The sequence below is a fragment of the Vibrio sp. OPT41 genome, assembly GCF_015163595.1.
In the GTDB taxonomy this organism is placed as follows: domain Bacteria; phylum Pseudomonadota; class Gammaproteobacteria; order Enterobacterales; family Vibrionaceae; genus Vibrio; species Vibrio alginolyticus.
The window spans coordinates 1-57,671 of the sequence record NZ_JADDYH010000010.1; the positions used below are offsets into that span (position 1 = coordinate 1).

At 45.5% G+C, this 57,671-nt stretch carries 51 protein-coding genes and 1 pseudogene (1 of these 52 running past the window's edge); 24 read left to right on the forward strand and 28 right to left on the reverse strand.

Annotation, left to right across the window (positions count from 1 at the left end; translation table 11 throughout):
- On the forward strand, positions 1–428 hold a 428-nt coding region (locus IQP38_RS01640), incomplete at its 5' end, for a hypothetical protein (protein WP_228009953.1).
- A 693-nt stretch (positions 429–1,121) separates the two neighbouring features.
- Positions 1,122–2,642: an SIR2 family protein gene (locus IQP38_RS01645; protein ID WP_193837275.1), complete on the forward strand. Its 1,521-nt coding sequence runs from the start codon at positions 1,122–1,124 to the stop codon at positions 2,640–2,642.
- 188 nt (positions 2,643–2,830) lie between these two features.
- Here IQP38_RS01645 and IQP38_RS01650 read toward each other — a convergent pair whose 3' ends face one another.
- From IQP38_RS01650 to IQP38_RS01675, 6 genes and pseudogenes are all read right to left on the reverse strand, one after another.
- Positions 2,831–3,289, reverse strand: a complete 459-nt coding sequence (locus IQP38_RS01650; RefSeq protein ID WP_193837230.1) for a hypothetical protein — start codon at positions 3,287–3,289, stop codon at positions 2,831–2,833.
- The gene (locus IQP38_RS01655; RefSeq protein ID WP_193837231.1) at positions 3,286–5,265 is read right to left on the reverse strand and encodes a hypothetical protein; all 1,980 of its coding nucleotides are present in this window, start codon (positions 5,263–5,265) and stop codon (positions 3,286–3,288) included. Before IQP38_RS01655 ends, IQP38_RS01650 begins: the two co-directional genes overlap by 4 nt.
- Complete coding sequence (locus IQP38_RS01660) at positions 5,258–7,132, reverse strand: hypothetical protein (protein WP_193837232.1); 1,875 nt, start codon at positions 7,130–7,132, stop codon at positions 5,258–5,260. The genes IQP38_RS01655 and IQP38_RS01660 overlap by 8 nt, the downstream gene beginning before the upstream one ends.
- Positions 7,129–8,724: a site-specific integrase gene (locus tag IQP38_RS01665; RefSeq protein WP_193837233.1), complete on the reverse strand. Its 1,596-nt coding sequence runs from the start codon at positions 8,722–8,724 to the stop codon at positions 7,129–7,131. The genes IQP38_RS01660 and IQP38_RS01665 overlap by 4 nt, the downstream gene beginning before the upstream one ends.
- A gap of 80 nt (positions 8,725–8,804) precedes the next feature.
- Positions 8,805–9,332: pseudogene (gene radC / locus IQP38_RS01670) on the reverse strand (RadC family protein); the annotation flags it as partial.
- Positions 9,333–9,446: 114 nt separating this feature from the next.
- Positions 9,447–11,120 carry a methyl-accepting chemotaxis protein gene (locus IQP38_RS01675; RefSeq protein ID WP_193837234.1) on the reverse strand — a complete coding sequence of 558 codons (1,674 nt, stop codon included), beginning with the start codon at positions 11,118–11,120 and terminating at the stop codon, positions 9,447–9,449.
- 193 nt (positions 11,121–11,313) lie between these two features.
- On the opposite strand from IQP38_RS01675, the gene coaBC reads away from it, so the two are divergent.
- The 3 genes from coaBC (at position 11,314) to IQP38_RS01690 (ending at position 14,232) form a co-directional block, all read left to right on the forward strand.
- Entirely contained in the window at positions 11,314–12,513 is a 1,200-nt protein-coding gene (coaBC, locus tag IQP38_RS01680) for a bifunctional phosphopantothenoylcysteine decarboxylase/phosphopantothenate--cysteine ligase CoaBC (RefSeq protein ID WP_064353527.1), read from the forward strand.
- A gap of 171 nt (positions 12,514–12,684) precedes the next feature.
- Positions 12,685–13,275 carry a nucleoid occlusion factor SlmA gene (gene slmA / locus IQP38_RS01685; RefSeq protein ID WP_005379386.1) on the forward strand — a complete coding sequence of 197 codons (591 nt, stop codon included), beginning with the start codon at positions 12,685–12,687 and terminating at the stop codon, positions 13,273–13,275.
- A 6-nt stretch (positions 13,276–13,281) separates the two neighbouring features.
- Complete coding sequence (locus IQP38_RS01690; RefSeq protein ID WP_033905948.1) at positions 13,282–14,232, forward strand: Kdo(2)-lipid IV(A) acyltransferase; 951 nt, start codon at positions 13,282–13,284, stop codon at positions 14,230–14,232.
- Positions 14,233–14,316: 84 nt separating this feature from the next.
- Here the strand turns inward: IQP38_RS01690 and pyrE are convergent, their stop codons facing one another.
- Both pyrE and rph read right to left on the reverse strand, forming a co-directional pair.
- A complete protein-coding gene (gene pyrE / locus IQP38_RS01695; protein ID WP_193837235.1) occupies positions 14,317–14,958 on the reverse strand; it encodes an orotate phosphoribosyltransferase in 642 nt (213 codons plus the stop codon).
- 104 nt (positions 14,959–15,062) lie between these two features.
- The gene (gene rph, locus IQP38_RS01700; RefSeq protein ID WP_017634994.1) at positions 15,063–15,779 is read right to left on the reverse strand and encodes a ribonuclease PH; all 717 of its coding nucleotides are present in this window, start codon (positions 15,777–15,779) and stop codon (positions 15,063–15,065) included.
- Between the two features lie 184 nt (positions 15,780–15,963).
- On the opposite strand from rph, the gene IQP38_RS01705 reads away from it, so the two are divergent.
- Positions 15,964–16,830 (forward strand): YicC/YloC family endoribonuclease, encoded by an 867-nt coding sequence (locus IQP38_RS01705; protein ID WP_005395766.1) that lies wholly within the window; start codon positions 15,964–15,966, stop codon positions 16,828–16,830.
- 55 nt (positions 16,831–16,885) lie between these two features.
- Here the strand turns inward: IQP38_RS01705 and IQP38_RS01710 are convergent, their stop codons facing one another.
- From IQP38_RS01710 to IQP38_RS01735, 6 genes are all read right to left on the reverse strand, one after another.
- Positions 16,886–17,311 carry a phosphate-starvation-inducible protein PsiE gene (locus IQP38_RS01710; RefSeq protein WP_017820704.1) on the reverse strand — a complete coding sequence of 142 codons (426 nt, stop codon included), beginning with the start codon at positions 17,309–17,311 and terminating at the stop codon, positions 16,886–16,888.
- A 168-nt stretch (positions 17,312–17,479) separates the two neighbouring features.
- Complete coding sequence (locus IQP38_RS01715; RefSeq protein WP_104975751.1) at positions 17,480–18,319, reverse strand: ABC transporter ATP-binding protein; 840 nt, start codon at positions 18,317–18,319, stop codon at positions 17,480–17,482.
- A 35-nt stretch (positions 18,320–18,354) separates the two neighbouring features.
- Entirely contained in the window at positions 18,355–19,212 is an 858-nt protein-coding gene (locus tag IQP38_RS01720) for an ABC transporter ATP-binding protein (protein ID WP_005379371.1), read from the reverse strand.
- 9 nt (positions 19,213–19,221) lie between these two features.
- Complete coding sequence (locus IQP38_RS01725; RefSeq protein WP_017634997.1) at positions 19,222–21,048, reverse strand: extracellular solute-binding protein; 1,827 nt, start codon at positions 21,046–21,048, stop codon at positions 19,222–19,224.
- 38 nt (positions 21,049–21,086) lie between these two features.
- Entirely contained in the window at positions 21,087–22,130 is a 1,044-nt protein-coding gene (locus tag IQP38_RS01730) for an ABC transporter permease (RefSeq protein WP_005379369.1), read from the reverse strand.
- Between the two features lies 1 nt (position 22,131).
- On the reverse strand, positions 22,132–23,157 hold the full coding sequence (locus IQP38_RS01735; RefSeq protein WP_005379368.1) for an ABC transporter permease subunit: 1,026 nt from the start codon (positions 23,155–23,157) through the stop codon (positions 22,132–22,134).
- An 820-nt stretch (positions 23,158–23,977) separates the two neighbouring features.
- Here IQP38_RS01735 and IQP38_RS01740 point away from each other — a divergent pair.
- The 13 genes from IQP38_RS01740 to IQP38_RS01800 all read left to right on the forward strand — a co-directional run bounded on the left by IQP38_RS01740 (position 23,978) and on the right by IQP38_RS01800 (position 39,991).
- Complete coding sequence (locus IQP38_RS01740; RefSeq protein WP_017634998.1) at positions 23,978–26,578, forward strand: TonB-dependent receptor plug domain-containing protein; 2,601 nt, start codon at positions 23,978–23,980, stop codon at positions 26,576–26,578.
- Between the two features lie 65 nt (positions 26,579–26,643).
- Positions 26,644–27,408, forward strand: coding sequence for a DUF3450 domain-containing protein (locus IQP38_RS01745; RefSeq protein WP_005379365.1), 765 nt, complete (start codon positions 26,644–26,646; stop codon positions 27,406–27,408).
- Between the two features lie 3 nt (positions 27,409–27,411).
- Complete coding sequence (locus IQP38_RS01750; RefSeq protein WP_193837236.1) at positions 27,412–28,773, forward strand: MotA/TolQ/ExbB proton channel family protein; 1,362 nt, start codon at positions 27,412–27,414, stop codon at positions 28,771–28,773.
- A 9-nt stretch (positions 28,774–28,782) separates the two neighbouring features.
- Positions 28,783–29,310 carry a MotA/TolQ/ExbB proton channel family protein gene (locus IQP38_RS01755; protein ID WP_005379363.1) on the forward strand — a complete coding sequence of 176 codons (528 nt, stop codon included), beginning with the start codon at positions 28,783–28,785 and terminating at the stop codon, positions 29,308–29,310.
- Positions 29,311–29,335: 25 nt separating this feature from the next.
- Positions 29,336–29,743 (forward strand): ExbD/TolR family protein, encoded by a 408-nt coding sequence (locus IQP38_RS01760; protein ID WP_005379359.1) that lies wholly within the window; start codon positions 29,336–29,338, stop codon positions 29,741–29,743.
- Positions 29,744–29,747: 4 nt separating this feature from the next.
- A complete protein-coding gene (locus IQP38_RS01765) occupies positions 29,748–30,380 on the forward strand; it encodes an energy transducer TonB (protein ID WP_005379353.1) in 633 nt (210 codons plus the stop codon).
- Positions 30,381–30,389: 9 nt separating this feature from the next.
- Positions 30,390–31,613: a tetratricopeptide repeat protein gene (locus IQP38_RS01770; protein WP_193837237.1), complete on the forward strand. Its 1,224-nt coding sequence runs from the start codon at positions 30,390–30,392 to the stop codon at positions 31,611–31,613.
- 448 nt (positions 31,614–32,061) lie between these two features.
- Entirely contained in the window at positions 32,062–32,685 is a 624-nt protein-coding gene (gene gmk / locus IQP38_RS01775) for a guanylate kinase (RefSeq protein WP_005379347.1), read from the forward strand.
- 181 nt (positions 32,686–32,866) lie between these two features.
- A complete protein-coding gene (gene rpoZ, locus IQP38_RS01780) occupies positions 32,867–33,139 on the forward strand; it encodes a DNA-directed RNA polymerase subunit omega (RefSeq protein ID WP_005379346.1) in 273 nt (90 codons plus the stop codon).
- A 39-nt stretch (positions 33,140–33,178) separates the two neighbouring features.
- Positions 33,179–35,299, forward strand: coding sequence for a bifunctional GTP diphosphokinase/guanosine-3',5'-bis pyrophosphate 3'-pyrophosphohydrolase (spoT, locus tag IQP38_RS01785; protein WP_005379340.1), 2,121 nt, complete (start codon positions 33,179–33,181; stop codon positions 35,297–35,299).
- A 52-nt stretch (positions 35,300–35,351) separates the two neighbouring features.
- Positions 35,352–36,035, forward strand: coding sequence for a tRNA (guanosine(18)-2'-O)-methyltransferase TrmH (trmH, locus tag IQP38_RS01790; RefSeq protein ID WP_017635001.1), 684 nt, complete (start codon positions 35,352–35,354; stop codon positions 36,033–36,035).
- A gap of 253 nt (positions 36,036–36,288) precedes the next feature.
- The gene (gene recG, locus IQP38_RS01795) at positions 36,289–38,370 is read left to right on the forward strand and encodes an ATP-dependent DNA helicase RecG (RefSeq protein WP_193837238.1); all 2,082 of its coding nucleotides are present in this window, start codon (positions 36,289–36,291) and stop codon (positions 38,368–38,370) included.
- 232 nt (positions 38,371–38,602) lie between these two features.
- Positions 38,603–39,991 (forward strand): uracil-xanthine permease family protein, encoded by a 1,389-nt coding sequence (locus IQP38_RS01800; RefSeq protein WP_005379335.1) that lies wholly within the window; start codon positions 38,603–38,605, stop codon positions 39,989–39,991.
- 72 nt (positions 39,992–40,063) lie between these two features.
- Here IQP38_RS01800 and envZ read toward each other — a convergent pair whose 3' ends face one another.
- The 5 genes from envZ to IQP38_RS01825 all read right to left on the reverse strand — a co-directional run bounded on the left by envZ (position 40,064) and on the right by IQP38_RS01825 (position 45,298).
- Positions 40,064–41,356 (reverse strand): two-component system sensor histidine kinase EnvZ, encoded by a 1,293-nt coding sequence (gene envZ, locus IQP38_RS01805; protein ID WP_017820700.1) that lies wholly within the window; start codon positions 41,354–41,356, stop codon positions 40,064–40,066.
- Between the two features lie 102 nt (positions 41,357–41,458).
- A complete protein-coding gene (gene ompR / locus IQP38_RS01810; RefSeq protein WP_005379333.1) occupies positions 41,459–42,178 on the reverse strand; it encodes a two-component system response regulator OmpR in 720 nt (239 codons plus the stop codon).
- A 129-nt stretch (positions 42,179–42,307) separates the two neighbouring features.
- The gene (locus IQP38_RS01815; protein ID WP_017635004.1) at positions 42,308–42,703 is read right to left on the reverse strand and encodes a DUF1090 domain-containing protein; all 396 of its coding nucleotides are present in this window, start codon (positions 42,701–42,703) and stop codon (positions 42,308–42,310) included.
- Positions 42,704–42,808: 105 nt separating this feature from the next.
- Positions 42,809–43,300 carry a transcription elongation factor GreB gene (gene greB, locus IQP38_RS01820; RefSeq protein ID WP_005379321.1) on the reverse strand — a complete coding sequence of 164 codons (492 nt, stop codon included), beginning with the start codon at positions 43,298–43,300 and terminating at the stop codon, positions 42,809–42,811.
- Positions 43,301–43,417: 117 nt separating this feature from the next.
- On the reverse strand, positions 43,418–45,298 hold the full coding sequence (locus IQP38_RS01825) for an ATP-dependent zinc protease (RefSeq protein ID WP_086013892.1): 1,881 nt from the start codon (positions 45,296–45,298) through the stop codon (positions 43,418–43,420).
- 229 nt (positions 45,299–45,527) lie between these two features.
- Here IQP38_RS01825 and IQP38_RS01830 point away from each other — a divergent pair, with 229 nt between their 5' ends.
- Entirely contained in the window at positions 45,528–47,849 is a 2,322-nt protein-coding gene (locus IQP38_RS01830) for a Tex family protein (protein WP_005379317.1), read from the forward strand.
- Positions 47,850–47,953: 104 nt separating this feature from the next.
- Here IQP38_RS01830 and IQP38_RS01835 read toward each other — a convergent pair whose 3' ends face one another.
- The gene (locus IQP38_RS01835; protein ID WP_005379316.1) at positions 47,954–48,418 is read right to left on the reverse strand and encodes a hypothetical protein; all 465 of its coding nucleotides are present in this window, start codon (positions 48,416–48,418) and stop codon (positions 47,954–47,956) included.
- Positions 48,419–48,542: 124 nt separating this feature from the next.
- Entirely contained in the window at positions 48,543–49,310 is a 768-nt protein-coding gene (gene bioH, locus IQP38_RS01840; RefSeq protein WP_047103874.1) for a pimeloyl-ACP methyl ester esterase BioH, read from the reverse strand.
- An 84-nt stretch (positions 49,311–49,394) separates the two neighbouring features.
- Here bioH and IQP38_RS01845 point away from each other — a divergent pair, with 84 nt between their 5' ends.
- The 4 genes from IQP38_RS01845 (at position 49,395) to cysQ (ending at position 52,419) form a co-directional block, all read left to right on the forward strand.
- A complete protein-coding gene (locus tag IQP38_RS01845) occupies positions 49,395–50,120 on the forward strand; it encodes an amidophosphoribosyltransferase (RefSeq protein WP_033905914.1) in 726 nt (241 codons plus the stop codon).
- 97 nt (positions 50,121–50,217) lie between these two features.
- Complete coding sequence (gene nfuA / locus IQP38_RS01850; RefSeq protein ID WP_005379313.1) at positions 50,218–50,802, forward strand: Fe-S biogenesis protein NfuA; 585 nt, start codon at positions 50,218–50,220, stop codon at positions 50,800–50,802.
- Between the two features lie 176 nt (positions 50,803–50,978).
- The gene (gene nudE / locus IQP38_RS01855) at positions 50,979–51,548 is read left to right on the forward strand and encodes an ADP compounds hydrolase NudE (protein WP_042522602.1); all 570 of its coding nucleotides are present in this window, start codon (positions 50,979–50,981) and stop codon (positions 51,546–51,548) included.
- Positions 51,549–51,591: 43 nt separating this feature from the next.
- Positions 51,592–52,419, forward strand: coding sequence for a 3'(2'),5'-bisphosphate nucleotidase CysQ (gene cysQ / locus IQP38_RS01860; protein ID WP_152812959.1), 828 nt, complete (start codon positions 51,592–51,594; stop codon positions 52,417–52,419).
- Between the two features lie 292 nt (positions 52,420–52,711).
- Here the strand turns inward: cysQ and IQP38_RS01865 are convergent, their stop codons facing one another.
- The 7 genes in view from IQP38_RS01865 to IQP38_RS01895 are tightly spaced (at most 7 nt apart) and all read right to left on the reverse strand, a layout consistent with a single transcriptional unit that may run on beyond the window.
- On the reverse strand, positions 52,712–53,473 hold the full coding sequence (locus IQP38_RS01865; protein ID WP_171344448.1) for a type II secretion system protein N: 762 nt from the start codon (positions 53,471–53,473) through the stop codon (positions 52,712–52,714).
- A 1-nt stretch (position 53,474) separates the two neighbouring features.
- Positions 53,475–53,966 (reverse strand): type II secretion system protein M, encoded by a 492-nt coding sequence (locus IQP38_RS01870; RefSeq protein ID WP_005383002.1) that lies wholly within the window; start codon positions 53,964–53,966, stop codon positions 53,475–53,477.
- 7 nt (positions 53,967–53,973) lie between these two features.
- Positions 53,974–55,176: a type II secretion system protein GspL gene (gene gspL / locus IQP38_RS01875; RefSeq protein ID WP_033905912.1), complete on the reverse strand. Its 1,203-nt coding sequence runs from the start codon at positions 55,174–55,176 to the stop codon at positions 53,974–53,976.
- The gene (gene gspK / locus IQP38_RS01880; protein WP_005379302.1) at positions 55,145–56,155 is read right to left on the reverse strand and encodes a type II secretion system minor pseudopilin GspK; all 1,011 of its coding nucleotides are present in this window, start codon (positions 56,153–56,155) and stop codon (positions 55,145–55,147) included. Before gspK ends, gspL begins: the two co-directional genes overlap by 32 nt.
- Positions 56,148–56,825, reverse strand: a complete 678-nt coding sequence (gene gspJ, locus IQP38_RS01885; RefSeq protein ID WP_193837239.1) for a type II secretion system minor pseudopilin GspJ — start codon at positions 56,823–56,825, stop codon at positions 56,148–56,150. The genes gspK and gspJ overlap by 8 nt, the downstream gene beginning before the upstream one ends.
- Positions 56,812–57,201, reverse strand: a complete 390-nt coding sequence (gspI, locus tag IQP38_RS01890; protein ID WP_193837240.1) for a type II secretion system minor pseudopilin GspI — start codon at positions 57,199–57,201, stop codon at positions 56,812–56,814. The genes gspJ and gspI overlap by 14 nt, the downstream gene beginning before the upstream one ends.
- Positions 57,188–57,671 carry the 3' portion of a prepilin-type N-terminal cleavage/methylation domain-containing protein gene (locus IQP38_RS01895; protein ID WP_193837241.1) on the reverse strand. 116 nt of this gene lie beyond the right edge of the window, so 484 of the gene's 600 nt are visible here — the last part of the coding sequence; the start codon falls outside the window, past its right edge; its stop codon occupies positions 57,188–57,190. Before IQP38_RS01895 ends, gspI begins: the two co-directional genes overlap by 14 nt.

A 57,671-nucleotide genomic window follows, 5' to 3' on the forward strand; every position in this document is an offset into this window, starting at 1 on the left:
ATGCGAAGCTGAAATCGGCAAAGAGACGCAGAACTATAGAGAGAAAAAAGGCGTTAGAGAGTTTGATTAACGCGCACCGGGAAAAGCAGTTAAACGATCTGCAGTCTGTTGCATTCAACATCGCAGCTGTTGTGGAAAACAGTACACCAAACTCATATATAGTGAAGCACCAAGACATTGGGGTTCAGATTCGAGAGCTCACCAAAGCTAGACGATATTTTACAGTTGAGGAAATAGATCGACCAAGAGTTGCAAAGACAAAAGTCAGTCTACATTCTAAAGATTCGATCATTCAAAAAGCCCTTAAGCAGGCAGAAGAGGAGTATGGATTACTTGCAGGAATAGATCACTTAAAGAGCTATGATGCTAAGGAAGACCCGTACCTAAAACACCTAAAGAAGAACAAGCGTTCTATCTTAGGTTTTTAATAACGTGAACATAAAATAAACGGCTAGTTTGAGTTATTCTCGCTAGCCGTTTTTATTTTCAGTGGAGCGTTACCTCTCCATACGTGAGCTAATCCGTTACGTTCTAATTTAGTAATGTAACTGACAAGGTTTTGTCCAGAACCTTCACAGTTGGTACTTCGTAGCACAGAAGTGCCCCATAACGATTCAGCGGTGTGATGGGCAAGCTACTTTTTTAGCTTCCGTTGACCCAATTTTAGTAATGCTACTGACTTTCGAAAGGGCTCTGACATTTATATTGTGTCTAACGGGCTAGCTGTCCCCTTACAGTAACCACGCATACGCATTTCTTCCTGATGACCTTTCAGAAAAGGGCTTTTTAGACTCAATGATAACTCCTTACCTTATAATACTGTGTATTTATACATAACCATTTAAAATTCACGGATATCAAGGGAAATAGTGAAAAAATTTTGCGCGTTTATACATGAAAAATTCAGATTGTTCATGTTTATCAAAAAGTTATGTATTTTCGATTTGAGATAATAAGTTTGGAAAAACGTGCATGCACGTTTTTCCAGATGGTATATTTAACAGAATGCTGATAAGTTCTTTGCATACAGATAGTTAACTGTGCGCGTTTTCACGGGTTCAACGAGGTAAACGCGCATGCGCACTAACAAAATGTTAGTTTTCCCAAGGATCTGAGTGAAAATGATAATCGATGACATAATTTCAGGGATAGATGAAGGTGGGCCAAAGAGTTATTACTCTTTCGAGACCTTTGTGCAGCATCTATTAAAATACCACATCGAAAATCAAGGTAAGCAATTTCTATTATCGACTGAATTAGCACGATTTGGCGATGCATTTGCACCTGAGGGCTTTGATCAGTTTGATGGTGCAACACTAATTGAAATAAAATTTAATCTATCAAGGCTTCCAATTCGACAGTTTGTTGAGAAGTCGTCGTATAGATTTATAAATGAATATACTGAAAATAAATTCGAGTATGTTCTGATAATTTCTGCCAAGCCAATTCCCAATAAATTTTTACATAGATTCTATGAGGAAATAGAACGAAATCAATTTCCTTTTAAAGTTTTAATTTGGGGGCCGTCAGACTTAAATCGGATTGCCTCAAAACATAGAAAGTTAGTAAATAAAATAACGAGCAATCTATTCGCCTTAAGACTTTCTTCAGCAATATCTAAACCAGTAAGAGACTGGAGGCAAGATCGAGAGGAAATAATTGATAACTTAAAATCTTGTTATAACAAAGGACAATTCTCTTTATTTCTTGGCGCAGGCGTATCAAGTAGTGCAGGGATGCCTGATTGGAATGCCCTCCTAAATTCTTTATTCGTCACTTATCTAACACAGGAGTTCGATGGTGATGGTGCAATGGGCGATAAAGATATAAGTGATTTAGTCGCTAGGCTTAATAGCATAGATGAGCCTTCAGCCTTAATGGCTGCTAGATATCTTCGAAAAGGGCTGTCAAAAAGAGACGGTGAAGCTAGGGACTTTGTAGATGCTGTTACCAAAAACCTATATAAGCTACGTAATACTAAATTTCCTATAGACTCAGAGCTTATTAAGTCAATTGCATCAATGTGTTTGCCTAGACGGACAGGGGCCAAAGTAAAATCGGTGGTAACTTATAACTTTGATGATTTACTAGAGAAACAGCTGAGTAATAACTCTATCATGTATAGATGTATATACACCGATAATGAGAGTTATGATCCAGATGAGCTTCCTGTTTACCACGTCCACGGATTCTTACCAGAAGATCGAAAGTCCTATGATGGGTTAGATAATTCAACATTAGTATTTTCCGAAGAGGGTTATCACCAGATTTATTCCGATTCATATCACTGGTCAAATCTTGTGCAACTGAATTCCTTCAGAGAAAGCAACTGTTTGATGGTAGGCTTGTCGATGACTGATCCTAACCTTAGACGATTGCTAGATATTTCTTCAAAGAATATTGAGCGAAGCAAACACTTCGCTTTTATGAAAAGGCTTTCTTCAAGCGAGTTCTGTTATGAAACTGTGGCAGGTAAAAAGTCTAAAGTTATAGATAATATTGATTCTGCTGAAAAGTTTTTAGAGCGCCACCATACCCTAAACGAAGAACTAATGAAGGAACTGGGAGTTACAATTATTTGGTATGAAAATTATGATGACATTCCTGAAATAATTAATACAGTTGTCAGATATGAAAACTAACGCCGCATTGCAGCGGACAAGCCGCTGAATGCGGCGTTAGCCCATAGAAATTTTTATGCGAAATGCACCTGATACAGCCGACGAGCTAAAACGTTTTTATCCATAAATGGCTTGGCTCGTTTCTACAACAAGCTTTTGCACAGAAACGATGAACCTAAGCCCCATGACACTTTGACCGTGTAATCATTTTACTTGATTGGTGTCACAACTGAGTTTTCATTCAATAACTCTTGCTGTAGGTCAAACACCCTAAAACGAAGTCTCGCATTTTCAGCCTCTAACTGCTTTCGGGCTTCAACAGCATTGTTACGTTGCACCCTGTATTTATCTTTAAGTTCATTGGCTTTTTTTAATTCGTGTTTTAGCCTATCAAGCTCAGGCAAAGGGATATCTAGCTCAATATCTAAACTTGTTATCATCGCCTTATCGCGGTTGAGGTTGTATTCATCGATAAGAGGTTTCGCGTAGGCCACGAACGCTTTGAACTTATGGACATAGCTATTGCCAAGCAGCGCTTCATTATTGATACGGTTCAACGTAAGCTTACCTGCCGCTTTTACATGAATCGGCTTACCATCTAGTAAACGCTGAAATGCATTAACAAGCAGTCCCTCAGCCTTGCTAGTTGCCTTATATTCTACTTTCATGCCCATACCGCCTTAATATCATCATTGAAGCTATCAAAAGGGATGCCATGTTTGACCAATGTTGGCTCGATAGATTGTATTTTCTTCTTTCTGGCATCCAGAATTAATTCATTGGCATAGTCACCCATGTCATTTATTGCTCGGAATGAAGCAATGAGATTATCCCGTTCCCTCGATAGACTTTTCGCAGCTTTATCAGTGATTACCTTATGAGCACAAGGGGCTTCAACAATATCCATCAGGGAGCAAAGACGTTCACAGTTACGGTTGGTGCAGTAGCCACCTGTAGGCAGTAATACAATGGATTTTTCACCCGCCCTTACCAAAGAGAGCAATTCACCTCGGGACATAATTATTTCTTCACCCTGTGCCAGTCGCTCTGCTTTATTTTTAGCTATGCGTTCACCTTCTGCACCGCTTAAGGTAACGGATACATTGTAAATCTCATCCCATGCATCCACAGTAGATGCTTCAATAGCTGCATCAAACTCACTCATTAACCGAGTATCCATCAACAGTTGGTTGGTACGCGCTAGTTCGGAGTAATTCGCATACCAGTTAGACATGTTAGTATTGCGGTGTTTAAGCTGGTACTTTACTGTAAGTGCGTTCCCCAGACGTTTTTTTACCATAAAGACCACAAAACTTCGTCGTAAATCATGTGGACTAAGCCTTGGTAAACCGCCTCCGATTTTTAAGCTTCCTGCGCGTTCTGGATTCAAAAGGTCAAATTCTTCAACGTCTTCTTCGGTCGCATTAATGTTGAACACTTTCAAATTTAATCCACACCCACTATGAAAGCAGGCTTTTAGCGACACTTTATTAATGAGTGCTTCGCAGCCATAAGGGATCGAAGAAGAAACGAAGGCACTCTCTAGATCTTGTTGCATTGCATTATATTTTTCTTTGGTTAACAGACCATTTTGGTAACCGTAATCCAGTCGCTCTAGCCAATATTTTCTCGCGGCTTGCATGGAATCAAAAGCTAGCTCCAGGGCCAGCTTTGCAATAGGAGCAGTATTCCAAGTCGTATAAACTCTTTCACCCTTGTTTCCTTTTGTAGAAAACCCTGAGACCTTGGGTACGGCAGCCCGTGAATTGTCATAACTCTCTTTGTTCATGGAGAGTAACTCTTCCTTTCGGGCAGCTGAGAATAACCCCACACAGATAAAGCACATCTTGAGCAATGTATTCAACCATGAGCCTCCCCTGTCAAACGAGAAATTAGGAATGGTTTTTCGTTCAGGCCATTGGCGTGTTATGCGAGACATCCTGTCAGTGAGTGCATTCATTTGTATACGGCTTAGGGCACTCACACGTAGCTTTTTAAGCTTAGCGTTGTGCATTTCATCTTGATAGATGTAGAGCTTCTCCATGGCAGCGGAAATTTGATGGCGATAGGGGTGGTAGGTTTCTACAAACTCAACCACAGTTTTTAGAATACTGACATGAATAGCTTCAGGAAATGCGATTGCTTGACCGTTACCAGCATCAGGTTTAGCCCACTGAATATAGTCTTGCTTATAGACATAACGAGATACAAGACCCGCTTTATGCATTGCATTAATCACAGAGGCAAGATGACTGCACGTTGTTTTACGCCCAACCCCATGTAATGTTTGTGTGAATTTTTTCCATTCTCGTTCGATCGAAAGTAAGCTGAATTCACTTTTTCCCCAGCGTGTTGCGAGGGTGTTCAAACGAGCCCTAATATTTATTAACGAACCAACCGTTGCATGTGAATCAGAGCTTGATTCCTTCTTCTGCCACTGCATCAATGCATAGAGGTAAGACTGAATATCTTGGCGGTACTTCTCATCAATATTGCCAAAAGAGATTATTTTTTTGTTCTGTTTTAGTGCGTAAAAGTCCCACTCTAGATCAAAGACACGTGACACTCCGTTCCCGTAAGAATCAAACGTTACATACGGATTTCCGGCTAGTTCTGGGCGAAGCTGTATAGGCTGCTCAGACATAAAATGATCCCTTAAAAAATTGGCTTGCGCTGGCTCTGTCTTGGTAAAGCGGGTGGTAATCGCCATCATCCACTTTTTGTTTTGCTTGAGCGTAGTTTTTAGGTGCTTTTTGTTTCAGTCTGAGAAGAACTTTTTTCAACATACCTTCCACAACGAAATACTCACCCTTAGGTGCGGAATTACTCGCCACTATCTCTTTGAGGTCTTCAATTTGCTCCAAAAAAGATAACATCAACCAGATATCATTTTCTGACGCCACCAATTTATGGCTGTCACAATCAAAGCAAGCAAGAAAATCCGAGCAACGGCCCGTATCTTTGGAAAAATCAATGCCCAACTGCTTCATGCGCCTCGCCTCAGCAACAAGCTTCTCTGGTGTTGCCCCCGCGCATTTGATACCACTGGGCGTTGTCATGAATGGCTGTTCTTTGCTTTCGCGGGTACTCAATTTCTTATAATCATAATCTGATAAAATATCGCTGCGCATCGCCTTGGCATCCTCGATGGCTTTACCAATCTCCTCTCCTTTGGCAACAGCGCTTAACGCACTAAACGTGGCGTTGAGGTTATTATCATGGTCTGCTTGGACACCACTAGAGTACCGTTTAGCGACAACATTCACGGTATTATTCATCCCCTGTGACACAAGGAATATATCTTCAGTGACTCGCATCAATACATCAGATTTTGTGGCCCTGAATCGGCTTGCAGTAACCGTTAACCCCGTTATTTTCTCAAGTTGTGTATTGATATAGCTAAGATTTGTACCATGCGTGCCGAATGTCCAAATCTCACCACTAGCGCTAAAGAAAGGGCAAAGCGGCAGTTCACTTGCAATCGGGATCTCCAGTGTTTGGAACATCAATTTAGACGTTTCTAGCCATCGGATGAGCAGTTCTTTGGTTCTCAGGCTAAAGCCTGCGCTATTATCCAAATCCTTATAACCAGCCCTGAATTTTTCACCGTTAAAAACAAACCGTCCACTACCAATATTTTTGAATGAAACATCCTTATGCTGCACGTTGGCAAGCACTGATTTGTTCATGCCTGTCAGCATTGAGAGCACGAAAAACCAATTGCGTGATGCCTGGTTATAAAAAACCTGTCGATGAAGTCGCTCAAGTGAAAGTGAGCTGTCCTTTATTGTTCCAGGCACGGGGATCATGCACTTCTTGAAACCATATTTCTTATTTGCAGTTAGCGGTGGTGTCCATCCTTTGAGCTTCGCTTGCTCAGAAAAAAGCTCTTCATCAAAAAACGGATGAATATCTAGCAGACCATTTTTCTCAATTGCTTCCTGAAAGGCCAGCGCTCCCTTAACCAATATCTTGGATAATGGTTTCAGCTCTGTTTCTATATGGAACGCTTTATTCGTAGCAGAAGATCTATTTGCAACGTTCGGTAGCACCTTAACGTCGGCTTCTCGGTTCCACTGTTTTAATAATACTGACAAGCCGTCTTTAATCCGCATTGCTTCCGATATCTGCAAACCTTTTTCGCGTAATCTATTGAAGTGTTTAATGCTATCAGCCATGACTGCATTACTGAAAAGGTCACCGTTATAACCAATTCCGTCAAGATACCGGAAGTAACTAACAAGCCCAGAAAAGTAGTGCTGCTTCGTTATTTTGTGAGGTAAGAAGCTTAGCCTTTGGTAAATTTCCCTGACAATATCATCCCGATTTGCTAACACCTCATTCCCTGAGCTAATTTGCTTTACTGTCGGGACGTTACGATAGCGCAGGCGATAAACGTGAGATTTTATGCCATTACTATTGTCTAAAACCATATCTTCAAAATGAAGTGGGATCATTGGTGATCGGGTCTTCTCTATCGCAATTTTGGTTCGCTTTCGTCCTTGAATCACAATGACCCCTCTAGATCATCAAAAGCGCCAATATAGTCCAGTACGTCCTCGTAGATTTCATCGGCGGAAGGCATATCTTGTGCTATTTTCAGGTATTCTATCGTCGTCGACCTATCTTCGTGACCAATTAAGGTTGACACCCTATCCAATGCCTCATCGGGTGTGATTAGCGGGTTGCCATAGTCATCTTTTTTATTTAAAAGGTGACGGAAGATATTCACGGCAAACGTTGAGCGTAAATTATGTAGGGAGCCGACTATAGGATGGTCAAGACCTCGGGTTAGGTTTGCAGTGTTACGTATCTCCACCCAGCGCCCGGTAAAGTCTTGTAGCCGCGTAAACATCGGTTTCCCTGATTGGGTAATAAACAAGTATTCCAGCTTAGGGTTAATCGCATCATCTCCGTCAAAGAAATGCGAATTTCCTTCTTCTTTCTGCTCCTTGCACCATGCTTTGAATTTCTCCAGACGCTTTTGATACCTGTCAGACTGAGAGTAATCGTAAAGCATCTTCATCAATGTGGCGGGGATAATGGTAACCCGGCTTTTATTCTTCTCTGCGAAGCCCTCAGCCGTCTTTGTGAGTGATTGATACTTATCACCAACACCCAAATCCATCACAGGCTTTTTAAACACCTCTTTGCCGTCCTGAATCATAGTTTCGGGGTTAACTACCTGTCCTAAGTGAAGGCTCGCTGCTTCTTCTCTCCGCAATCCAGTATTACGGCAAATCATGGGGTGCAGACAGAACTCAATCGGCAATGAATGCAGTTTATTGTTGTCACCATGACGAACCACCCTGCGAGATTTCATTAAAATGGTTTGCAGAATGTTCCATTCATTATTGGTAAACGGTTTTAAGTCACGGCGTAGATTACTGAGGTTTGTGCCGCCACTACGCGATGATTTAGTAAACTTAATCCGCATATCCGTCGTATGCACCTGCTTACGTTGATATGCTTTCATACTGGATGCAGACGCCTCAAAATGGATATTCACTGTCTCAAATTGGAAAGGAGGGTTGTTAAAGCGGACGCCCTGACGAAGGCTGTGTTTATAAAAACCAACGACACTGCTCATATATTGCCTAGCCGTTGTTTTAGCCAATACACCCTCAATAGCGAGTTGTTTGATTCCATCTCGATATTGGTAGGTTAATCGTTCCTGTTTATTACGAGGAAAGGTATTCCATTCTGGACGGGGATCATCATAGAGAGGGTCAAAGTCCTCTTTATCGTATTTAGCATCCCACTCTGCCTGTTTGTCTAATACAAAACTGAAGTAATGGGCAAGCCCCTGTGCATCGGTACTAAGCTCAAGCACGCCATCATCAATTGCTTTTGACAATAAGAACTCATTAACCATGTCTAATGGTTGGTAACTGACTAGTTTGTCTTTATCGCCATACCCAGTGATATGGAGTAAAGGGAGTTTCTTTACGGGGGTCTTATTGCCATTGGCACGGTATGTAACTTGAGGTTCTCCATTATCATCAATGGATACCAGTGGTTTCTCGTAAACGAAGTTAGGTATAGTTGAAATTTCTATCTCTTTTCGTATGAGCTTTTTTTGATTTTTATCGTTACTAGACATACTAAATCCCACACTGTACATACGAACAAAATATACAGCAATCTCAACTTTAAAAGTTAATTATGAAGATTTAGTTTATCAGGTATTTTTTGCGCCAAAATCAAAGCCGCCGCGTTATGATGCAGAGCACGCTTGACGACTTCTCTCGGATACACCGACGCTGCATCCAACGTTCCTTCAAATAAAATTTCATCTTTTATCACTCGGTGCTGGTTATCGAGAAAAAGAATATAAAAAGCCTCTCTTTGCCGATCCCTTAAAATAGAAGACAGATATAACTTAGTTTGGTCGGGGCTGGTTAAGGCATCACCACGCTTTAGCGTCTCCGCCAAGTAACGTTGTGTCATTTCTAGTACCGCTTGCAACTGAACATACTTGGCTTGCCCCAATCCTTTGTGACGACAAAACTCTTCTTCTGATGCTGAAAATAGTTGTCTGAGCGAACCAAAGTCTTGAATAAGGAAGTCTGCAAGCTCAATCACGTTCATTCCGCGGGTGCCTGTGCGCAAGAAGATGGCCAGTAGCTCAGCATCGGTCAAAGCTTGCGGCCCTCGTTGCAGTAGCTTCTCTCTGGGCATGGACTCATTTGGCAAAGCTTTCAGTATCATCTGATGTCTCTTTATATGGAAAGTGTCCCTATTCCACAAAACAAAAAGCGAAAGTCGAGTATGACTTTCGCTTTCTTCGTACCATCAGTGCTTTCCATGCAACTTAACAGTTCATCAGAGTTTAAAGTTGCCAACCAAGCCGTGAATTTCCGTTCCAGACTGTGATAGCTGCGTGCTGATTGACTCGGCATGCTGCAACGTCTCATTAATGTTGTTCACGATCTGTTGAATAGCCACTAAGTTTTGGTTGATGTCTTCTGCAACCGCGCTTTGTTCTTCTGCGGCAGACGCGGTTTGAATACCCATATCTCGAATTGTTCCGATAGAATGATGAACACCAGAAAGAGATTGCTGAATGAGCGCAGATTCTTCCGCCGTTTTGACACCTCGTTTTTGGCTCACCGACATCGTACTGACCGCTCTTGATACACCATTTTGTAGCTGCTTGAGCATGTCGCCAATTTCATGAGTACTATTTTGCGTACGACTGGCTAACGAGCGCACTTCATCCGCAACGACGGCAAACCCTCGACCTTGCTCACCGGCTCTAGCCGCTTCAATCGCCGCATTTAGGGCCAACAAATTCGTTTGCTCGGCTATCTCGCCAATCACATCCAGCACTTTGGTTATTTTTTCGGTCTGTAAACTCAACTCAGAAATTGCATCTGACGTGCTGTCTATCTCCGTCACGAGTTCGGTAATGCCTTCTATTGCTTGCTCGACCTCATGCTGAGCGGCGGTGACTTGACTGTTGGCATCGTCAATTGCCTGCGCGGTCGCATTAGTATTGCTGGCTACTTCTTTGGCAGTCATGCTCATTTGCGTCACTGCCGTCACGACTTTGTCCGTCTCTAAACAGTGATCCTGCATTTGACCGCTCGCTTGGCTGGTCTGAGTGTTCAGGCTTTGAGAAACGGTCTGTACTGTCGTCGCAGAGCGATGAATGTCCTGCATCAGTGGGTGCAGCTTATCCATAAACTCATTAAACGCGGCCGCCACTTCACCGACTTCATCCTGACTTTCGACTTTTAAACGAGCCGTTAAGTCACCGCCGCCTGCGGCAACATCTTTTAATGAAGCCGCGACATGTTGTAATGGCTGAATGCCTTTAGACACCACGATACTGGTGAGAACACTGGTAATGATCAATCCAATAACGGAAATCAACACGGCAGATAATGTATGCTCTTTTAGCTCTTGAGTCTTTAACTCTCTGTGCATCGCAACTTGCTGGTCGATGTCATCAATATAAACGCCAGTACCTAAAACCCAGTCCCATTTCGATAGATATTCTGCATAGCCCAACTTAGGCGCTTGTGCGTCAATGGTCGGTTTGTGCCACGAGAAATAGAGGAACCCATCCCCTTTTTGAGAAGCATCAATCAAGCCCGCAATAACTGCGACCCCATTTTTATCTTTTAAGTCGTAAAGGTTTTTACCCTCTAATGCAGGTTTGATGGCGTGCAACGTATTCACACCTTGAGAGTCGTAGGCAAAAAAGTAACCATCGCTTTCAAAGCGCATGGCTTTCAGAATTTCTTTTGCTGCCTCTTTATTACTTCCATTTACATCCGTGTCGTATAACGGTTTTATCGCCGTCACGCCCATCATCATATAGGCTTGTAACTCTTTCTTTTTCGTTTCGATGAGCTCTTGCCTGTCTCTTGCCAGCTCCGCTTCCAAACTTTTACTGCTGTTGATGTAATACACCACTGAGATCAACGTGGTGATCAACAACAGCGGAATTAGGGTTATCAGCAGCAATTTGTTTCGACTTTTCAACACCATGGTTTCCACTACCTCTTTTTCTTTTCAGACTTGCAAACTCCGCGCAACTTGTCTGTGAGGTAGGCGAGAATTTTCCCTTCCTCGGTCAGATTAATACTCTGGAGTTTGATGTGAATTATCTTCTCGTTATATATGCTCGGGCGGTCAGACTTTGAATTGTGTTAAAATCCGGTCATCAAATTGGAGATCTCACATGCAAACACTAGCAGGAAAGAAAATTCTACTCGGCATCAGTGGCGGTATTGCCGCGTATAAATGTGCGGAGCTAACCCGTCGCCTCATAGAGAGAGGAGCGCAAGTTCAAGTTGTAATGACGAAAGCCGCAAAAGAGTTCATTACCCCTTTAACCATGCAAGCCGTTTCGGGCCGTCCTGTCTCGGACAGTTTACTAGACCCAGCAGCGGAAGCCTCTATGGGCCATATTGAATTGGCCAAATGGGCAGATTTAGTGCTATTAGCGCCCGCGACCGCGGACTTAATCGCGCGCATGTCCGCAGGCATGGGGAACGATTTACTTACTACGCTCGTGCTCGCGACGGATTCCCCTGTTGCTGTTTCTCCTGCGATGAATCAACAGATGTATCGCAATATCGCAACCCAAGAGAACATCGCTACGTTAGCGCGTCGTGGTATGCACATCTGGGGCCCTGCGGCAGGAGAGCAAGCCTGTGGTGATGTAGGACCAGGTCGAATGCTGGAACCAATGCAGCTAGTACATCTATGTGAACAGTTCTTTCAACCAAAATTGCTAGAAGGTAAGTCGATACTCATTACCGCCGGACCAACTCGCGAAGCGATTGATCCAGTGCGTTACATTACGAACCATAGCTCCGGGAAAATGGGCTATGCATTGGCGAGCGCCGCAGCGCAGATGGGAGCAAAAGTCACCCTCGTGAGCGGTCCTGTCAGTTTAAATACGCCCGTAGGTGTTGAGCGCATAAATGTTTCCAGTGCACAAGAGATGCACGAAGCCGTTATGACACATGCAAACAGGCATGATGCGTTTATTAGCTGCGCTGCCGTTGCCGACTACCGCCCACAAACGATCGCGTCTCAAAAGTTGAAAAAGACAGAAGACAACGACGAAATGGTCATTAATATGGTTAAAAATCCTGATATTGTTGCATCTGTGGCAGCAATGACTGAGAAGCGTCCGTTTACCGTCGGTTTTGCGGCTGAAACCAATGATGTAGAGACCTATGCTCGAGGCAAGTTAACAAAGAAAAACCTCGATATGATCTGTGCAAACGACGTTTCGGTTGCAGGGCAAGGATTTAACAGCAACGACAACGCAATTACCCTTTACTGGCCTGAAGGTGAACTTGCGCTCGCTTTAGAATCAAAAGAAGCATTGAGCTTTAAAATTCTCGAAAAAATGCATCAATTGATGTAACTAACGTTTGAAAACCCTGCCAATTTTTTACAAAAGCTGGCATAAATTTGGTACAAAAATGACAACTAAGGGTGTTAAATCTCCCATTCCACCCTTAGTGGTCTAGTTTGAGGCGAAATAGCGTCTTATAATCCCCTCCGCTCAACTTTGTATTTTGAAAGGAAGTAACTAATGGCCGGCAGTAAAAAATCCAACCGTCGTGAAGAGATCTTACAAGCATTGGCAGAAATGCTTGAATCAACAGATGGCGCTTCACGCATTACTACGGCAAAACTGGCCAAGCAAGTCGGCGTTTCAGAAGCCGCGCTGTATCGTCATTTCCCAAGTAAAGCGCGCATGTTCGAAGGGTTGATTGAGTTCATTGAAGAAGCCTTGATGACACGTATCAACCGTATTCTAGACGACGAAAAAGATACACTAGAGCGTATTCGTATGGTGATGCACCTTATTTTGGCGTTCTCTGAACGTAATCCAGGTCTGACACGCATTTTGTCGGGTCATGCTCTAATGTTTGAAAATGAACGCCTACGTGAACGCATCAATCAACTCTTTGAGCGTATAGAAACACAATTGCGCCAAATCCTGCGTGAACGTAAGATTCGTGAAGGGAAGTCTTTCCCTGTCGAAGAGCGCATCCTAGCCGCGCAAATTCTGGGACAAGTTGAGGGGAGCCTAAACCGCTTTGTGCGTAGCGACTTTAAATACCAGCCGACTGCAAACTTTGACGAGTACTGGGCGCTTTTGAGTGCACAAATAAAGTAAAAGACTATGAGTAAAGACAAATACACGCAGCCCGAGTTTTCTCTTTCACTTCTTCACCCTCGTAACTGGGGCGTATGGCTTGGTTTTGGTCTGTTGGCCATCCTCGTCAATATTCTTCCTTATCGGCTGCTGCTTTCATTAGGTCGTTCACTCGGTAAACTTGGCATGCGCTACGGTAAAAAGCGTGTCCACGTTGCTCAGCGTAACTTAGAATTGGCCTTTCCAGACAAAACACCTGAAGAGATTCAACATATTGTTGAAGAGAACTTCAAAAATACCGGTATGGCACTGATAGAAACCGGAATCACTTGGTTCTGGCCGACTTGGCGCTTTAAAAACCTGATCGTCGAGAAAGATCTCGGCGCACTGCGTGAAAAAGCCAAAGAAGGTAAAGGCGTCCTACTTTGTTGTGTCCACGCTCTTAATCTAGAGATCACTGCGCGTGCTTTCGCCGTGTTAGGCGTGGCCGGGTACGGCGCGTTTCGTCCGCATAATAATCCTGCTTATAACTTTATCCAGTATTGGGGACGGACACATAACGGCAATAAACTGATTGATCGTAAAGATGTAAAAAAGATGATTCGTGTATTACGCAGTGGTGAGCGTCTGTTCTATTTACCGGATCACGATTACGGTCGCAAAAAATCAGTATTTGTGCCCTTCTTTGCCGTAGACGATGCGTGTACAACAACAGGCACGAGCATTCTGGCGTATACCTCAAAATGTGCGATCATCCCAGGCTCAGGGTTTCGCAATGACGAAGGAAAATACGACATCATCGCCGATAAGTGCATTGAAGCCGACTATCCACAAAAAGACGAAGTCGCCGCTGCCGCTTATATGAACAAGTATGTGGAAGAAGTCATTCTACGCGCTCCAGAGCAATGGATGTGGCTCCATAAACGCTATAAAACCATGCAAGATGAGCATGTCGAGAAAGGCATTCGCTATAAGTAAGTGGTCAAGGCGATGAATCCAAAAACAAAAAAGGGCAGATGAATATCCATCTGCCCTTTTTACTTTTTCAGAAAAAGTAACCAATTAAATGCCGTATTCTGCGCGGTACGCTTTGACTGCTTCTAGATGCTCTTTGTCTGTGCCTTTATCTTCAAGGAAAGTCACAAGGTCAGTCAAGCTAACGATCGAGATGATTGCACAACCAAAGTCACGCTCCACTTCTTGAATCGCAGACAACTCACCTTTGCCTTTTTCTTGGCGGTCAATCGCAACCAACACACCAGCAAGGTCTGCGCCATTTGCTTGAATGATTTCCATCGATTCACGAATCGCAGTACCTGCTGTGATTACGTCATCTACTAGCATGATACGACCTTCAAGCGCAGAGCCTACAAGGTTACCGCCTTCGCCGTGATCTTTCGCTTCTTTACGGTTGAAGCAGTAAGGCGTGTCGATATCGTGGTGATCCGCCAGCGCGACTGCTGTTGTCGTCGCGATTGGGATACCTTTGTACGCCGGGCCAAACAGTACATCAAACTCAATGCCAGAATCAGCGAGCGCGGCTGCGTAAAAACGACCAAGACGCGCTAGGTCACGACCAGTATTGAAAAGACCAGCGTTAAAGAAGTACGGGCTTTTACGGCCAGATTTCAAAGTAAACTCACCAAACTTAAGAACTTCTTTCTCAAGTGCAAACTCAATAAATTCACGCTGGTATGCTTTCATTATTTTCTCTCTATGTCCTTGGTTTCTTGTGTCTCTTCTCGACAATCATTCATTTCTCTATTGTCGAGATAAAAAAATAGCCCCCATAATGGGAGCTATCTAAATCAATTGGCTAACGCCGCCTTCTGCGCTGCGACAATTTCCGTAATGCCGACTTTCGCCGACTCGAGCAATGCCATCAGCTGTTCGTGACTGAACGGTTCACCTTCTGCGGTGCCCTGAATTTCAATCATCTTGCCTTCTTCGGTCATTACTACGTTCATGTCTGTGTCTGCCGCTGAATCTTCAACGTATTCAAGGTCACACAGAACATCATCACCTAGCAAACCAACTGAAACTGCCGCTACGTGGCCTTTCATTGGGTTTGCTTTTAGCTTGCCGCTATCTACTAGGTGTTGGAATGCATCGGCCATTGCAACACTTGCGCCGCTGATGGATGCAGTACGCGTACCACCGTCAGCTTGGATAACGTCACAGTCAACGGTGATCATGAACTCACCCATGGCTTTTAGGTCGACAACAGCGCGTAGGCTTCGCGCGATAAGACGCTGAATTTCCATCGTACGGCCGCCTTGTTTGCCACTTGCCGCTTCACGACGAGTACGCGAATGTGTTGCTCGAGGTAGCATGCCGTATTCAGCTGTAACCCAGCCTTTACCTTGACCTTTTAGCCAACGTGGCACAGATTCTTCGACGGTCGCATTACACAACACTTTGGTGTTACCGAACTCAACTAGCACTGACCCTTCAGCGTAAGCTGTGTAGTTACGAGTAATTTTGATAGGGCGAACTTGATCCGCCTTGCGATCGTTTGGACGCATGGGCATCTACCTTAAATATGAGGAGAAGACGATTTGGTTGGGCGAAGATTATAACGGAATCGATTCCGGATTCATAGGTTACGCCGCTGGCACAACATAAACAATCCATACATCCCGCGCACCTATCGACGCAGCGTGATACACTCTTGAAGTAATTTTCAAAAAATGAAGACAGGAAAATTCGATGATTTACAGTATGACAGCGTATGCACGCAAAGAAGTAAAAGGCGATTGGGGTTCTGCGGTATGGGAAATCCGCAGCGTGAACCAGCGTTATTTAGAAACATACTTCCGCATGCCAGAGCAATTTCGCGGGTTAGAGCCCGTTTTACGTGAGCGCTTTCGTAAGCGCTTAGCGCGAGGCAAAGTAGAATGTAATCTGCGTTTTGAAGCAAACCCTGCCGCAAAAGGTGAGCTTAGCATCAATGAAGCGCTTGCTAGCCAGGTAATTAAAGCCGCTGAACAAGTCATGCACATGACTGGTGAACTGAGCCGAATCAATCCATTTCAAGTCATGCAATGGCCGGGGGTAATGGAAACGCCAGAGCAAGACATGGATGCAGTAAATAAAGTGCTACTAGAAGCGTTTGATGGCGCAATGGATGAATTTATTGAAGCGCGCGCTCGTGAAGGCGAGAACATGAAAGCGCTGATTGAACAGCGTTTAGACGCCATCTCTGCAGAAGTCGTAAAAGTGCGTGCCCGCATGCCAGAAATTTTAGAATGGCAACGTGAGCGACTATTCTCGAAGTTCGAAGACGCTAAAGTGGAACTGGATCCATCTCGTATCGAGCAAGAGTTGATTTTGCTAGCGCAAAAATCGGATGTTGCTGAAGAGCTCGATCGCTTGGACTCTCACGTAAAAGAAACCACAAACATTCTGAAAAAAGGTGGCGCAGTGGGTCGCCGTCTAGATTTTATGATGCAAGAGTTCAACCGTGAATCAAACACGCTAGCGTCGAAATCCATCAGCACCGACATCACCGCATCGGGCGTTGAACTGAAAGTTCTAATTGAACAGATGCGTGAGCAGATCCAAAACATTGAATGATCTAAAAGTCATCGAGTATTGAAACAAAAAAGCCCCGCTAGTGCGGGGCTTTCTTTTACTCATCTTTTTCCAAGGTTCTGTTATCAACGTAGGGCCAATAATGGTGTCCAATTCTGATCAGCAAAGTAGCCGCAGCCAAAATAAACGCAGCCAGAGATAACCACACAACCAAAACCGCATCCAGCTCTTTCATTCCGAGAGTGATATAGCGGGCGATCGCCATCATCGCGATGTAGATAGGATAGCGTACCGGAATTTTACCGTTCATCACGAACTGCTGCACCATGGCGAGCACTTCCAGATAGATAAACATCAACAGAATATCTGTGAGTAAGACACGCTTCTCTACAAATACGTGCACAAACTCTTGCATCATGGCGTACAACGTCGCCAAGGTAATAGAGACTAATAATACCGCCTCCAAAATATGGAAGATTCTCAGGAAAGGTCGACTAAAGGATTTCGGTAAATTCGACGGCATGGTCCATTATCCAAACAAAGAAAATAGGCCTTGAGTTTAGCATGCAACGATCTTCAATCAATCAGAATAAACATCAGTGTAAATCGACTCCAAGTCCTGGCATTTGCTTATAAAAACGCTCCGCTTATTTGGCGGAGCGCTTTTGTGTTATAGGACCTGTGGCATCACTTACGCCACTTGCTGCTTTTTTTCAGCTACGCGCTTTTTCTTCCGATATTTAGGGTGAGTGATCGGAATCGCAGATAGGAGTTTTTTGGTGTATTCGTTTTGCGGGTTTGCATAAATTTCTTTAGCACTGCCTGCTTCTACCACTTTGCCAAAATACATCACGGCAACTTTGTCAGAAACATGTTTCACCACCGAGAGATCGTGAGAGATAAATATGATCGCCAAGTTCATTTCTTGTTGCAGTTGTAGCAATAGGTTCAAGATTTGCGCCTGTACCGACACATCTAACGCAGATACCGATTCATCACAAATCAGCAGTTTAGGCTTCAATGCAATCGCGCGAGCGATACCGATACGCTGCCGTTGCCCGCCTGAAAATTCATGTGGATAACGGTTTACTGCCGTTTCTGGTAATCCCACTTTGATTAAAAGCTCTTTTACCCATTGTTTACGCTCTGTTGGCGTGCCAATTTTATGAATAACAAACGGTTCTTCCAGAATCATACCGATGGTATGACGCTGATTGAGTGACTCCATTGGGTCTTGAAAGACGATTTGCATGTCTTTACGCAGCGAGCGCATCTCTTTAACAGACAGTTTAGTGATGTCTTTACCTTCAAAGAAAATCTTACCTTCTGTTGGCTCGTATAACTTTAAGATCGTGCGACCAAGGGTGCTTTTACCACAACCTGACTCACCAACTAGCCCCAGTGTTTCACCTTCAGAAACAGACAGTGAAACCCCGTCTACCGCTTTGATGGTGTAGCCTTTCTTGAACAGCCCTTTACCAGAAACAAAGTGCTGCTTAAGATTTTCAACTCTTAATACTTCTTTTGCCATAACATCCTCTTTTATGACTGGTTCACTTTGCCCAGTTAACTGGCAAACATACTGGCATCAATAGGCTTGATATCGATCATCTGCTTCGGCTCATTATCTAAGCTCGGCATCAATCCCATTAAACGCTCTGTGTAGGGGTGCTGCGGGTTATCAAACAACTCAAAAATTTCTGCTTTTTCGACAATACGCCCACCATACATCACGGCAACATCATCACACACTTCTGCCACAACTCCGAGGTCGTGAGTGATGAAGATCATTGCCATGCCTGTTTCTTCCTGAAGCTCATTCATCAGTTCAAGGATAGACGCCTGAACCGTAACATCCAACGCTGTAGTCGGTTCATCACAAATCAGAATATCCGGCTTACAGGCCAATGCCATCGCGATCATGACACGCTGGCGCATACCACCAGATAGGTTATGGGGATACTCATTCAATCGCTTCTCTGGCATTGGAATTTTTACTTTTGCCAGCATTTCAATCGAGTACGCCTCCCGCTCCTTTTTGTCGAGCTCAGGTCGATGGAGCTCAAGCACTTCACATATTTGACGACCAATGGTATGCACTGGGTTAAGCGCCGTCATTGGGTCTTGGAAGATGATCGAAATGCGATCGCCACGCATGGCGTACATCTCTTCCGCAGGCAAATCAACTAGGTTGGTGCCGCGATAATTCACTTCACCTTTAATGATGTTGCCATATGGCTTAGGTAATAGCCCCATGATCGACATTGAGGTTACGCTCTTACCACTACCTGACTCTCCCACCAGACCGAGTGTACGTCCAGCTCTCACATCAAAGTTCACACCATGCAGAACCTTCACTGGCCCATCATCGGTGGTAAATTCAACTTCGAGATCTTTAACACTTAGGATTACATCGTTTTCCATAACCAATCCTTACAGCTTATAAGTGTCATCTACGACAACAACAGGTTCAAAAGCTTTGCCTGACTTCATCGCTTGTTTCGTTTCTTTTTTGATATCACTATCAATCCAGTAAGTGCCATCGCCTATGATTGCACCACTGAACAGCGCCTCTGTCATGCGATTCATTGGCTTATCTGGAAACTTTAACCAGCGCCAGTGACCATAGCGGACATAAGGAACCATGTAGCCTGGGACGATAACGTGAGCATCAATGATGTCACGCTGAATCTCATGACCTAGCTGGATCTTTTTATCCATATCCATGCCAAAACGATACTCGATGATCTTTTCATCCAGTTCAGGCGTGCTGTAGTTTGTGAAAGAGTTAGTTTGCGGCTTGTTCGCATTGACTGAATGGAAATACTCCCAATACGTTGGGATCTCAGACGTACCCATATCTAAGAAAGCCAAATCGTGCTTTTTCTCACGTACGTATTTGAACATGGATGAGCCATCAACTAACTTGAGCTCAATATCCAGCCCTGCTAGCTTGGCTTGCTCACGCAAAAAGGCAATACGAGGAGTATGAACAGGTGTTCCGTAGGTCAGCTCGAAGCTTAAGCGCTCACCTTTATCATTGACACGAATACCATCAGAACCAATTTTGTTAAAGCCTGCGGCTTCGAATGCCTCGGCCGCTTTTGCGGGATCAAACTTCGGTGCCTTAGCATCTGGTAGGGTGTATTTACCATGACCATAACCGGTCGGGTTCGGTTTACGGGAGTAGTCGCCACGCATGACATTCTCTATCATGCCATCAAAGTCAATCGCGTAAGTAATGCCCTTGCGAATGTTTAAATCATCCAGCAAAGGCATCGCGGTGTTCATCCATACACCACCAGCCCCAACTGGGAATTGGTTGTAACCCCAGAACTTTTGAATGTATCCCTTTTGGTAAGGTTCCGTATTCGATTTATCATGCCATAAGCTTGGTAAAACAAGACCAAATGCGTCCAGCTTCCCTTTCTCAAAGTGCTTCATCGCGATATCACTGTCGCGAATCACTGTGATGCGGATTTTGTCGACATTATAGCGATGTTGATAATACTTATTGCTGTAACCCCACCAGTCTTCACCGACATGCTTGAAGGTAACACTTTTACCTTTTTTAATGTCATCTAGGTAGTATGCACTGGTCGTTGGTTCACTTTTAAAATTGTAGTAGCGGACAAAGTTGTCATGTATACCGTCACCATTTTCATCTTTTGAAGGGTTAGCATAAAAATGTGCGGGACGTGGGCGCAGAGCCCCCATTCGTAACAGCAATTCTTCCGGATTGAACTCTTTCGCCGCCTTAACAGCAAACGTGTGAGTGTCGTACTTGATAACATCCGCAATCGTTTTGTTGTAGTAATCGTTGTACCAAGGTTCCAAGATGTCTTTGGAACGATAAAACTTCAGCATGAACACGAAATCGTCGGCAGTCACAGGTTTGCCGTCCGACCATTTGGCTTCAGGGTTGAGTTTAAAATAGACCGTTTTGTTGTCACCTGCTAACGCCCACTCGTTAGCAAGCTCAGGTATGAACTCTAAAGTATCTGGGTGGCGGACCACCAAGCCTGGTGTTTCATCTAAGATAAAAGAACGTAGCCCTGCATTAGCATCTGGGCCAACACTACGTAACGTCTGCGGGAAACTTGACATAAAGGTGCGATAAGTCCCTCCACGTTTCGCTTCTGGCGAACCATATTGAGGCTCATCCCAGTTTGTTTGCCAGTTTAAGTCAGTCGGAAGCGTTGCTGACATTGCACCAAAACTCAGGGCGCTCAGCGTGGACGCTAAAAATAATTTCTTCATAAAACTTCCCTTTTTTATGTTTTGCTCACAATGCTCGCTTAAACATAGCGTGTGAATTTTTTCGGGTCGAAAGCCGCTCGAATGGCTTCACCAATAAAGGTCACCATTACCAGAACCAGAACAATAGAAGTCACTACTGACGCAACAATCCATGGCGAATCTAAGTTTGACTTACCTTGTTGCAGTAATTCCCCCCAACTTGGTGTTGGTGGCATCAAGCCTAAGCCTAGGTAATCGAGAGCAGTCAATGCTGTGATGTTAGCTGCAATAGTGAAAGGTGCTAGGGTTACAATCATCACCATCGTATTTGGCAAGATGTGATTAAACAAGATACGTCCAGTCGATGCCCCTAAAGCACGTGCCGCCATTACGTATTCTCGTGCCGCTTCTTTATAGGTCATGGTCCGCATGTACCATGTCATCCCCATCCAAGTGAAAAGCACGTTAATAGCGACAAAGAGAGCAAACGTCGGTTGAACGATTGAGACAAGAATCATAATGACGTACAAAAACGGGACCATTGACCAGATTTCGATAAGTCGCTGTACAAACAAGTCAAATTTACCGCCCCAAAAACCCATAGCACAACCGACTGCAGTACCGATCGCGTAGGAAATGGCCATCGTAAGCAACGCAAATCCCATCGCCGTTCTGAATCCGTAGACAAGTCGCGCCAAAATATCGCGACCTATCACATCTGTACCTAAATAATGCTTATTTTCGGCGCTAGGTGCTGTTGGCGGGAAATCACCACTAAAATCTTGTTCATATGGGTTCCATGGCACAAGCGGCAAAATAACAAAGTTGTCGCCCCCTTCGGCCTCAAACGCTTTTTGCAGTACGCGATAATCCGCTTCGCTGGATGACTCTTGGCCGAATTCGCTACCTAAACGTACGTCACTGACAACAGGAAAATAGTAGCTACCATCGTACTTGACGACTAGCGCTTTACTGTTAATCAAAAGTTCGGCGAATAGAGAAAGGATCAACATGATAGAAAGAGCAACAAACGACCAATAGCCTCGTTTGATCTCTTTAAAGTGACGAATTTTCTTTTGAGTTAATGGACTAACTTTAATCATGTTACGCTCCAAACTTCACACGTGGGTCGACTAAAGCAACACAAATATCTGAAATAATGTTACCAATGAGCAGCAACAGCGCATTAATGGCGACAATACCCATAACAACAGGGTAATCACGCTCCATGATTGATTCGTAACCCAATAAGCCAATGCCATCAATATTGAAGATAACTTCAATCAGGAAGGCACCGGTCATGAAGAACAACAAAGAGTTACCAAAGTGACTTGCGATTGGAATTAAGCTGTTACGCAACGCGTGCTTACGAACTGCTTTTTTGAAAGGTAATCCTTTCGCAATTGCGGTGCGGATGTAATCTGAGGAAAGGTTTTCCATCAGGTTATTTTTCATTGTCATCGTCAGCGTGGCAAAATCACCAATGAGGTAACAGATCAAAGGCAACACCGCATGCCACATAATGTCTTTAGTGCGTTCAAAGAAGGTTTCGTAATCGTCGAAGTCATCGCCGACAAAGCCTCCCATCGGAAACCATTCCAAGTGATAACTAAATAACGTGATCAGCAATACACCCACCACATAACCTGGTAGCGCGTAGCCTACGAAAATGAGTACTGAAGAAGCGGAATCAAACACAGAACCGTGCTTGAGCGCCTTATAGTAACCAAGAGGAATCGAGATAAAATAACTAATAAAGAAGGTCATGCCGCCATAAAACAACGACACTGGCAAACGCTCTGCGATCATGTCCGAGACAGGCTCGTAGTAACGCGTCGACTCGCCAAGATCTAGCATTACCAAACGACTTAACCACTCGACGTACGCTTCCGTTACAGGTTTATCCAGGCCATAAAACGCATTCAGCTCCGCGATTTGATCGTCAGAAAGGGCCGTATTACCACCCGCAGACGTCATTGATGCGGCGCCGTCCCCCTGGGACTGCATTTGTGACAACATGCGTTCAACAGGTCCGCCAGGCACGAAACGAGTGATAGCAAAGATGAGAATAGTTATCCCGAGAAACGTTGGGATAACCAACGCCAAACGGCGTAAAAAGTACGACAGCATATACAACTTGCTCCTTGTCTACTGTCCAGTTCAAACGGAGTGAAAGAGGATATTTTCCGCCCAAAATGGTGCATATTTATCTCGTAGTAACTAAAACTGTTGAAGCACACTCCCTGCGCCTCAAGAGCTAGACTTTTCTACTACTGCAATAATTTCAGCGTCATATTTATCTTGAATCCACATCAGCTTCAAGTGTTTGAAACCAAAACATGACAAACTTCCTTCGATGTCGAAAAACAGAAATGTTTTTGTAAAAAATTATAAAAAACCACAAAAATAATTCATACAGAATATCAATCTAGGCTGTTTAGAGCCAAAACCCTACATAAAAATGCACCCTACACACATAAATAGACACACAATCCAAGGTTATATTTGACCTAAAAATACGAGTGAGCCCTTTAACCGCAATGGGTATCATATTTTGATACCACCTAATAAGTTCGAGCTAACAAAGTATGGATTCGATATAAAACTCATCTCAGAACAATTCACTGGAAAAATATCTTTTTCCAGATTCAATTACCCACTAAAAAACCATAGGCAAGATAAGTCATTAAAGTTTATAAGAAACACAAAATACGGTGTTTTATTGAAATTTAATATCGATTCATAAACTTTATTCGGTTTTTTATTCCGCCTTTTTAACAAAGCCCAGTCGTTCACATCTTTTTTACATTTAAGCATCCCCGTTTACCACTGGTTTGACTTCCTTTTTTCATCTCGGTTATACATTGGCCGAACGTTAACGAAATATTAACGTCACATTTGGCCGCTATGCGGCCAGACATAGGAAATAATAATAATCGGAGCAACAAGGATGTATAAAAACACAACCGCTTTATCTGTTGCGATAAGCCTTGCTTTGGGGACAGCAGCAGTTGCAGCCCCAGCAACAGCACTGGCAGAAGAGCAGCAAGTTGAAAAACTTCAAAAGATGAAAGTTACTGGTTCGCGTATCTCCACGACGGATATGGAAGGTCCTTCACCAGTTACTGTTATTAATAGTAAAGACATTGAGTCTAAAGGCTTTAACAGCGCGCAAGACGTATTGAACAGTTTGACCCAAAACACAGGTGGTGTAATGGCTCAAACAGACTCTTTCTCGTTTACACCAGCAGCGCAGTCAGTCAACTTACGTGGCCTTGGCGCGTCACGCACATTGATTCTTATTGATGGCCGTCGTCTTCCTCAATACCCGCTAGCACAAGATGGTACATCTAACTTCCAAGATATCGGCCAAATCCCTGTCGCCGCTATTGAGCGTGTTGAAGTAATGACCGACTCAGGTTCTGCTATCTACGGCTCCGACGCAATCGGTGGTGTCGTAAACTTCATTTTAAAGAAAGACTTTGATGGCGTTTCTGTAAAAGTACGCGCGGGTGACGCGACGGATGGTGGTTACCAAAATGGTCGTTTAGACGTTGTAGCTGGCAAAAACTTTGACGACAAACGTATTCTCTTCGTTGGCCAATTTGCGGGCAACGAAATGCTAAAGCAATCTGACCGAGATGATTGGGCTGGCGATGACGGTTCTAGCCGTTCTCAGCTAAGTGGCTACTCTAGCTACGGTGCAAACTTTGAAGGCGCCAACGGAACACTTCTAACACCAGCTGATGCTGGTTCTTCATGTAAAGAAGTCGTTGGTGATGCCGCGATTGAACGAGCGGATGGGAAGTGTGGTGTTAACCGCTCTGCATACCGAACATTAAAACCAGAAAACAAACAAGTAGACCTACTTTTACGTGGTGAAATGGACATTAACGACAATGTCACTGCCATGGCAGAAGCCCGTTTTGGCTACAAGTCTACAGAATCTGAATTCGAACCTAACCCTTACAGCGTTGAAGTTGATGCCACTCACTTCCGCGGCGAAGGCGAATACACTCGCCGTATGGTCGAATTTGGACCACGCGAAAGTAACACTGAAGCCGATTCTTTTGGCTTAACCTTAGGCTTGAACGGCCTGCTTGCTGATACGTATGATTGGGACCTATCCGCTGGTTACTCTGAGCAAAGCGTTGAAACAAGCAACCCAGCAATCTTTCTAACTCTCGACCAAGCTGTACAAAATGGTGATGTCGATCTTCTAGGGCCTATCTCACAAGACGTTGTAGACAAATACAGCGGCACTTCAAGCAAAGAAGCTTACTCAAAGCTTTACTCTGTTAACGGCTCACTGGCTGGTGATTTGGTTGAACTTCCTGCAGGTATGTCTGGCTTTGCTGTTTATGGTGAATGGAACCGTACTGACTACAATGAGACGATTGATGCTACAACAGCAGCTGGTGGTTTCTCTGGTCTAGGTGGAACATCAGGCGGCGGTGACCGCGATCAGATTGGTCTTGGTGTTGAAGCTCTTATTCCTATCATTGAAGATTTAGAAATGACTGTCGCTGGTCGTTACGACCACTACTTCGACGACTCGGCAACTGGCGGCGCATTCACTCCTAAAGTAGCCCTAGCATACCGTCCTACTGACACCCTATTGCTACGTGGTAGCTACGGTCTAGGCTTCCGAGCTCCGGACTTGAAGCGACTATTTGGTGATCAAACTCGAGGCTTTGGTTCTGGTTTTGACCCTGTGCTTTGTGCCAACGCTGGTGGTAGCGGCCCACAAGATAAAGACAAGTACCCAGAGTGTGATACTCAGTACTTCGATACGCTTAATGGCCCTAACTCAGAGCTGAAAGAAGAAACAAGTACAAACATTAACTTGGGCCTAGCGTGGGAGCCTGTGGATGATCTTGGTGTAACCGTTGACTGGTACCACATCAAGATGGAAGACGTCGTAACTGCACCAACTTACCAAGATGTAATTAACGATCCAGGTAAATACCCAGGTACTGAAGTCGTTCGTAACCCAGATGGCACCATCAAGTCGGTATCCTATGGTCCAGTGAACCAGTCGTATGAAGAGCGTTCTGGTATTGACCTAGCGATCAAATACGCATACGACACTAATGAGTTCGGTTCATTTAACACGCGTGTTGCTGTAACGAAGATCTTGATTGCTGAATATCAAGAAAACGACAGCGAGCCTGTAACGGATGAAAGAGATTTCATGCCTGAATACACCGCAACGTTAAATCTTGGCTGGGCATATGAAGATGTCGCTATCAACCTATTTGGTAAATACCGCGACCGTATGTGTTCAAGCTACGCAAACCGTTACTACTTTGATGACTGTGATTCTGCTAAAAAAGCGGGTTACAAAGCAGAAATCGCTAGTATGACAACGTGGAACCTAACGGCTTCTTACCAATTCAACGAGAGTGGTCGTGTAACTCTTGGTGCTATCAACATGTTTGACAAAGTACCGCCTGCAGATCCTCTAAGCGATACCTCTCCATTCTATGCAACTGGGTATGACGATCCAATCGGACGTCAGCTATACGTCGAGGCATCATACGACTTCTAAAAAATATTTGGCGCGGGTTTTCCGCGCCCTTTTCGACTGACTAAAACACTGACAAGGATGCAACCATGAAATTCAAGGAATTTGGTCTCAGTGCCATAGCTGCAGCATTGCTTACTATCAGTAGTAGCTCTATAGCGGCCAACTCTGGTGCTGTCGTTTCCACACAAGCAAAAGCAAATCAATCTTCAGAAGCTTCGCAACAAAAAATCGACAATTATGCCGAAAGTACTGAAGGCATGTTGGCAGAATACAAAGGCTTACTACGTCAAATCGACAGCATGAAAGTCTACAACGAGCAAATTAATCGTATGGTTCAATCACAGCAAGGTGAATTGGACTCATTAAATAACCAAATTGCTCAGATCGATCAAACGGCAACAGAAGTAGTGCCACTAACACTTAAAATGATCGATGCACTCGATGAGTTTGTGACTCTCGATCTGCCTTTCCAGAAAAAAGAACGTAATAAACGTGTCCAAGAACTGCGTCGTCTCATGGATCGCGCCGACGTAACGACTTCTGAGAAATTCCGTAAAGTGATGGAAGCCTACCAAATTGAAGAAGGCTTCTCTCGCTCAATTGAATCTTACAAAGCTAGCCTAGATAGAAATGGGGAAACCGTGACTTACGATTTCCTACGTATTGGTCGCACGGCGCTTTTATTCCAATCTCCAGACGGTGGTGAGACAGGTATGTGGAACCAACAAACACGTCAATGGGAAACATTACCGGAAAGCTACCGCATAGCGGTACAGCAAGGCCTTCGAATCGCGAAGAAGCAAGCGCCACCAGCGCTAATCAAATTGCCTGTATATGCTGGGGAGGAATAAGAGATGAAAGGATTCAAAACTCTAGCCGTTGGTCTACTAGCGAGCTTATTTATGGCTTCAGGCGTACAAGCAGAAACGCCTAAAAACCTATCTGAACTACTCAAAAACGTAAAATCAGAAAGCATCGTTGAGTCAAAAGAGAACAAAGCCCGTGAAGCTGAGTTCAAGAACAACCGAGATAAGCAAGCAGCATTATTGCAACAGGCTCGTGAAGAGCTAGCTTCACAGCAAGCACTGGGCGATCAACTTAAAGCGACATTTGATGAAAACGATAAGCAGCTGACTGAACTAACAGAAACCTTACGTGTTCGCTCTGGTACTTTGGGCGAAATGTTTGGTGTGGTCCGCCAATATGCGGGCGAGTTTAAAGGCTTATTTGCAGCCTCTCAAAACGCAGTTCAGTTCCCAGAGCGTGACGCGCTACTAACGAAACTGGCTGAAAGTAAAGAACTGCCATCAACACAAGAGCTAGAAGCATTCTGGCATACCATTCTTCAACAAGTGGTTGCCTCAGGCGAGACAGCAACAACCCAAGCAACGGTTGTTTATGGCGAAGGTAAAGAAGCGGTTCGCGATGTTACTCTTGTCGGTGAATTTAACGCGATTGCCGATGGTAAGTACGTTACTTATGTACCTCAAACAGGTAAGTTCGAAGAACTCTCTCGACAGCCTCGCACCAATATTACACGTCATGTTGCGGGCTTTGAGTCAGCGTCAAACAGCTATGAGCCACTGTTTATTGACCCATCCCGTGGTGTAATTCTGTCTCTACTTGTACAAAGCCCAACCGTTCAAGAACGTATTGATCAAGGTGGCATTGTAGGTTACGTCATCCTTGGTATGGGTGCAGTTGGCGCTATCATTGCTCTAGTTTGCTTCCTACGCCTTCAAGTGATTGGCGGTAAAATGCGTAAGCAAGCGAAATCAGAAACCGTGATTCCTGGTAACCCTCTGGGTGAAGTTATCCAAGCTTACCAAGAACACAAAGGTGACAACCTTGAAGATCTGGAAGCGAAACTGGACGAAATCATCCTACGTAACGCACCGAGCATTGAACGCTTTATCAGCTCAATCAAACTGTTCGCTTCTGTTGCACCACTTCTAGGTCTACTGGGTACGGTTATGGGTATGATCGGTACGTTCCAAGCAATCACACTATTTGGTACAGGTGATCCTAAGCTAATGGCTGGCGGTATCTCTGAAGCACTTGTTACTACGATGCTTGGTCTGGTTGTCGCAATTCCTCTACTGTTCCTGTACACCATCGTACACAGTAAAGGTCGTCGTTTGGTTCAAACTCTTGAAGAACAGAGTGCAGGCTTCATCGCTCGCTATCAGGAAAAACTACATAAAGCCGAAAGCTAAGGAGGCGTTATGTGGTGGTTAGTTGGAGAACTTGAATCAATTAGGCGCTTCTTGGGAATGGGTGGCGATGTACTCGTCGCCATCTTCATCCTCAGCTTTATGCTTTGGGCAGTATTGTTAGAACGTTGGTTCTATTTTGCTGCCGTCGCTCCAAAAGCCATGAAAAAAGCCGTTGGCTCATGGCAGGGGCGATCAGAGCACCAGAGCTGGAACGCTAAGATGATCCGACAAGAAATTGTTTCTCGTCAGGACATTGAGAATAAAAAGGGCCTGCCAATCGTGAAAGTGTTGATTGCGCTTTGTCCCTTACTGGGTTTGCTCGGCACCGTTGTTGGCATGATCCAAGTATTCGACATCTTAGCGGTAACAGGAACAGGAAGCCCTCGAGCAATGGCCTCGGGGATCTCAAAGGCAACAATCCCAACGTTAGCCGGGATGGTGGCTTCTCTATCAGGACTGTTCTTTAGTTCACGTCTTGATCATTTAGCCAAAGTCACAACGCAAAAGCTGGAAGATAAGCTAAAGCATATTGCCTGAGTAAATGGAATTAGAGGTATAGGTCATGAAAAGACGCTATAGCAGTGATAGCAGTGATGAAACCGCTATCGATATGACACCGATGCTCGACATCGTATTCATCATGTTGATCTTCTTTATCGTAACAACATCGTTCGTAAAAGAAGCTGGTCTAGAAGTAAACCGCCCGACGGCAAGCTCTGCGCAAACCGTGAAAAAAGGTAACATCATGGTCGCAGTTGGTGCGGCGGGTGATGTTTGGGTTGATAAACGCCGCATCGAAGTGGACGCGGTTCGCGCGAATATTGAACGTCTTCGTGCAGAAAGCCCTGATGGCGCAGTTGTTATCCAAGCCGACACAGAAGCAAATGCTGGCGTAGTCGTGAAGGTTATGGACCAGATCAAAATGGCAGGTGTAGAAAGCATCTCCATTGCCGCAACCAATAAGGATTAAGCTTATGCGGTATCTGGCCTCAATTGCACTGGCGCTCATTGTCTCCCTCGGGTTGTTCTGGGGGATGGACAAGCTAGTAAACAAAGAGCGCCACGAGTTAGTGTCGAATGATGACCTGCGTATGGTCGAGTTTATTCGCATTAAACCAGACGAAAAAATACAGGAGAAAAAACGCGAACTTCCAAAGCCACCACCGCCTAAGCGTCCGCCGCCGCCGCCAGAAATGAAAGTGACAGCGACAGTAAAACCGGTGATGGAGCAGACCCCAATGGATATGCCAAAGCTTGACCTACCCGTAAATGTTACAGGTGGTTCGGTGCTTGGACATTATAGCCAGGGTGGAGGTGCGCAACTCGCGGGTAGCGGAGGTCCAACACCTCTAGCGACATTCCAACCTCAAATGCCTAGGAAAGCTGCGAAAGCAGGAATAGAAAAAGGGGTCGTCTTATTAGAGTTTACTGTCAACGCACGTGGTGCCGTAGAGGACATCAAAGTTCTTAAAGAGCAACCACGACGCTTAGGCCTCGGTCGAGCGGCAAGAAAAACAGTCTCTAAATGGACATTTAAACCAAAATTGGTTGACGGGAAACCTGTTAGCTCGCGCCTATCGCAAGAAATAGAGTTCTCAACCAATTAAGGAGTCACGATGAAAAGTTTATGGAAAAGCAAAGTGGCTTCTTTAATTCTCTTCGTAGGAGTGGCAATGGCCGCTCCTACGATGGCAAAAGAAGCTCCTCAGTTATCAGATCGGACATTTCGAACCGTTAACAAAGTGCAAGAGTTGATCGCAACTGAAAAATATTCAGCAGCGAAAGAAAAACTAGCAAGCGCTTTAGAAAGCACAAGTTCGAAAAAATACGACCGAGCAGTTTTACTTCAGCAGACTGGCTTTTTGTATTCGCTACAAGACAATTATGTGCAAGCAGCAAAATACTTTGCCGAAGCATTACAGCTCGACGCACTTCCCGTTCCTGTTGCTCAACAAGTTCGCTACAGCTTGGCTCAGCTTTACCTAGCTGAAGAAAAGTATACGTTGTCTGTAAAAACGATGAAGGAATGGTTCAAGGTTGCAGAAACAACCAAAGAGAAGCCTCAAGCTCATGCTTATATCACGTTAGCGAGCGCTTATGTTCAGTTGGAAGATTACAAAAATGCAATCCCACCAACCAAAAAAGCCATCGCGATGAGCAAGAGCCCAAGTGAGTCTTGGTACTTAATTCTCGTTGCATCTCACTACGAGTTAGGCCAGCTGAAAAGCGTTGCCAGTGTACTCAAAACTCTGACTTCAAAGTACCCTCAGAAAAAGCGTTACTGGATGCAACTTTCTGGTGTCTACATGGAGCTAGGTCAAGAGCGCAACTCTCTAGCCACCCTAGAAATGGTTTACAAAATGGGGAAACTAGAAGGAGAGAAGGAATATTTACGCTTTGTAAACTTCTTGGCTTATCAAGGTATTCCATATAAAGCAGCCAAAACTCTTGAAAAGGAAATGGCAGCTGGAAACATTGAAAAGACGAAGGAAAACTATGACCGCCTAGCCAGTTTCTGGCAGCAAGCTAAAGAGCTAGATAAATCAATTCTCGCTTATAAAAAGTCATATAACCTCGCTCCTTCTGCTAAAACGCAAATTCAGATTGCTCGCTTAATGATACAAGACAAGCAGTATTCTGAAGCAACTCGTTTTGTAGAAAGCGCGGCATCCAGTGCCTCTAAAGAGCAAAAGGCAGAACTTGAATACATTCGCGGGATGGCCTATTTCGAGCTTAAGCAACCACAAAAGGCCTTACAGGCAATGAAAGGTGCGGCTCAATCGCCAAAATTCAGGTCAACCGTTAGCCCTTGGATAAATTTCCTAGAGTCTCAAGGATAATTCGAAGATTAAGTGTGAGTCAGTCGCACGCCTGGGGAAGTGAAAGCTTCCCCTTTTTTCCGTTTTATCATTGTTAACCCCTATTTTTAACCAGAGTCACTCACGCAAGCCAAATCGGGACTCTAAACCTAAAATCAGCACACTAAACGGTTGTAGAAATGGTTTTAATAACAGAGTGCGCGGATGGTAAGTCCTGTGCCACGCTCCTTCTTCGCTGTTTAGGAACACTCTGCCGTAAGTAACTATTTCATCTGGGACAATCACAGACAGAAAGATCAACTGGTAACAAAATAGAGATCATGATACTCTTCGCCTCCATTTTTCTGGCGGGATTATCACCAAGATCCACTCCTTTGGTGGTTGATTTCTCAATGCCAGTGCTATCGTTATAAGAATGTCGAACTTTCCTTCGGCACTCAATCAATCCAATCAAAAGTGGAACAGTACAATGGGCAAAGGTACTCTCTATATCGTATCTGCACCTAGCGGCGCAGGTAAATCTAGCTTGATCTCAGCGATGTTGGAACGCAACCCAACCTACGCAATGAAAGTGTCTGTGTCTCACACCACGCGCAACATGCGACCTGGTGAAGAAAATGGTGTCCACTACCATTTTGTAGCGAAAGATGAGTTTGAAGCCCTGATCGCTAAAGGTGACTTCCTAGAATACGCAGAAGTGTTTGGTAATTATTACGGCACATCTCGTGTATGGATTGAAGAAACACTAAATAAAGGTATCGACGTTTTTCTAGATATCGACTGGCAAGGCGCACGCCAAATCCGTGAACAAATGCCAGAAGCCAAAAGCATCTTCATCCTGCCACCATCAAACGGTGAGTTAGAGCGCCGCTTGAACACTCGTGGTCAAGATAGCGATGAAGTGATCGCAAAGCGTATGGCTGAAGCCAAGTCGGAAATCTCTCATTACAACGAGTACGACTACGTGATCGTAAACGACGATTTTGATACCGCTTTGATGGATTTTAAAGCTATCTTGCGTGCTGAAAGATTGAAGGAAGAAAAGCAAGCTGCTAAATATAAAGGTATGCTTGACGCGTTGTTAGCAGAGTAACTTCAAAAAAGTCACGCTGTAAAACATAAAGAATTTCCCGTTTTTTGCCCAGTGCGAAAAACACGATAAACTACCTGAGAAAGTCCACAAACGGTGGCTTGTCTAATTGCTAGTAAATAAAGTAGTTAGGTTGTATACTTTCTCGTCATTCTAAAATTTTAGTTAACTATTTGGAGTCCTCATGGCACGCGTAACTGTTCAAGACGCTGTTGAAAAAGTTGGCAACCGTTTCGACCTAGTACTGATTGCGGCTCGCCGCGCTCGTCAAATGCAAACTGGCGGTAAAGATGCACTAGTGCCAGAAGAGAACGATAAGCCAACGGTTATCGCTCTACGCGAAATCGAAGAAGGTTTAATTACTAAAGAAGTTCTAGACGCTCGTGAACGTCAAGAACAGCAAGAGCAAGAAGCGGCAGAGCTAGCGGCAGTAAGCAGCATCGCTCACAACCGTTAATTCTGACTTTAGAATTCAACAACCTCCCGGGCCTATAATTTGTATCTATTCGATAGCCTCAAAGACGTTGCCCAAGAATACCTAACAGAGCCTCAGATTGAGGCTCTGCGTCAATCTTATGTGGTAGCGAGAGATGCCCATGAAGGGCAAACCCGCTCTAGCGGTGAACCATACATCATCCACCCTGTCGCTGTGGCTCGTATCTTGGCCGAAATGCGCCTTGATATCGAAACCCTCCAAGCTGCTTTGCTGCATGACGTCATTGAAGACTGTGATGTAACTAAAGAAGATCTCGAAGAGAAATTCGGCAACACTGTCGCAGAATTGGTTGATGGTGTATCTAAACTGGACAAACTCAAATTCCGCGATAGGAAAGAGGCTCAGGCTGAGAACTTTCGTAAGATGGTTCTGGCCATGGTGCAAGATATCCGCGTCATTCTGATCAAACTGGCTGACCGCACGCACAACATGCGTACGCTTGGCGCGCTTCGACCAGATAAAAAGCGTCGTATTGCTCGTGAAACGTTAGAAATTTACGCGCCCCTCGCTCATCGTCTTGGTATTCACAATATCAAAACCGAACTCGAAGAGTTGGGCTTTGAGGCGCTATATCCCAACCGCTACCGCGTACTGAAAGAAGTGGTTAAAGCCGCACGTGGTAATCGTAAAGAGATGATCCAACGCATTCACAGCGAAATAGAAGGCCGTCTGCAAGATTTTGGCTTGAATGCTCGCGTCGTTGGTCGTGAGAAAAACCTGTTCTCTATCTACAACAAGATGAAAACCAAAGAACAGCGCTTTCACACCATCATGGATATCTATGCGTTCCGAGTCGTTGTTGATACCGCTGATACTTGTTATCGCGTTTTAGGCCAAGTACACAGCTTGTATAAGCCACGTCCTGGTCGCATGAAAGATTACATCGCGGTACCAAAGGCGAACGGCTATCAATCGCTACACACTTCCATGGTTGGCCCACACGGCGTACCTGTTGAAGTTCAGATCCGTACTGAAGATATGGATCAAATGGCGGACAAAGGTGTCGCGGCACACTGGTCTTACAAAGACAAAGGTGACAAGTCTGGTACCACTGCGCAAGTGAAAGCTCAGCGTTGGATGCAAAGCCTGTTAGAGCTACAACAAAGCGCGGGTAACTCATTCGAATTCATTGAAAACGTAAAATCCGATCTTTTCCCAGATGAGATTTACGTCTTCACACCAAAAGGTCGTATCGTTGAACTACCTTTAGGCGCAACGGCTGTCGACTTTGCCTATGCCGTACATACCGATGTAGGCAACTCTTGTGTTGGTGCTCGTGTTGATCGTAACCCTTACCCATTGAGTAAGGCATTGAAAAACGGTCAGACAGTGGAAATTATCAGTGCCCCTGGTGCGCGTCCGAATGCGGCATGGCTGAACTATGTCGTGACTTCTCGTGCCCGCACTAAGATTCGACAAGTACTGAAAACGATGCGTCGTGAAGAGTCGATTACTTTAGGTCGTCGCCTACTTAATCACGCACTTGGCCGTCACTCGATTGATTCAATTTATCCAGAAAATATCCAAGAAGTCTTGAATGATCTTCGCCTAGAAAGCATCGATGATTTATTGGCTGCTATTGGATTGGGTGAGTTGATGAGCATTGTGATCGCACGTCGTCTCCTTGGTGACACCGAAGAGCTCACGACAACAAGTTCAATCCCAACGGACTCGAAGAAGAAGCTTCCGATTCGTGGCGCAGAAGGCTTATTGCTGACGTTTGCAAATTGTTGTCATCCTATCCCAGATGATCACATTATTGCTCACGTATCGCCTGGTCGTGGTTTGGTTGTTCACCGAGAAACATGTCCGAACGTTCGTGGTTATCAGAAAGAGCCAGACCGTTATATGGCTGTCGCTTGGTCTGAAGACTACGATAAAGAGTTCATTGCTGAACTTAAAGTCGACATGCTTAACAACCAAGGTGCTCTTGCAGAACTTACCAACGTGATCTCGAAAACAGGATCAAACATTCATGGCCTTTCAACGGAAGAACGTGATGGTCGTCTATACACTGTGACTGTGCTGTTGACGACGAAAGATCGTGTCCACCTTGCTGGTATCATGCGTAAGATTAAGGCAATGCCTCAAGCAACCCGAGTCAGACGCAGAAAGAACTAACCTCTATCGCCACCTACTCTGTTAGGTGGCGATTTTTTATACCTCAATAAATATGAACCTAGAACGTTACAACCGTATTCACCAAGTCCTAAAAACTCGCCAAACTGATCTGACACTTTGTCTCGAAGAAGTACATAAGCCAAACAACGTCTCTGCTGTGATCCGCACCGCTGACGCGACAGGCTTACACAAAGTTCACGCAATTTGGCCAGACAAAATGCGTACGCTGAGCCATACCTCAGCTGGCGCGCGTAACTGGGTTGAAGTGGATACTCACGATTCGATTGAAACTGCGATTACCGAACTCAAAGCGCAAGGTATGCAGGTTTTGGTGACCAATCTTTCGGACACCGCCGTCGATTTTCGCGAGATCGACTACACCAGACCAACGGCAATCATTTTAGGCAGTGAAAAAGTTGGCGCTTCGGAGCAAGCCAAACAGCTTGCCGATCAAGACATTATTATCCCAATGGTGGGCATGGTGCAGTCACTAAACGTATCGGTTGCCAGTGCCGTAATTTTGTATGAAGCGCAACGTCAACGTGAAGCCGCAGGCATGTACGACCGAGAAGAAAGCGCTCTGCCTAAAGAGACAATCAACCGTATTCTCTTTGAACGTGGTCACCCAGTGCTGGCAAAGGTCGCGAAACGAAAAGGGCTCGTTTACCCACCACTCGATGAAGAAGGTCAAATCATCGCCGATGACGCGTGGTGGCAAGAGATGCAAAGCAAGTAACAGACTTTCGTCATCCTGAACGGCGGCGAAGGAGCGTGGTTCAGGATCTAATTCTCAAATATACAGATGCTGATAGTGTTAACTTCAGCGACATACTTGTTGGAAATAGAATCCTGATGTCGCTAAAGCTCCTCGGAATGATAGGTTATCAGTCAAATCATGACACTAACTAAAGCATGACTATTTTTTCCTGTACAAAAACACAGCTCCATGGTTAACATACTGCTATGTTAACCATTTTCTTGAGCCCTCTATGTCCGCCCAAATGTTATCTGCCGTCCCATTAACCTCCCTTTCTGGAGTTGGCGCGAAAGTCGCAGAAAAACTCGCCAAAGTTGGCTTACATAGCGTTCAAGATTTGCTGTTTCACCTTCCGTTACGCTACGAAGATCGTACTCGTATTTACCCTATTGCCAAACTGCATGCTGGCCTTTGGGCGGCAGTGCAAGGTAAGGTCATGGCAGTCGACACCATCTTCGGTAAGCGCAAAATGCTAACGGTAAAAATCAGCGACGGTAATGGCACTATCACGCTGCGCTTTTTCAACTTTACCGCAGCCATGAAGAACAATTTCACGCAAGGTAAGTTAGTACATGCTTACGGTGAAATTAAGCGCGGTGGCATGGGTTGGGAAATTGTTCATCCTGACTACAAGTTTTACGTCAGCGAGCAAAAGCCCGATGTAGAACAGAGCTTAACCCCTGTTTATCCCACCACCGATGGTTTACGCCAAATCACATTACGCAACCTTACCGAACAAGCTTTAGCCCTGCTTGATAAAACCGCAGTGCAGGAATTACTTCCAGCGGGGTTGTATGACCATCAAATCACGATGTCGCAAGCGCTGCACACCATTCATCGCCCACCACCAACCATTAATTTAGATGAGTTTGACGAAGGCAAACATCCTACCCAAATCCGCTTGATCATGGAAGAATTGCTCGCACAAAACTTATCGATGCTGGCGGTGCGTAGCAAAGGTCAGAAGGATTCAGCGCTACCTCTCGGTCCTTGTCATAAACTAAAAACGCAGCTTTTAGCCCAACTGCCTTTCTCTCCTACAAACGCTCAAACCCGAGTAGTACAAGAGATTGAAGCCGATCTAGAAAAACCGCACCCAATGATGCGATTAGTGCAAGGCGATGTTGGTTCGGGGAAAACGTTGGTTGCCGCTTTGGCCGCTGTTAGAGCCATTGAGCATGGCCATCAGGTGGCACTCATGGCGCCAACCGAACTATTGGCCGAGCAACACGCTATCAACTTCGCAAACTGGTTTGAAACCATGGGCATTCAAGTCGGTTGGTTAGCGGGCAAACTCAAAGGTAAGGCAAAGGAAGCCGAGCTGGCTCGTATTGCCAGTGGTGAAGCGCAAATGGTAGTGGGTACTCACGCGCTATTCCAAGAGCACGTTGAATTTCATCACCTTGCTTTGGTCATCATTGATGAACAGCACCGCTTCGGTGTCCACCAACGTTTAGAGCTGCGTGAGAAAGGTGCAAAACAAGGCGCTTATCCACATCAGCTCATCATGACAGCAACGCCTATTCCTCGCACCTTAGCCATGACCGCTTACGCCGATCTGGAAACTTCCGTGATTGACGAACTACCACCGGGTCGAACGCCGATTCAAACCGTTGCTATTCCTGATACAAAACGTGACGACATCGTCGAGCGTGTCCGAAATGCCTGCTTAAACGAAGGCAAGCAGGCATATTGGGTGTGTACCCTGATTGATGAGTCGGAAGTATTAGAAGCGCAAGCCGCGGCAGATACCGCAGAAGAGCTTCAACGTAAGCTACCGGACGTAAAAATTGGTCTAGTACACGGACGAATGAAGCCGGCAGAGAAACAAGCGGTGATGCAAGATTTCAAAGACAATAAACTGCATTTGCTGGTCGCAACGACAGTGATTGAAGTTGGTGTGGATGTGCCAAACTCTAGCTTGATGATCATAGAAAACCCTGAACGTCTTGGTTTGGCACAATTACACCAGTTAAGAGGTCGCGTGGGCCGAGGTTCCGTTGCTAGCCATTGTGTGCTGCTGTACCACTCTCCGCTGTCAAAAACCGCGCAAAAACGTCTCGGAGTACTACGTGAAAGTAACGATGGCTTCGTCATTGCGCAGAAAGACCTAGAAATTCGTGGCCCTGGTGAACTATTGGGTACAAAGCAGACAGGTCTTGCTGATTTCAAAATCGCAGACTTAGTTCGAGATCAGCGCCTGATTCCCGCAGTTCAGCGCATTTCGCGTCATATTCATGACAATTACCCGTCTAACGCAACAGCGATTATCGATCGCTGGTTGGGTGAGCGGGATATTTACTCCAAAGCGTAATGATTGAAAGCGAGCCAAATGGCTCGTTTTTTAATGCGCCAAAAACAAAGCAAACGTTTGCTTTTTGAGTGAATCTCTCTATAATCGCGCACAAATTTTTAAGTGTGTTAGATCACACTCCACCAACCTGAGTTGACTCTGATTAACAGCAATCACAGGTAACGACGTCAACTCCACCCTGCTCTCCCATTCAGCGAGAACTAGGGAAATATTGCGACTAGCGAGACAAACAATGACAACTTCAAACCGATCTTCGGAACTGGTCTATCAACTCAACGATCGACCACCTTTGCCTCAAACCATTTTTGCCGCACTTCAGCACTTATTGGCGATGTTCGTTGCGGTGATTACACCTTCATTAATCATTTGCCAATCTTTGGGCGTTCCGGCCGATCAAACCAACACCATTATCAGCATGTCTTTATTTGCGTCAGGCGTGTCTTCGTTTATTCAAATTCGCACCGTTGGCCCAATTGGCTCTGGTTTGCTCTCTGTTCAAGGCACCAGCTTTAACTTTTTAGGTCCTATTATTGGAGCAGGCCTATCGCTGAAAGCCGGTGGAGCAGACATCAGCACCATGATGGCTGCCATTTTTGGTACGATTTTAGTCGCATCATTTGCAGAAATTTTCCTATCTCGCGTGTTGGAGCATGCCCGCCGAATCATCACTCCGCTTGTTTCAGGCATCGTCGTCACTCTTATCGGTCTCACACTGATTCAAGTCGGCTTAGTATCAATGGGCGGTGGCTACGCAGCATTAAATGAAGGAACCTTCGGCAGCTTAGACAAACTTGCTCTGGCTGGGACGGTACTTGGATTAATTGTGATTTTAAACCGCTCGAAAAACCCATACATCCGTGTGGCTTCAATCGTGATTGCGATGCTAGTGGGTTACATCATGGCGTATTTTATGGGGATGGTAGATACTTCTCAGCTAGGCGCAACCGAGATCGTAGCACTGCCCGTACCAATGCAATATGGCTTATCGTTTGACTGGTCTCTGTTCATTCCGCTGGTACTGATTTTCTTTATTACCGCACTAGAAGCCATCGGTGATATTACCGCAACATCTGAAGTGTCTGGTGAGCCAGTAAAAGGCCCAGTGTACATGAAACGCATTAAGGGCGGTGTGTTAGCAGACGGCTTAAACTCTGCAATCGCAGCCGTTTTCAACAGCTTCCCGAACTCAACGTTTAGCCAGAATAACGGCATCATCATGCTAACAGGAGTCGCGAGCCGCTACGTGGGTTACTTTATTTCAGGCATGTTAGTGATTCTTGGCTTGTTTCCTGGCGTCGCTAGCTTTGTTCAGTTGATTCCTGAGCCAGTACTTGGCGGCGCAACGATTGTCATGTTTGGTACGATTGCTGCCGCTGGTGTGCGTATTATCTCTCGTGTTGAGCTCGATCGCCGCGCAATTCTGATCATGGCCTTATCCTTCTCAATGGGACTTGGTATCGCACAAAAACCAGAGATCCTGCAATTTATGCCAGAATTTATTAAGAGTATTTTCTCAACTGGTGTTGCAGCAGGTGGCATCACAGCGATCATTTTAAATCTACTTCTGCCAGAGAAACTGGAAGACGAAGATGAACTTCCTCAGGAAGTGAAAGAGTCTTAAGATTATTGAGAATAAGAAAAGCCCAACCTATTTAGGTTGGGCTTTTTGTTTGAAAGGGGGCGGGCCATCGACTTACTTGGTAGGAAAGCTGATTTGAGCGATTAAACCGCCTTCACTGCGATTACGCATCACCACAGAGCCTGAATGTTGGCTGATTATACGCTTCACAATCGCCAACCCTAGCCCAGTGCCTTCACTACCGCGAGCGGTGTCACCACGCGTAAAGGGTTCAAATAACCTCGCGATTTGAGAATGCTCGATACCCGGTCCGTTGTCCTCTACTGAAATCCACACTAGCTGCTTATCTGCTGTCACACCAGTGCTGATTTTGACCCAGCCATTGCCATAGCGTAGCGCATTCACAACTAAGTTACTGATCGCCCGCTTAATCGCAATCGCGCTTCCTTTGGCTGGCGGCAAGTTAAGATTAAGATCTGTTTCAATTTCAACCTCATAACCACCTTCAGAACTGGCGACGTCACTGGCAATCGTACTGATATCAACCGCTTCAAACGATTCTTGGTTCACCGGTTTGAGGTAATCCATAAACTGACTGATGATCTCATTACATTCTTCCGTATCGCTAATGATCCCCTCCGCAAGATAGCTGTCCTCAGGAGACATCATTTCTGTCGCTAGGCGAATACGCGTCAGAGGTGTTCGTAAGTCATGGCTAATCCCTGCCATTAATAAGGCTCGGTCTTCTTCTAGCTCTTGAATACCTTTCGACATTTGATTAAAGGCTCGAGTTACAGAGCGAATCTCCGATGCGCCTTTCTCTGCTAAGGGGGGCGGGATCTCACCTCGACCGACGTCTTTCGCGGCTCTCTCTAAAGCCAAAAGTGGACGGTTTTGCAAACGAATAAACAACCAACCACCTGCAATGATCAGCAGCGCCATAATCAAGCTGTTACGAAACAGCGGTGCAAAATCTTCTTCTTGCAGCTCAGATAACGGAATACGAATGATGGAGTTCGGCAACTTTTCGATGTGCATCCACAAAATGTAACTTTCATCGCCAAGCAATAAGCGTACTTCTGTAGGCGAACCCAGCTCTTGGCTCATTTCTTCAGACATCAAATCAATCGACATTGCGTGATGAAATTCAATCGCCTTATCGCTGTCAAGGCTGTGAACCGTCACCCCTAATCTTTCTAATAATTGACGCCTTAACGGTGCATCAGACTTTAAAGGTCCTTCATCATCAAGCACCAAATTGAGCTCATGGGCGAGAATTTTATTGAACTGCTGCAAACTCGGCATCAACGCGTAGTTAAAAACGGCGTAGTAAGAGAAAACTTGGCTCGCGAGAAGCAAAGAGATGAACAGCAGAATAGATTGTGTCAGTGAACTTCGGATGCGCATGGAACGTTCCTAGTGGTCCTAATCGCGAAATTTCAGCCTTCAAAGGGAAGGTAATGAAGGCTGAAGTTGCTATAGCCAAGTGCTGGCTATGGAGTGAAGAGGTTACACCTCTTTGCCGTCTGGGACGAAAACATAACCTAGGCCCCATACGGTTTGAATGTAGCGCGGCTTGCTCGGATCGTCTTCTAACATGCGACGTAAACGTGAGATTTGTACGTCAATAGAACGTTCCATTGCAGAATATTCACGGCCACGCGCCATGTTCATCAATTTATCTCGTGACATTGGCTCACGTGCATTCATCACGAGCGCCTTTAGAACAGCAAACTCTCCAGAGGTGAGTGGCATTGCCTCGTCACCGCGGAACATCTCGCGAGTGCCTAGATTGAGTCGGAACTCCCCGAACTCCACCACTTTTTCTTCCGTGCTTGGTGCACCCGGCAACTCTACGGTTTGGCGGCGTAATACGGCCTTGATGCGAGCCAATAATTCGCGTGGGTTAAACGGTTTTGGCAAATAATCATCCGCCCCTACCTCAAGACCTACGATGCGGTCCACTTCATCACCTTTCGCGGTGAGCATTAAGATTGGCAACATATTGTTCGCGTGGCGTAGACGACGACAAATTGACAAACCGTCTTCACCTGGCAACATTAGGTCTAGCACCATTAAGTGAAAGTTTTCGCGCGTTAGTAGGCGATCCATCTGTTCGCCATTGGCGACACTTCGTACCTGAAAACCTTGCTCAGAAAGGTAACGCTCCAATAGAGCACGTAAACGAGCATCGTCATCAACCACTAAAATTTTATGATTTTCTTGCATTGAAACATCCTTTCAGAAGCGTCTATTGTCGAAAATGTATCACTGTTTTTCCTAACGTGCTCAAGCAAATTGTTACTCTTTTTATCTTAAGCGCTTTATTCTCTCTCTAGCAGATATTTTCAGCACCTACTATTGACCATAATTCCATTCCAGTTCACGTTTGGCCTCAAGCAGCTCTTGCTGTGCCTCAGCCAGCTTGTGACGTTTTTTCTCAATTTTGTCTGCTTTCCCTGAATGCTGAGCTTCGACTAATTCTTCCTCTCGCTCCTCAACTTCTTTAGTCTTTTCTTCCACTTCTGCTTGCAGCTCTTGGCGCAGCTCACCTTCCGAGCATTCATTCTGGATAGCGGAAAGTGCTTGCTCCAAGCCTTTAATGCGATGCTCATTACCTTGCGCTTTTGCATACTCGAGCTGCTGCTCTACCGCTAACTCTTTAGCGTCACAGCCTTTCACTTCATCTTGAGCAAAAACTGAAAGTGAGAATCCTATTGTTAGTGCAGCACTACACATGACTGCTTTGTTCATTTTACTTCTCCGAGAAAGGCACCATGCCTTTATACCAAATATTCTGACGTTGAGACCCAAGTCACTTCTAGTGAACTTCATGAGACTTGAATCGGTGATAAAGCCTCAGTCTTCCGAGGCCGGTTGAGTATATTCAATTGAGTTGATGAACCACTCTTTTTCACCTTCTGGGGTGCGTACCGTGAACTCTTCATCCACTTGTTTTTTCAACATCGCTCGCGCCATAGGTGAATCGATCGAGATGTAGTCTTTCGCATCGCCATAAATCTCTTCAGGCCCGACAATACGAAACTTTTTCACTTCTCCTGCCTCATTTTCTATTTCCACCCATGCACCAAAAAAGACTTTGCCTTCTTGTTGCGGAGAATAGTCAACGATCGTGACTTCTGGCAGGAATTTACGAAGGAAGCGGACACGACGGTCGATCTGACGGAGTAAACGTTTATTGAAGGTGTAATCCGCATTTTCTGAGCGATCGCCCAGGCTCGCCGCCCAAGTGACGATCTTGGTGATTTCCGGGCGCTTTTCATTCCAAAGGTAATCATGCTCTTGTTTGAGTTTGTTGTAACCTTCTCGTGTAATCAGCTTAGTTTTCAAATTAACTCCTATCTCAACTAAAAAATGCTGCTCTTTGGCAGCATTAAGGAGATGATATACCCAAAGATCCAATGTTGTTCAGGCTTTGGGTATCAAGGTGATAAGGCGGCCAGAGTGTTACTTTTCGTAATCCGGTTTTTGCGTCACGATGTAATTCGTATCACTCGAAACAACCGCGCCATGTTTTAGGAAGTTTTTACCTAAAATCATGCTGTAATGGAAGCGACCTCGGTCCTGTAAGTTGACTCGGATCTTCTTCTCTAATTCGCCAAGCTTAACATGCATTTCAACCACAGGGCGTACGTTCGCTTTCTCACCTTTCTTCGCTTTAATACGCATGACATCAACAACAGGCTTGGTAAACGCCTGTTTCATGCCAAGATCGTTCTCATAGGTAAAGCTCACCATGTCTTTGCCGTCTTTCTTAAACTGCTTGATGTTCTTAGCATTGATTGAGCTTACATCTGCACCCGTGTCTAACTTCACAGGGAAAGACATCCCCTCAACTTCCGCCACTTCGATATGGCCAGCTTTGAAAAGTGGCCTTGCATCTAGTAGATGGTCTGCGCGAGTGTTCAGCAACACACCACCCTTGGCTATGTCATGACCAAAGACGAAAAAGGGTTGAGTGTCACCCTCATCAAGCACATCGAGCGCAAACTTCATTGATGTGTCTTTTCTACCGAGAAGAAAGTCTCCTTCGACAACAGGGCGAACCGCGCTGCCAACCTTGAGCTTTTTCAACACTGGTTTGGTGATTTTTTCTTCTTTCCCCTCATCGTTCATTAAATAAAACGTGACGGATTCATCCTTACCTTTTTCTGTTACTTCAAACCCATTTACACGCAGTAATGGCGTTTTCACAGTAAAAGTGGGGTAAGCAGGGACGGTATAACCATCAATGGTGACCTGTTCTTCTGGTGAAACGACAAGAGGTTTTGATTTGAGTGCGCTTTTGAACGTTTTTTCTACGCCACCCAGTAGATTTTCTCTGTCCGTATCAATAACAAAGTGCTGACTCGCGACGTCCCGACCTAAGCGAATTTGCGAACTGAACTTACTGCGATCACGCAGATACACCAACCAACGTTGAGTTTCATTTTCGCCGACTTTGACGGGTAAATAGACTAAAGGGCGCTCGCTTTTGGTCGTTTTCAGCATTCGTACCAAGGGTAATGTCATTGGATGACGCTTGCCATTCTCGCCCTCTAACATAAAAGAGACTTCGTTATGCTTTTTGTCTACCTTGATGTCCAGTGCATGGACGTTGGTATAACGGCTAGAAGTTGAGATGCTGATCTTATATGGCACACCTTCGACTTCAACCGTCTCTTTTTTGCCAATCATTTTTGCGCGTGGCTGTTCTTGAAGGTAATCGTAACCAGCGAAGACCCATGCGTTATCATCGAGATAGGTTTTACCAATCAAGATAGGAGAAGAGAATTGCGTACGCTTGGTCAGGTTCACTTCCGTATCAACGGTGTGACCAGCGATTGTCATCGGCATTTTTATTGTCGGGCGTAGGATGGGCTTTTTGCTTGTTCGACTGCGAATCGCGCTCACTCTTTCCAGATCATCGGTAATCTGTATTTCCTTCCCTGTATAAGGGTGAGGAACCGTAAAGCTAACCTTTACTTGATATGGCTTAAAGCTGTCGGCGTCCCACTTTGCCTTCGTACCACCTAAGTCATCGACAATCGCCCAAAGTAACTCGTTATCTTTCAAATCTTGGTAATCTGGGTGTGAGCTACTGACATGGATATTCTCCGCATGCATCGATGTCGTATCTGCACCAGTATCAATCTTGCCAATAAATGGCACCGCTTTTAGTTCCGGAATGTCACTGTAGTAGACGCTCTCCACACGCCCTAGTACCAATTTGTTATCGAGCTGATAAACGGGAGCTTGTGTGGTTCCTGAGATAGACTGCGCCCAACTAAGCGGGGCGACAAGTAAGGCACTCGTAAGCGCTAACGCCAAAGACATTTTTTTCATCATGATTATCCGTATAAGCCGAGGTACATTTAGTGATATCAACAACCGTGGAATTAGGTTAGTCGATAACTGCGGATATAAGTTCTCAATTTAATTACAGTTTTGACATAAATCTGACTGATGTCCACCAGCGCCCGGTAAATTTTTGCCTCGTTAATTTAAAACATTGCAAATTCTTCGAACGACCCCAATGTTCTATACAACCAAAACCGAATTAAAAGAGAAAACACGGATGAGCCAAGCTATCTGTCGCATGATTGCTCAAGAACTGAATGTTCGCCCAGAGCAAGTCAACGCCGCTGTCACCCTAATTGATGATGGCAACACTGTCCCTTTTATTGCACGTTACCGCAAAGAGGTGACGGGGGGCCTTGATGATACCCAGCTTCGTACTTTGGACAGCCGTCTGTCTTACCTTCGTGAAATGGATGATCGCCGTCAAACCATCCTCAAATCAATCCAAGAGCAAGGCAAACTGACGCCAGAGCTAGAACAAGAGATCGCGCAGGCAGACAGCAAAACTCGTCTTGAAGACTTATACCTACCTTACAAACCCAAGCGTCGTACGAAAGGTCAGATCGCGATTGAAGCTGGTCTTGAACCACTCGCAGATCAGCTTTGGAATCATCCACAAACCGAGCCAGAAAGCGAAGCAAGCAAATACCTTGATGCAGACAAAGGCATCGCAGACACCAAAGCTGCATTGGATGGCGCTCGCGCGATCATCATGGAGCGCATCGCAGAAGACGCAAACTTACTGGAAAAAATTCGCAACCACTTAAATCGCAATGCGGAACTGGTTTCACGAGTCGTTGAAGGCAAAGAGCAAGAAGGCGAGAAGTTTAAAGATTACTTCAACCACAACGAGCCCCTAAGCAAAGTGCCATCGCACCGCGCACTGGCGATGCTACGCGGCCGTAACGAAGGCTTCCTGACATTGGCAATGAATGCCGATCCAGAACAGGAAGAAGGTGCTCGTCAGTCTTACTGCGAAACGATTATCGCCGACCATTATGGCGTGACGCTAAGCAGCGCACCGGCGGATACCTGGCGTAAGCAAGTGATCAGCTGGGCATGGCGCATCAAAGTATCGATGCACATGGAAACCGAGCTAATGGGCGCAATGAAAGAGCGCGCTGAAATCGAAGCGATTGAAGTATTCGCCACTAACCTAAAAGACTTGTTGATGGCAGCACCGGCTGGCCCTCGTGCAACACTTGGTCTAGATCCGGGTCTGCGTACAGGTTCAAAAATCGCGGTTGTCGACTCAACAGGTAAAGTGCTTGCAACCGAAACCATCTACCCTCACCCACCACAAAAACAATACGACAAGTCAGCACAAATCGTTGAGCAGTTGGTGCGTAAGTACAACGTGGATTTGATTGCGATTGGTAACGGTACGGCTTCACGTGAAACCGACAGCTTTGTCGCAGACGTCATCAAACGTGGCAACCTGAAAGTTCAGAAGATCATCGTAAGTGAAGCGGGGGCTTCGGTTTACTCAGCGTCTGAGCTTGCAGCAAAAGAGTTCCCGAATATGGACGTATCACTGCGTGGTGCAGTGTCGATTGCACGTCGTTTGCAAGATCCATTGGCTGAACTCGTGAAAATTGATCCGAAATCTATTGGTGTGGGTCAATACCAGCACGATGTAAGCCAATCTATGTTGGCAAAACGCCTAGATGCGATTGTGGAAGACTGTGTAAACGCGGTTGGTGTTGATGTGAACACTGCTTCTGCGGCGCTACTGACGCGCGTAGCAGGCTTATCAAGCACCATCGCGCAGAACATTGTCGACTTCCGCGATGAAAACGGTCGCTTCGAAGCACGTACAACCTTGAAGAAAGTACCTCGTTTAGGTCCTAAGGCGTTCGAGCAGTGTGCGGGCTTCCTGCGTATTATGGATGGTAAGAACCCACTTGATGCGTCTGCGGTTCACCCAGAAGCGTACCCAGTGGTCAAAGCGATTTCTGAAAAGAACAACAAAGATATCAAAGCGCTAATTGGTGATTCTAGCTTCCTAAAAGGTCTGCATGCGGTCGATTACACCGACGATAACTTCGGCGTTCCAACCATTACAGACATCATCAAAGAGCTGGATAAGCCGGGTCGTGATCCACGTCCAGAATTCAAAACGGCGACCTTTGCAGAAGGTGTAAACTCGGTATCTGACTTGGAACCGGGCATGATTCTAGAAGGCGTGGTGTCTAACGTAGCCAACTTCGGTGCCTTCGTTGATATCGGCGTTCACCAAGATGGTCTTGTGCATATTTCTGCACTGACAGATCGTTATGTGTCTGACCCACGTGAAGTGGTGAAAGCTGGCGACATCGTCAAAGTGAAAGTGATGGAAGTTGACGTGCAGCGTAAGCGTATTGGTCTATCGATGCGTATGAACGACGAACCGGGTCAAGACAACCGCAGCCAACGCTCATCAGCAGCGCCGCGTCGTAATGACCAACCGCAGCGTCGTCAGCCTCGCCGTGATGATTCGTCATCGAACAGCGCGATGGGCGGTGCGTTTGCTGCAGCGTTTGCTAAAGCGAAAAAGTAACCTTACCTAGGCTTCACCGCTAACGAGCTTTCATAACTAAAAAGAAAACGCTCCAATCAGTCAACCTGCTTGGAGCGTTTTTGTTTGAGTAGGATATTGAGTCGTCATAATACTGCTATCACTTCTGACGGGGTATGGGGAGCGACTGCATGACCATAATGAAACTTGATCACCTTCCTGCGCTTTTCCATTAATCCTTCATTGATCGCAGCATCCAAAATGCGCTTTGGTAAGCGAAAGCGGATCGCGTAGCCTTTCCCCTGGTCTTCACTATACGATTTGAGCGCAAGCAAACTAAAAAGCCGTTCTAGTGTATCTTCCGGCTCTTCTTGATAACGCGTGTCGACTTCCGTTTCCATATCATAATCAGGATGCTCTGAAGGATCCCAAGAAGACTGACGTCGGCGCTTGTCGTCACCTTTTACTTTTCGCTCTGCATTGGTTTTGGCCAATGCGACCGTTGGCGTTACAGGCTCTCGGACTTTATTGTCGCGAGCTGCTTGTTCCGTCTGCACATTCACGGATGGGGCGATCAGTGGCACACTTACGTTGGTCGGTGACACAATCATTGCGAACCCTCCTCAGAGTCGCCCAACTCGTCAATATGGCTTAGCTTTATTGGCTAATAAAACCTCACCAGCCTTTATATCGACCACTTTTTAAACAACTTGAGGTATTTCCGCTCGCACTTGCTCAATCGTGAGCAAACTCTCGGATTTGAACACAAAATTCGTCATGTTCGGTGATAAAAGGCGCATGAGAGGACTGATTAAAAACAAACTGCTGGGTATGAGGCAACTGTTCACTTAAATCGTTAGCTACTTTAATTGGCACCAACCCATCTAAACGGCCATAAAGACGCAACATTGGAACAGAAAGAGACGTCAACGCATCGCGCAGATCCACATCAGCAAGGATGTTTAGCCCAACCAACAGCGATTCAGGGTTTGGCTGAGGGCGCGATAGTACCGCTTGCTTGAGCTGTTTAACGTCTTTACGCGCTGATGGGCTGCCCATCGCTTGCAACGCCATAAAGCGCTCAATGGTCAGTGAGAAATCTTCTAGCAACTGAGAGGTGAACGCACTCAGTACATCCGGTTGAATGCCACGCCACGGTTTTTCTGCGGCAAATTTAGGTGAGCTGGCAACCGTAATCAACTTAGCCACGCGCTCGGGCATATTTAATGCCACATGCGTCGCCACTAAACCTCCGAGGGACCAACCAAGCCAAATCGCTTTCTCTGGCGCACCTTGCACCACCAAGTTAGCAATATGGTCTAAATCTTCAGCATGAGATTCGGCGCTATGTCCGTACCCCGGAAGGTCAACCACATGAACTCGGAAATAAGGTTGAAGAGACTCGACTGTCTGCTGCCATACCGCACCATTCATGCCCCAACCATGAAGTAACACCAAATCTGGTCCCTGACCAAATGACTGCCAGTGTAATTTCGTGCTCATGCTCTCAATCTCTCCCACTTATTTTATTCCCTACGGCTTCAGCCAAGCGTTAGGCTGAGTAAAATATCACCATGAATAAACGCTATGTTATCTCATCACTGGCAAAACATCATGCATCGCGTATTGAGCAGTCAATGCGGCCTGTGTCGGTTCCCTATTCAAACACCAAGCCACACAAATACTCTGCGCTGGTGCGAGCACTGTTTAAAATACCTAACTCCGGTAAAACGATGTCAACGCTGCGGTTTATCATTACAGAAAGAAGAAATGAGTACGGATAGTATTTGTGGTGAATGTCTTTCAAAGCCACCGCCATGGCAAAGGCTATACACGTTAGGCGATTACGACTTTCCCCTTTCACGGGAAGTACAACGCTTTAAAGATCACGGAGAGTCTTGGCATGTAAAAGCATTAACCGAGCAACTGGCACAGCGCATCACCACGCCAGCTCCAATCATTACCAGTGTGCCATTGCACTGGCAGCGTTACCTGCGCCGGGGTTTTAATCAAAGTGATGTTTTAGCCCGACACCTCGCCAAGCAATTGCAGACTAATTTTGATGCGAAGGTCTTTCGTCGAGTAAGGCTCGCCCAATCACAGCGTGGTAATACCAAAACAAGCCGTGAACAAAACTTAAAAGGCGCGTTTATTCTCAATAAGCGCCCTCACTCTTCCCATGTTGCCATCGTCGATGATGTAGTCACCACAGGCAGTACCGTCCGACAATTATGTCATTTACTACTTGAAGTTGGCGTAGAAAGCATCGATATTTACTGCATCTGCAGAACACCTGCTCCTCGTTCTCTCTAGATCGCTTCGCCATGCCTTAGCATCAAAAAGACTAGACCCATACGTCAACAAGAGTAGAATAGCAGCAGTAACCTACAAATTTACTCGGGTATTCGTCGTGTCAAATATTACTATTACAGAAACTGCGCAAACGCATTTCGCTAACCTTTTAGGTCAACAACCTGAAGGCACTAACATTCGTATTTTCGTTGTGAACCCAGGTACACAAAACGCTGAGTGTGGCGTGTCTTACTGTCCACCAGAAGCAGTAGAATCGACCGACACTGAACTCTCTTACAGCGGTTTTTCAGCTTACGTGGATGAGCTAAGCCTGCCATTCCTTGAAGACGCTGAAATCGATTTTGTTACCGATAAAATGGGCTCTCAGCTAACGCTAAAAGCACCTAACGCTAAAATGCGTAAAGTTGCGGACGACGCACCACTGGTTGAGCGCGTTGAGTACGTTATCCAAACTCAAGTGAACCCACAGCTTGCTGGCCACGGTGGTCACGTAAACTTGGTTGAGATCACTGAAGACGGTGTTGCGATTGTTGCATTTGGTGGCGGTTGTAATGGCTGTTCTATGGTTGACGTAACACTAAAAGAAGGCATCGAGAAAGAACTGCTAAACCAGTTCATTGGTGAACTAACCGCTGTTCGTGATGCAACAGAACATGACCGTGGTGATCACTCTTACTACTAAGAGTAAACACTGTCAGAAAATGGGAGGCTTCGGTCTCCCATTTTTGTATCGATACTGAGGTGATGCTGAGATGCTTAGCTCGACTCGTAAAATCCGCTAGAAACTCAGGCGGAGTTCTCATATATTAAGAATCTTACGCATCTCGTAAACGCCAACGACACCAAGGAGCCAGCGTCATGCCGAAACGAACCCCACCAGAGATACTCTCATGCCAGACGGTTGCAAAATCCAAACTGTTTGCTGTGGAAGCGCTCGACCTTCGTTTTTCCAATGGTGAGCATCGTACTTATGAGCGTATGAAGCCAAGTGGACGAGATGCTGTAATGGTGGTTCCTGTAACAGAACATGGCGATTTATTACTGGTGCGTGAATACGCCGCTGGAACTGAACGTTACGAGCTAGGTTTCCCAAAAGGGCTGATTGACCCAGGAGAAACACCACACCAAGCTGCAGATCGTGAGTTAAAAGAAGAAATCGGCTTTGGCTGCAATCAGTTAACCCCGTTGAAACAAGTTATCCTCGCGCCATCTTACTTTTCGAGCAAAATGACTCTATTTTTAGGACAGGCGCTTTATCCAGAGAAGCAAGAAGGCGATGAGCCTGAACCACTGGAAATTGTGCGTTGGCCACTTGCGCAAGCCGAAGAGTTATTAACTCACATGGATTTCTGTGAAGCACGAAGCATCACAGCGCTAATGTTGGCACTGAAACACTTACCAAACACCACTCACAAGCATAACCAATAACGGTCATAGAACCGAATAACACTGTGAGTAAGGACTATCACTTATGCCAATGACAAAAGATCTATCTCACCTACTTCCTCAAGTCATCGAGATTGCCCGCAGTGCTGGGCAAATGATCCTCGAAATATATGAAAAGAAGCAATACGAGGCCTACATCAAAAGTGACGAAACTCCCGTAACAAGTGCAGATATTGCAGCTCACAAGTTCATCACTGAACGCTTGAGTGATCTGACGCCTGACATTCCCGTGTTGTCAGAAGAAGACGCAGACATAAGCTTAGAGCAACGCGCTCAGTGGGAACGTTATTGGTTAGTCGACCCTCTTGATGGTACTCAAGAATTCATCGCTCGCAGTGGTGACTTTGCCACTATTATTGCGTTGGTCGACAACAATCGACCAACCATGGGCGTCGTTTACGGTCCTGTATCTGGCGTGACTTACTACGCTTATAATGGCAAAGGCGCCTGGAAAATTCCCGACATGTCGGACAGCGTCAAAATCCATACACACAAACACGAACAGCCAGAGCAAAGCATCGCAATTGCTATTAGTCGTCGCCAAGACATCAATCGTATTACTAACCGTATGAGCAGCGCCTGGAATTACGACTTAATACCGCTCGGTTCTGCAGCATTGAAAGCATGCCTCGTCGCGGAAGGGGCGGTAGATTGCTATCTCCGACTAGGTCCAACAGGTGAGTGGGACACCGCTGCGACACAATGCATTGTTGAAGAAGCTGGCGGACGTATTCTCAGCACGCAATTAGAACCGCTGTCATATAACGAGCGGGAAACACTAGAAAACCCGAACTTTATTGTTCTTGGTGATGCGGATTTACCTTGGAATGAGATTTTACAACGCAAAGATTAAGCGCCCTATCGGTAAAATTTAGAGCACAAAATTCTAGCAATAGAAAGGCCACGAATATCTTCGTGGCCTTTTCTTTTTGACCTTCTGTACAGCACTTGGAGTATTTGGCCTACTATGTTCCAATTGCCTGTAAAGCTGAACGAAAGAAAACAAATCAATTAAAAATCATGGTTTTAAATTTCCATTCATTCCCAATGTACAGCGAATAGAGGTTTTAGCTTACGATGATCCAAAAGCAAAAAGAGCTGCACAATAGCAGCTCTTTTAAGATATTGGATTTTGTCACGATAGGTTAGAAGCGCCCTTGGTAATTAAACTCATATTGACCTTGAGCATTCGGCTTACCCAACCATTTCAGTTGCTCCCCCATGCTGGATGGGAACTCTGCACCAGGTTTGAACCACGCTTTGGTTGAGTACCGTTGATTAGGCATCAGTTCAGCGGAAAACGCCGCAGAGACTTGTTTGCTGCTCTGCTCACCAGTTGCCGTCAATACACTATCCTGACAGTTTATATCGGCAATCACAGGACCGAGATCTAAGCTGCCAACGGGGCTTTGAATACCACTGGCATTCCATACTAAAGTGCCTTCACCGTCCTTACACCAAGGCGCAGCATAAGTCGCATGACGAATATTCAGCTCAAGCTGCCCATCAACACCAACAGGCACAGGGAGGCGTGCTTGCTCAACAACTTTTACCGCCGGAATCGAGGCAACTAAGTTTTTGGCATAAGGGCCATCACTTAAGCTATAGCCGACAAAACCGCGCCCACGGACGTCCATTTCACTACCACGACCAAAGCGCACAGCAAACTCAGCTTTACCTGTCAGTAGACTCGACCATTGGAAATCCCAATTAACTTCTCCAAGGTTCTGGCGCTGCCAACGAATACTAGAAGCTTGACCTTGCCATACCGAACCGTTGGCTCCTTGAATGTCCAGGCCTCTCACTGTTGGTGCTTGTTGTAACACCCAAGAGACTGGTAATCCCATTAAAAGACTGACTGAAAAAAAGACGATAAAGATAACAACGTAAAGTACTGCTCGCTTCACCTTAACCTCGCTTAAACTGAAGGCGGTTTACATCGATCATGCCCGCTTGCTCTGTTCGGTCGATATCTAAAAATTCGACTTCAATACCCTGTTGCTCTTTCAAGTAACGTAACCAATCCACTAGTTGATTAAACGCGAGTGGTTTGATCCACACTTGAACGCTCTCATTACGAGGTTGTACTCGAATCAACTCAACTTTATAACGACGAGCTGAAGAAGAAACCAACTGATTCAACGGTTGACTAGAGTAGCTCACACCGCTGCTTTTTCGCAGTGCAGTGATGCCATCCGCTTTATCTTGTACCCAAGCTAGCAACTGCTTTTCACTTTGAATACGTGACTGAGCTAGCTCCGCACGTTGACTCATTGGCTGTAATAAACCCCAATAAATAATACCGATAACGGCAATAGCGCCACATCCCATGACCAAACGCTGCTCACGCTGCGAGATGCTGCTCCACCAAACCTGAGCTTGAGAAATTAAATTTTTCATCATCACCTCACAAACGCTTCAAAACAAAGCTGCCAACCACAACGTTATCGCTACGGTTCAACTGACCTTGCTCAACATTAAACTTCTCTGCCAATTTCACACGAGCCTGCTCAAAAGGTTGGAAGTCTGAACTACGAGCCTGAATACGTACTTCGCCACGTTGTCCGTCGTATTTAAAGCTAGTGATCTCCAAGTCACTGACCTGACCAAGCGTCGCGGGTAATGCCGCCAACCATGACAACATTGCCTGCTGACCACTTCCACCAGATAAGCGGCGCTCTTCATCATCCATTTGTCGTTTGAGGTAACTAACGGTAGGAATGCGTCGTTTATTTGGGAACACCTGGCGGAAAATACGCTCACTCTCCTCACGATACGCTTGAGCTTGTGCTTCGTACTTATGGACCACGAGCAACTGCTGCGCAACCATAACGACGATAAGCACCCCCGCAGCAATGGTGGCTTTTTGCCAGAGCTTCCAGTATTTACCCCAAGAAGATTTCGGCTTGAAGCTCCCAGTCAGCAAATTGACTTTGCTTTCTGTCACCCCCTTCGCCAGTAAAGCCATCGTCATTTCTTCTGGTTGCGGATCCCATATTTCAGGTAACGCAGATTCCGGGACCGAGCTAAAGCAATCGAGCTTCCAACCTTCATGATTTTGTAGATAAGAAGAGAGGTAAAGGTCTAACCAAGAAGCGTCGACAACCGCGCCCTCTGTCGCAGAGTGACGAATTAGCCATTGCTCGCCAATCATTGCAGCACTGCTGTGATCTCCACGAACCGGTAACGCAAGCACATCGGGTAAAATGCGTTTAATGGCGATACCTTGGCTTGAGAAACGTTGCAGTACAGTCTGAATCCAAGCACGTTCAACTGCGCAAATCTGCGCTTTATCCGCTTGTTTACCCAACACGCTAAAGTGCAGGCCATCAACGTCCTGAGCAACTTCGTCTTCCACTAAGTACGGTAACATAGCCTCGAATTGGCGTGTTGCACCAGGTGGTATATCCACTTGCGTCAGGACTACATCATTACTCGCCAACAGCGCCACAACTTGGCGCTGACCAGCATATGAGACCAATTCATCTAAGTGTTCCCACCCGGCGATTTCACCGCTAGCAATCACTTCCTGTTGATCTGTCGACCACACCACCCAAGGAATGGTACTTTGTTGTTCGCTACTCAGCCGAACGGTCAGAAACTCGCTCACTGATCCCTCCAAAACGACGGCGAACTACGGTCACCGTTTCTCTATTTGTACTTTGCAAAAGGCTTCGGATACGTACACGTGATTCATCCACCAACACTTGTGCATCCAATTCAAAAAAGGCGCTATCTACACCCAAATAGCCTTTGGCGTTTTTCTTTACATCTTCACTTAAGCCAGCCATTTCTGACTCTGCTAAAAATTCATCAATGCTATCCCACCCATCAAATGGGCGTTTTTCAATTAGCTGAATCGCATCACTACTGCTTAAGTTTGGTGAGAACATTGCCACCAAAATCGGAGCTTGCTCAACATCAATCGTATTCACGTTTAAACGCCAGTCATCACTTGGCAATGCACAGACCAACGGCTCCAATTTTTGGAAAATTTCACCACTCACCTGATAGACAGCCCGTAACTCGGAAGCATCTGCCATCCAACCATTTGATGCCAAATAGGAAGGTTTCATCGCTTCATATGTGCTGTCTTCAACCCCAGTAGTCGAACGGACAGAGTCATCAGCATCAATGTATTCCCAAGTAGAGTCTGCAATGATTTCTGCTTGATATGGCTCGACATCCAACTCTTCTAATAGGCGCTGCAATACATTCACTAAATATGGTCTTGTAATTTGCTGACCCGTTGGTTGCACACGACTCAATACATTTAGATTAAAGCACGCTTGCTTGTCTCTAATTCGTCCCGCCGCTTGACCATAATCTAACGGATAGACTTGCTCTTTTATCGCCCACGGTTGACTCATATTAATCGTGTCGGTGTCTTTATAACTTTGCTCGATACCCACTTTTGCTAGCGCCTCGACGCCAAGGCTGTACCAATACGCTTGCTGGTAATTGATTTGATTAGCGCCTCGCTGAAACTGCAAGAACAAACGTTCTGACATACTGGCAGCAACCGTCGCCATAATCGCCAGCAACATCAACACTATAATCAAAGCAACACCGCGCTGACGGTTAACCATTATTGCTGTCTCCTGAACTTTCCTCTTTCTGACTCAATGTGCCATCAGGAGTGAGATAAGTACGGGTAATTTCTCCATAGTCTTTGAGAGTTAGAACAACAGAAACCGCTTTCGGCAGCGCTTTTTCTTCAGCCCACTCTTTTTTCCATTGCTTACCATCATAGAAACGCATATCAAATGACTCGACCTGCGTTAGCAATGGAGTAACAGTACCTTGTTGCCCAACCGGCGTATCAGGATAGCGCCACCATACTCGCTGCAGTGTTTCTTCTTTTAAGCGATAGCCAACCTTGGTTACTTCTCCACGAGGGAACTGCTGCTGAGGATTGTGCCAACCTAAACGGGCAAACATCAGCCCTTTGGTATCGGAGTCCAACAAGTAATCGGACCAAAAAATTAGCCGGCTAGCAGGCTCTTCACCATTAGTACGCGTTTGACGCATCGCCATTTGACGAAAATCGTTATCCATCATAACCATGGCACGCTGAATTTCGTTTAAGCGTTGGGTTCGTTCTTGTGATAGCGCATTGCTACGCTGTACTTGCGATACCACTTGGTACGCAGCGACACTTAAACTGGCAAAGATGGCAATCGATACCAACACTTCAATAAGTGTAAAACCTTTCACCCTTTGGCGCGTGTTTGCGCGGAGATGATTATTGCGCCACATAGCTTCGTACCGTTACTACAGGGCTCGCGCTTTTCTCTACCGAGACGCTCACATCAAATGCTTTCAGCAATGGCTGCGTCGTGGCGACTGGCGTGACTTTCCAGAACCAAGTGCGTCCTGCCAGCTCTTCTGTGCCGTTTTTCGCTTTGAGTTCTCCGGTATTCAACATCACATTTGCCATCTGATTATCCACAACCATGGCTGCAAACATTTTTTCTTCTAAATAACTGATTGTATTAATATGCTGGCTCACGGAGCGAATGACACTGATGGCAGCGGTAGCGAAAATTGCCAGTGCGACCAATACTTCCAGTAAGGTCATGCCTCTCGTCCGGCGATGACTCAAATTTAGGCGAGCTTGCTTAAAATTGCGCATTCTCATCCTCTTTCACTTCTTCGCCCGGAGCTAATAACAAAATTTGTCCACTTTCTTTGCCAATGACTCGCCAACCGTCATTAAAGGCATCACCATTTTGCGGAAAAAAAGACAGGGTGAATGGCGTGACTTCAGCGCTGGAAAAGATAAACACTTGCGGTGGCTCAATTTTCTTTTCGTCCTCTTCTTCTGCGAACATGCCTTCATCAAAAAGAGAACCTGGTTTGAATAAGCGCTCATCGTTATCCCAAGCACCACCGCCGAGTTCGAGTTGTAGCGTAATATCTTCTTCTAGCTTGGTTTTGCTCGGAATCTGCTTTAATTTCAGGGGCTGCCAACCTTCTGAGGTTAAACTCAGTAGAGCGTAGGTCGATTTGGCATCATCCACTCGAACGCCAAAATCTTTACCGCTCAGCACCGCTTCTTCATTGAGCAGCTGTAAACGCTGAAAAAAGCTTTGAGCATACTGC

Bases quoted from the DNA above. Each gene is read 5' to 3' on its own strand.
- IQP38_RS01645 (WP_193837275.1), top strand. From the start codon at position 1,122: ATGATAATCGATGACATAATTTCAGGGATAGATGAAGGTGGGCCAAAG.
- IQP38_RS01650 (WP_193837230.1), bottom strand. From the start codon at position 3,289: ATGAAAGTAGAATATAAGGCAACTAGCAAGGCTGAGGGACTGCTTGTT.
- IQP38_RS01655 (WP_193837231.1), bottom strand. From the start codon at position 5,265: ATGTCTGAGCAGCCTATACAGCTTCGCCCAGAACTAGCCGGAAATCCG.
- IQP38_RS01665 (WP_193837233.1), bottom strand. From the start codon at position 8,724: ATGTCTAGTAACGATAAAAATCAAAAAAAGCTCATACGAAAAGAGATA.
- IQP38_RS01675 (WP_193837234.1), bottom strand. From the start codon at position 11,120: ATGGTGTTGAAAAGTCGAAACAAATTGCTGCTGATAACCCTAATTCCG.
- coaBC (WP_064353527.1), top strand. From the start codon at position 11,314: ATGCAAACACTAGCAGGAAAGAAAATTCTACTCGGCATCAGTGGCGGT.
- slmA (WP_005379386.1), top strand. From the start codon at position 12,685: ATGGCCGGCAGTAAAAAATCCAACCGTCGTGAAGAGATCTTACAAGCA.
- IQP38_RS01690 (WP_033905948.1), top strand. From the start codon at position 13,282: ATGAGTAAAGACAAATACACGCAGCCCGAGTTTTCTCTTTCACTTCTT.
- pyrE (WP_193837235.1), bottom strand. From the start codon at position 14,958: ATGAAAGCATACCAGCGTGAATTTATTGAGTTTGCACTTGAGAAAGAA.
- rph (WP_017634994.1), bottom strand. From the start codon at position 15,779: ATGCGTCCAAACGATCGCAAGGCGGATCAAGTTCGCCCTATCAAAATT.
- IQP38_RS01705 (WP_005395766.1), top strand. From the start codon at position 15,964: ATGATTTACAGTATGACAGCGTATGCACGCAAAGAAGTAAAAGGCGAT.
- IQP38_RS01710 (WP_017820704.1), bottom strand. From the start codon at position 17,311: ATGCCGTCGAATTTACCGAAATCCTTTAGTCGACCTTTCCTGAGAATC.
- IQP38_RS01715 (WP_104975751.1), bottom strand. From the start codon at position 18,319: ATGGCAAAAGAAGTATTAAGAGTTGAAAATCTTAAGCAGCACTTTGTT.
- IQP38_RS01720 (WP_005379371.1), bottom strand. From the start codon at position 19,212: ATGGAAAACGATGTAATCCTAAGTGTTAAAGATCTCGAAGTTGAATTT.
- IQP38_RS01725 (WP_017634997.1), bottom strand. From the start codon at position 21,048: ATGAAGAAATTATTTTTAGCGTCCACGCTGAGCGCCCTGAGTTTTGGT.
- IQP38_RS01730 (WP_005379369.1), bottom strand. From the start codon at position 22,130: ATGATTAAAGTTAGTCCATTAACTCAAAAGAAAATTCGTCACTTTAAA.
- IQP38_RS01735 (WP_005379368.1), bottom strand. From the start codon at position 23,157: ATGCTGTCGTACTTTTTACGCCGTTTGGCGTTGGTTATCCCAACGTTT.
- IQP38_RS01740 (WP_017634998.1), top strand. From the start codon at position 23,978: ATGTATAAAAACACAACCGCTTTATCTGTTGCGATAAGCCTTGCTTTG.
- IQP38_RS01745 (WP_005379365.1), top strand. From the start codon at position 26,644: ATGAAATTCAAGGAATTTGGTCTCAGTGCCATAGCTGCAGCATTGCTT.
- IQP38_RS01750 (WP_193837236.1), top strand. From the start codon at position 27,412: ATGAAAGGATTCAAAACTCTAGCCGTTGGTCTACTAGCGAGCTTATTT.
- IQP38_RS01755 (WP_005379363.1), top strand. From the start codon at position 28,783: ATGTGGTGGTTAGTTGGAGAACTTGAATCAATTAGGCGCTTCTTGGGA.
- IQP38_RS01760 (WP_005379359.1), top strand. From the start codon at position 29,336: ATGAAAAGACGCTATAGCAGTGATAGCAGTGATGAAACCGCTATCGAT.
- IQP38_RS01765 (WP_005379353.1), top strand. From the start codon at position 29,748: ATGCGGTATCTGGCCTCAATTGCACTGGCGCTCATTGTCTCCCTCGGG.
- IQP38_RS01770 (WP_193837237.1), top strand. From the start codon at position 30,390: ATGAAAAGTTTATGGAAAAGCAAAGTGGCTTCTTTAATTCTCTTCGTA.
- gmk (WP_005379347.1), top strand. From the start codon at position 32,062: ATGGGCAAAGGTACTCTCTATATCGTATCTGCACCTAGCGGCGCAGGT.
- rpoZ (WP_005379346.1), top strand. From the start codon at position 32,867: ATGGCACGCGTAACTGTTCAAGACGCTGTTGAAAAAGTTGGCAACCGT.
- trmH (WP_017635001.1), top strand. From the start codon at position 35,352: ATGAACCTAGAACGTTACAACCGTATTCACCAAGTCCTAAAAACTCGC.
- recG (WP_193837238.1), top strand. From the start codon at position 36,289: ATGTCCGCCCAAATGTTATCTGCCGTCCCATTAACCTCCCTTTCTGGA.
- IQP38_RS01800 (WP_005379335.1), top strand. From the start codon at position 38,603: ATGACAACTTCAAACCGATCTTCGGAACTGGTCTATCAACTCAACGAT.
- envZ (WP_017820700.1), bottom strand. From the start codon at position 41,356: ATGCGCATCCGAAGTTCACTGACACAATCTATTCTGCTGTTCATCTCT.
- ompR (WP_005379333.1), bottom strand. From the start codon at position 42,178: ATGCAAGAAAATCATAAAATTTTAGTGGTTGATGACGATGCTCGTTTA.
- IQP38_RS01815 (WP_017635004.1), bottom strand. From the start codon at position 42,703: ATGAACAAAGCAGTCATGTGTAGTGCTGCACTAACAATAGGATTCTCA.
- IQP38_RS01825 (WP_086013892.1), bottom strand. From the start codon at position 45,298: ATGATGAAAAAAATGTCTTTGGCGTTAGCGCTTACGAGTGCCTTACTT.
- IQP38_RS01830 (WP_005379317.1), top strand. From the start codon at position 45,528: ATGAGCCAAGCTATCTGTCGCATGATTGCTCAAGAACTGAATGTTCGC.
- IQP38_RS01835 (WP_005379316.1), bottom strand. From the start codon at position 48,418: ATGATTGTGTCACCGACCAACGTAAGTGTGCCACTGATCGCCCCATCC.
- bioH (WP_047103874.1), bottom strand. From the start codon at position 49,310: ATGAGCACGAAATTACACTGGCAGTCATTTGGTCAGGGACCAGATTTG.
- IQP38_RS01845 (WP_033905914.1), top strand. From the start codon at position 49,395: ATGTTATCTCATCACTGGCAAAACATCATGCATCGCGTATTGAGCAGT.
- nudE (WP_042522602.1), top strand. From the start codon at position 50,979: ATGCCGAAACGAACCCCACCAGAGATACTCTCATGCCAGACGGTTGCA.
- cysQ (WP_152812959.1), top strand. From the start codon at position 51,592: ATGCCAATGACAAAAGATCTATCTCACCTACTTCCTCAAGTCATCGAG.
- IQP38_RS01870 (WP_005383002.1), bottom strand. From the start codon at position 53,966: ATGAAAAATTTAATTTCTCAAGCTCAGGTTTGGTGGAGCAGCATCTCG.
- gspK (WP_005379302.1), bottom strand. From the start codon at position 56,155: ATGGTTAACCGTCAGCGCGGTGTTGCTTTGATTATAGTGTTGATGTTG.
- gspJ (WP_193837239.1), bottom strand. From the start codon at position 56,825: ATGTGGCGCAATAATCATCTCCGCGCAAACACGCGCCAAAGGGTGAAA.
- gspI (WP_193837240.1), bottom strand. From the start codon at position 57,201: ATGCGCAATTTTAAGCAAGCTCGCCTAAATTTGAGTCATCGCCGGACG.